This window comes from uncultured Caldilinea sp. (assembly GCF_937128415.1).
Taxonomy (GTDB): Bacteria; Chloroflexota; Anaerolineae; order Caldilineales; family Caldilineaceae; genus Caldilinea.
The window spans coordinates 17,501-75,171 of sequence record NZ_CAKZMJ010000057.1; the positions used below are offsets into that span (position 1 = coordinate 17,501).

General features: G+C 62.0%; 47 protein-coding genes (2 of these 47 running past the window's edge). 31 read left to right on the forward strand and 16 right to left on the reverse strand.

Annotated features, from left to right (window positions below):
- From Q0367_RS08865 to Q0367_RS08905, 10 genes are all read left to right on the forward strand, one after another.
- A protein-coding gene (locus Q0367_RS08865) for a TetR/AcrR family transcriptional regulator (protein ID WP_297635280.1) crosses the window boundary here: on the forward strand, positions 1–113 show its end. The gene continues 574 nt to the left of window position 1, outside the view; only the last 113 of its 687 coding nucleotides appear in the window; its start codon lies beyond the left edge, outside the window; its stop codon occupies positions 111–113.
- A 7-nt stretch (positions 114–120) separates the two neighbouring features.
- A complete protein-coding gene (locus Q0367_RS08870) occupies positions 121–1,452 on the forward strand; it encodes an MFS transporter (RefSeq protein WP_297635277.1) in 1,332 nt (443 codons plus the stop codon).
- 126 nt (positions 1,453–1,578) lie between these two features.
- Positions 1,579–2,916: an HlyD family secretion protein gene (locus tag Q0367_RS08875; RefSeq protein WP_297635274.1), complete on the forward strand. Its 1,338-nt coding sequence runs from the start codon at positions 1,579–1,581 to the stop codon at positions 2,914–2,916.
- A 2-nt stretch (positions 2,917–2,918) separates the two neighbouring features.
- Positions 2,919–4,064 (forward strand): FtsX-like permease family protein, encoded by a 1,146-nt coding sequence (locus Q0367_RS08880; protein ID WP_297635271.1) that lies wholly within the window; start codon positions 2,919–2,921, stop codon positions 4,062–4,064.
- 24 nt (positions 4,065–4,088) lie between these two features.
- Entirely contained in the window at positions 4,089–4,886 is a 798-nt protein-coding gene (locus Q0367_RS08885) for an ABC transporter ATP-binding protein (RefSeq protein ID WP_297635268.1), read from the forward strand.
- A gap of 252 nt (positions 4,887–5,138) precedes the next feature.
- Positions 5,139–7,862, forward strand: coding sequence for an ATP-binding protein (locus Q0367_RS08890; protein ID WP_297635265.1), 2,724 nt, complete (start codon positions 5,139–5,141; stop codon positions 7,860–7,862).
- A gap of 103 nt (positions 7,863–7,965) precedes the next feature.
- Positions 7,966–8,136 carry a hypothetical protein gene (locus Q0367_RS21080; RefSeq protein WP_363325848.1) on the forward strand — a complete coding sequence of 57 codons (171 nt, stop codon included), beginning with the start codon at positions 7,966–7,968 and terminating at the stop codon, positions 8,134–8,136.
- A 401-nt stretch (positions 8,137–8,537) separates the two neighbouring features.
- Positions 8,538–10,073 (forward strand): sugar ABC transporter ATP-binding protein, encoded by a 1,536-nt coding sequence (locus Q0367_RS08895; RefSeq protein ID WP_297635262.1) that lies wholly within the window; start codon positions 8,538–8,540, stop codon positions 10,071–10,073.
- A gap of 29 nt (positions 10,074–10,102) precedes the next feature.
- Positions 10,103–11,080, forward strand: a complete 978-nt coding sequence (locus Q0367_RS08900) for a cobalamin-binding protein (protein ID WP_297635259.1) — start codon at positions 10,103–10,105, stop codon at positions 11,078–11,080.
- 36 nt (positions 11,081–11,116) lie between these two features.
- The gene (locus Q0367_RS08905; protein ID WP_297635256.1) at positions 11,117–11,536 is read left to right on the forward strand and encodes a rhodanese-like domain-containing protein; all 420 of its coding nucleotides are present in this window, start codon (positions 11,117–11,119) and stop codon (positions 11,534–11,536) included.
- 24 nt (positions 11,537–11,560) lie between these two features.
- On the opposite strand, the gene Q0367_RS08910 is transcribed toward Q0367_RS08905, so the two are convergent.
- The 4 genes from Q0367_RS08910 to Q0367_RS08925 form a co-directional block, all read right to left on the reverse strand.
- On the reverse strand, positions 11,561–13,465 hold the full coding sequence (locus Q0367_RS08910) for an ABC transporter ATP-binding protein (protein WP_297635253.1): 1,905 nt from the start codon (positions 13,463–13,465) through the stop codon (positions 11,561–11,563).
- A gap of 9 nt (positions 13,466–13,474) precedes the next feature.
- Positions 13,475–13,858 (reverse strand): hypothetical protein, encoded by a 384-nt coding sequence (locus Q0367_RS08915; protein WP_297635250.1) that lies wholly within the window; start codon positions 13,856–13,858, stop codon positions 13,475–13,477.
- Positions 13,855–14,106 carry a hypothetical protein gene (locus Q0367_RS08920; protein WP_297635246.1) on the reverse strand — a complete coding sequence of 84 codons (252 nt, stop codon included), beginning with the start codon at positions 14,104–14,106 and terminating at the stop codon, positions 13,855–13,857. Before Q0367_RS08920 ends, Q0367_RS08915 begins: the two co-directional genes overlap by 4 nt.
- Positions 14,107–14,169: 63 nt before the next feature.
- Positions 14,170–14,703 carry a glycine/sarcosine/betaine reductase selenoprotein B family protein gene (locus Q0367_RS08925; protein WP_297635243.1) on the reverse strand — a complete coding sequence of 178 codons (534 nt, stop codon included), beginning with the start codon at positions 14,701–14,703 and terminating at the stop codon, positions 14,170–14,172.
- Between the two features lie 120 nt (positions 14,704–14,823).
- On the opposite strand from Q0367_RS08925, the gene Q0367_RS08930 reads away from it, so the two are divergent.
- The 7 genes from Q0367_RS08930 to Q0367_RS08960 all read left to right on the forward strand — a co-directional run bounded on the left by Q0367_RS08930 (position 14,824) and on the right by Q0367_RS08960 (position 23,352).
- Positions 14,824–15,747, forward strand: coding sequence for a R2-like ligand-binding oxidase (locus Q0367_RS08930; protein ID WP_297635240.1), 924 nt, complete (start codon positions 14,824–14,826; stop codon positions 15,745–15,747).
- A gap of 92 nt (positions 15,748–15,839) precedes the next feature.
- Positions 15,840–17,534 carry a hypothetical protein gene (locus Q0367_RS08935; RefSeq protein ID WP_297635237.1) on the forward strand — a complete coding sequence of 565 codons (1,695 nt, stop codon included), beginning with the start codon at positions 15,840–15,842 and terminating at the stop codon, positions 17,532–17,534.
- Entirely contained in the window at positions 17,534–18,337 is an 804-nt protein-coding gene (locus Q0367_RS08940) for a hypothetical protein (protein WP_298981696.1), read from the forward strand. The genes Q0367_RS08935 and Q0367_RS08940 overlap by 1 nt, the downstream gene beginning before the upstream one ends.
- Complete coding sequence (locus Q0367_RS08945; protein WP_298981698.1) at positions 18,334–19,764, forward strand: proton-conducting transporter membrane subunit; 1,431 nt, start codon at positions 18,334–18,336, stop codon at positions 19,762–19,764. Before Q0367_RS08940 ends, Q0367_RS08945 begins: the two co-directional genes overlap by 4 nt.
- A gap of 5 nt (positions 19,765–19,769) precedes the next feature.
- Positions 19,770–20,852, forward strand: a complete 1,083-nt coding sequence (dprA, locus tag Q0367_RS08950; protein ID WP_298981700.1) for a DNA-processing protein DprA — start codon at positions 19,770–19,772, stop codon at positions 20,850–20,852.
- Between the two features lie 131 nt (positions 20,853–20,983).
- The gene (locus Q0367_RS08955) at positions 20,984–22,057 is read left to right on the forward strand and encodes a mannose-1-phosphate guanylyltransferase (protein WP_297635226.1); all 1,074 of its coding nucleotides are present in this window, start codon (positions 20,984–20,986) and stop codon (positions 22,055–22,057) included.
- 65 nt (positions 22,058–22,122) lie between these two features.
- Positions 22,123–23,352, forward strand: a complete 1,230-nt coding sequence (locus Q0367_RS08960) for a hypothetical protein (protein ID WP_298981703.1) — start codon at positions 22,123–22,125, stop codon at positions 23,350–23,352.
- Positions 23,353–23,358: 6 nt separating this feature from the next.
- On the opposite strand, the gene Q0367_RS08965 is transcribed toward Q0367_RS08960, so the two are convergent.
- The 3 genes from Q0367_RS08965 to Q0367_RS08975 all read right to left on the reverse strand — a co-directional run bounded on the left by Q0367_RS08965 (position 23,359) and on the right by Q0367_RS08975 (position 26,472).
- Entirely contained in the window at positions 23,359–24,522 is a 1,164-nt protein-coding gene (locus tag Q0367_RS08965; protein WP_298981705.1) for a deoxyguanosinetriphosphate triphosphohydrolase, read from the reverse strand.
- A gap of 45 nt (positions 24,523–24,567) precedes the next feature.
- Positions 24,568–25,305 carry an SDR family NAD(P)-dependent oxidoreductase gene (locus tag Q0367_RS08970; protein WP_297635210.1) on the reverse strand — a complete coding sequence of 246 codons (738 nt, stop codon included), beginning with the start codon at positions 25,303–25,305 and terminating at the stop codon, positions 24,568–24,570.
- Between the two features lie 198 nt (positions 25,306–25,503).
- On the reverse strand, positions 25,504–26,472 hold the full coding sequence (locus Q0367_RS08975) for a S1 RNA-binding domain-containing protein (protein WP_297635207.1): 969 nt from the start codon (positions 26,470–26,472) through the stop codon (positions 25,504–25,506).
- 268 nt (positions 26,473–26,740) lie between these two features.
- On the opposite strand from Q0367_RS08975, the gene Q0367_RS08980 reads away from it, so the two are divergent.
- The 12 genes from Q0367_RS08980 to Q0367_RS09035 all read left to right on the forward strand — a co-directional run bounded on the left by Q0367_RS08980 (position 26,741) and on the right by Q0367_RS09035 (position 39,181).
- A complete protein-coding gene (locus tag Q0367_RS08980; RefSeq protein ID WP_298981707.1) occupies positions 26,741–28,267 on the forward strand; it encodes a carboxypeptidase M32 in 1,527 nt (508 codons plus the stop codon).
- Positions 28,268–28,368: 101 nt separating this feature from the next.
- Complete coding sequence (locus tag Q0367_RS08985) at positions 28,369–30,117, forward strand: CHAT domain-containing protein (protein WP_298981709.1); 1,749 nt, start codon at positions 28,369–28,371, stop codon at positions 30,115–30,117.
- A gap of 89 nt (positions 30,118–30,206) precedes the next feature.
- Positions 30,207–30,713, forward strand: coding sequence for a hypothetical protein (locus Q0367_RS08990; protein WP_298981711.1), 507 nt, complete (start codon positions 30,207–30,209; stop codon positions 30,711–30,713).
- 22 nt (positions 30,714–30,735) lie between these two features.
- Complete coding sequence (locus Q0367_RS08995) at positions 30,736–31,506, forward strand: class I SAM-dependent methyltransferase (RefSeq protein ID WP_298981713.1); 771 nt, start codon at positions 30,736–30,738, stop codon at positions 31,504–31,506.
- Between the two features lie 84 nt (positions 31,507–31,590).
- Positions 31,591–32,376: a hypothetical protein gene (locus Q0367_RS09000; protein ID WP_298981715.1), complete on the forward strand. Its 786-nt coding sequence runs from the start codon at positions 31,591–31,593 to the stop codon at positions 32,374–32,376.
- On the forward strand, positions 32,373–32,732 hold the full coding sequence (locus tag Q0367_RS09005) for an XdhC family protein (protein WP_298981717.1): 360 nt from the start codon (positions 32,373–32,375) through the stop codon (positions 32,730–32,732). The genes Q0367_RS09000 and Q0367_RS09005 overlap by 4 nt, the downstream gene beginning before the upstream one ends.
- Positions 32,729–33,508 (forward strand): XdhC family protein, encoded by a 780-nt coding sequence (locus tag Q0367_RS09010; RefSeq protein ID WP_298981719.1) that lies wholly within the window; start codon positions 32,729–32,731, stop codon positions 33,506–33,508. Before Q0367_RS09005 ends, Q0367_RS09010 begins: the two co-directional genes overlap by 4 nt.
- Positions 33,509–33,612: 104 nt before the next feature.
- Positions 33,613–34,689: a LacI family DNA-binding transcriptional regulator gene (locus tag Q0367_RS09015; RefSeq protein WP_298981721.1), complete on the forward strand. Its 1,077-nt coding sequence runs from the start codon at positions 33,613–33,615 to the stop codon at positions 34,687–34,689.
- Positions 34,690–34,806: 117 nt separating this feature from the next.
- Complete coding sequence (locus Q0367_RS09020; protein WP_297635177.1) at positions 34,807–36,099, forward strand: sugar ABC transporter substrate-binding protein; 1,293 nt, start codon at positions 34,807–34,809, stop codon at positions 36,097–36,099.
- Positions 36,100–36,189: 90 nt separating this feature from the next.
- Positions 36,190–37,188, forward strand: a complete 999-nt coding sequence (locus Q0367_RS09025; RefSeq protein ID WP_297635173.1) for a carbohydrate ABC transporter permease — start codon at positions 36,190–36,192, stop codon at positions 37,186–37,188.
- 4 nt (positions 37,189–37,192) lie between these two features.
- Positions 37,193–38,122 carry a carbohydrate ABC transporter permease gene (locus Q0367_RS09030; RefSeq protein WP_297635170.1) on the forward strand — a complete coding sequence of 310 codons (930 nt, stop codon included), beginning with the start codon at positions 37,193–37,195 and terminating at the stop codon, positions 38,120–38,122.
- Between the two features lie 135 nt (positions 38,123–38,257).
- The gene (locus tag Q0367_RS09035) at positions 38,258–39,181 is read left to right on the forward strand and encodes a glycosidase (RefSeq protein ID WP_297635167.1); all 924 of its coding nucleotides are present in this window, start codon (positions 38,258–38,260) and stop codon (positions 39,179–39,181) included.
- Positions 39,182–39,277: 96 nt separating this feature from the next.
- Here Q0367_RS09035 and Q0367_RS09040 read toward each other — a convergent pair whose 3' ends face one another.
- Positions 39,278–41,050 carry a DUF5666 domain-containing protein gene (locus Q0367_RS09040; RefSeq protein ID WP_298981725.1) on the reverse strand — a complete coding sequence of 591 codons (1,773 nt, stop codon included), beginning with the start codon at positions 41,048–41,050 and terminating at the stop codon, positions 39,278–39,280.
- A gap of 223 nt (positions 41,051–41,273) precedes the next feature.
- On the opposite strand from Q0367_RS09040, the gene Q0367_RS09045 reads away from it, so the two are divergent.
- The gene (locus Q0367_RS09045) at positions 41,274–42,056 is read left to right on the forward strand and encodes a histidinol-phosphatase HisJ family protein (protein ID WP_298981727.1); all 783 of its coding nucleotides are present in this window, start codon (positions 41,274–41,276) and stop codon (positions 42,054–42,056) included.
- A 59-nt stretch (positions 42,057–42,115) separates the two neighbouring features.
- Here the strand turns inward: Q0367_RS09045 and pulA are convergent, their stop codons facing one another.
- From pulA to Q0367_RS09060, 3 genes are all read right to left on the reverse strand, one after another.
- Positions 42,116–45,625, reverse strand: coding sequence for a pullulanase-type alpha-1,6-glucosidase (pulA, locus tag Q0367_RS09050; RefSeq protein ID WP_298981729.1), 3,510 nt, complete (start codon positions 45,623–45,625; stop codon positions 42,116–42,118).
- Positions 45,626–45,741: 116 nt separating this feature from the next.
- Complete coding sequence (locus Q0367_RS09055) at positions 45,742–46,953, reverse strand: glycosyltransferase (RefSeq protein WP_297635154.1); 1,212 nt, start codon at positions 46,951–46,953, stop codon at positions 45,742–45,744.
- 263 nt (positions 46,954–47,216) lie between these two features.
- Entirely contained in the window at positions 47,217–48,782 is a 1,566-nt protein-coding gene (locus tag Q0367_RS09060; protein WP_298981732.1) for a collagen binding domain-containing protein, read from the reverse strand.
- 560 nt (positions 48,783–49,342) lie between these two features.
- On the opposite strand from Q0367_RS09060, the gene Q0367_RS09065 reads away from it, so the two are divergent.
- The gene (locus Q0367_RS09065) at positions 49,343–52,162 is read left to right on the forward strand and encodes a sugar-binding domain-containing protein (RefSeq protein ID WP_298981734.1); all 2,820 of its coding nucleotides are present in this window, start codon (positions 49,343–49,345) and stop codon (positions 52,160–52,162) included.
- A 13-nt stretch (positions 52,163–52,175) separates the two neighbouring features.
- Here the strand turns inward: Q0367_RS09065 and Q0367_RS09070 are convergent, their stop codons facing one another.
- The 5 genes from Q0367_RS09070 to Q0367_RS09090 form a co-directional block, all read right to left on the reverse strand.
- Positions 52,176–52,967: a hypothetical protein gene (locus Q0367_RS09070; protein ID WP_297635135.1), complete on the reverse strand. Its 792-nt coding sequence runs from the start codon at positions 52,965–52,967 to the stop codon at positions 52,176–52,178.
- 31 nt (positions 52,968–52,998) lie between these two features.
- Complete coding sequence (locus tag Q0367_RS09075) at positions 52,999–54,705, reverse strand: CRTAC1 family protein (RefSeq protein ID WP_297635133.1); 1,707 nt, start codon at positions 54,703–54,705, stop codon at positions 52,999–53,001.
- 16 nt (positions 54,706–54,721) lie between these two features.
- Entirely contained in the window at positions 54,722–55,639 is a 918-nt protein-coding gene (locus tag Q0367_RS09080; RefSeq protein WP_297635130.1) for a carbohydrate ABC transporter permease, read from the reverse strand.
- Entirely contained in the window at positions 55,636–56,553 is a 918-nt protein-coding gene (locus Q0367_RS09085) for a carbohydrate ABC transporter permease (RefSeq protein WP_297635127.1), read from the reverse strand. The genes Q0367_RS09080 and Q0367_RS09085 overlap by 4 nt, the downstream gene beginning before the upstream one ends.
- A 123-nt stretch (positions 56,554–56,676) precedes the next feature.
- Positions 56,677–57,671: the 3' portion of an ABC transporter substrate-binding protein gene (locus Q0367_RS09090; protein ID WP_297635124.1), read on the reverse strand. The gene runs 367 nt beyond the window's last position; 995 of the gene's 1,362 nt are visible here — the last part of the coding sequence; its start codon lies beyond the right edge, outside the window; the stop codon is at positions 56,677–56,679.

Sequence of the window (57,671 nt, forward strand, 5' to 3'; positions counted from 1 at the left end):
TGGACGGCCTGCTGCCTCGTGCGGATTTGATGCTCACAGAGCCCGTCAGCGCTCGCCGTTCTCCTCATCTGTTGGATAACAATCCGTTGGGTGACGTTTTGGAAAGGGGATGAAAAATTTATGCGTGCACGGGCTGAGCAAAATCGCCTGATGACCATCTTTCTGATCGTCTTCGTCGACCTGCTGGGCTTCAGTCTGATTTTACCGTTGTTGCCCTACTATGCCAGGTCCTATGGCGCAAATGAGGCGATGATCGGGCTGTTGACCGCCTCCTATGCCGCCGCGCAGCTGATCGGCGCGCCGGTGCTGGGACGCCTTTCGGACCGCTATGGGCGTCGTCCGATCCTGTTGGTCAGCATTTCAGGCACCGCCCTGGGTTTCTTCTTGTTAGGCGTGGCGGAGACGTTGGGCCGCTCGATCGGCGTCGCCTTCTTCGGCGCCAACCTTGCCGCCATCAACGGCGCGGTGCTGAGCCTGCTCCTGGTCAGTCGCATTCTGGACGGTCTGACGGGCGGCAACATCAGCGTGGCGCAGGCCTACATCGCCGACATCACGCCGCCGGACGCGCGCGGCAAGGCGTTCGGCCTCATCGGCGCAGCGTTTGGCCTGGGGTTTATTATCGGGCCGGTGATCGGCGGCCTGCTAGGTGAGCGCTTCGGCTACGCAGCGCCTGCGTTCGCTGCGTTGACGATCGCCACATTCAATCTGATCGCCGTCTATTTCTTCCTGCCTGAATCGGTGACCCCTGAGCGTCGCGCCGAGCTGGCCAGTCGTCCTCGCACCGCCTTCAGCTTGCGTGCGCTGATCGCCGCCCTGCAGCGGCCGCGCGTCGGCCCCTTGTTTCACATTCGTTTCTTTTTCGGCATGGCTTTTTCCATGTTCCAGTCGATCTTCGCCATCTATGCGTCCGGCGCGCCGCTCAATCTTTCAGTGGAACAGACGGGTTGGGTGTTGGGCTACGTCGGCGTGCTGGCGGTGCTGGTGCAGGGCTTCGCCATTGGGCGTTTGACCCGACGCTACAGCGACAAGCAGTTGATCCTGGCTGCGTCCCTCCTGATGGCCGTCTCCCTCTTTGCATGGGGAGTTGCGCCGAACGTCTGGACGTTGTTGATCGTCCTGGCGCCGCTGGCGTTCAGCGGCGGCGTGCTCAACACGGTGATCAACAGCGCGCTGAGCAAATCGGTGCACCCGGAAGAGGTGGGCGGGGTGCTGGGCATTTCGGCTTCGTTGGAGAGTCTGACGCGCGTGATTGCTCCGACCGTCGGCGGCGTGCTGCTTTCGCTGGCGCGCCCCTGGGGGCCGGCGCTCTTCACCGGCGTCGTCATGCTCTGGGTGGCCTCGTTTGCCTGGCGACGCCTTTTCGTCCATCCGGACCCGCCGTTGCAATCGCGTGAGGAGGCGTCGCCCTACGCTTATTCCGGTTCCTCAGGCGCTGCAGCGACGCGGTCGTAAAGGGGAGTGTGTTTCGTGATGCGTATTTCGTGGTGCGTGTTTCGTGGAGTTAAGGATGTGCAGATATGCAATACGGAACACGCACCACGCAACAAATCAGTATGGGAGTAAGAAAGCGAACCATTTATGAAACGACTGTTGATTTTCCTCCTGATTGTCATTGCACTGGCAGGCGCCGGCTATGCTGCATATGCGCTGGGCTATTTGCCGGCGGAGCTGACCGAAGTGCTGGCTTCTCCGAGCGGACAGGATGTTCAGGTTGAGCAGTCGGCGACGGCGCCACAGGTCGACGCTCCACAGCCGCGCATCCTGGCCGACGCCAAGGTGGTGCCCGTGCGCCGCTCGGACCTCAACATGGCGGCCAGCGGGATCGTCGTGGAGGTGGCCGTGCGCGAGGGAGATCGCGTGGAGGCGGGCGACCTGCTGGTGAAGCTCGACGATGCACAGCAGCGCGTCGCCGTCGCCCAGGCGCAGGCCAACCTGGCGCGCGCGCAGGCCAACCTGGATCGCATCCGCGCCGGCGCGCGTGAGGAGGAGATCGCCGTCGCCGAAGCGGCGTTGCAGGCAGCCCAGGCCGCCTACGAGCGGCTGGTCAACGCGGCGGCGCCGGGCAACATCCGGGCGGCGGAGGCTGCGCTGGCGCGCGCACAAGCTGAATACAATCGGCTGACGCAGGGCCCATCGGAGCAGATTTTGATTGCGGCGCGCGCAGAAGTGGCTGCGGCCGAGGCGCAGCTCAGCCAGGCTCGCTCCGCCTATAACCGCATCAAGGACATGCCCGACGCCGGCATGCGGCCGGAGTCGCTCGCCATGCAGCAGGCCACCATCGCTTATGAGGCGGCGCAGGCGCGTCTGCAGGATCTGCTCAACGGCCCCACCCAGGCAGAGTTGGCGGCTGCTGCCGCAGCGGTGCGACAGGCGCAGGCGCAGTTGGACATGATGCGCAACAGCATGCCTTCGGATATGACCGCTGCGGCCGCCCAGGTGGCGCAGGCGCAGGCGCAGCTCGATGCGCTCAAGGCAGGCGCCCGACCGGAGGAGATCGCAGCGGCCGAGGCCGAAGTCGCCGCCGCCACGGCTGCGTTGCAACAGGCGTTGGTGGCGCTGCGCAACACCGAGCTGCGCGCCCCCTTCGCCGGCGTGGTGGCGTCGGTCAACGTCAACGTTGGCGAGCAAGTCGGGCCTGGCCTGCCGGTGGTGCAGCTCGCCGATGACTCCGCCTGGGAGATTCACACGTCGGACCTGACCGAGCTGGACGTGGTGGGCGTGACGCCGGGCAAGCAGGTCACCGTCACCTTCGACGCCCTTCCAGACCTGGAGCTGCGCGGGACGGTCGACCGCATCCGTCCCATCGGGCAGGACAACCGCGGGGACACCGTCTACATGGTCGTGGTGAAACCGGAGCGCCAGGATAACCGTCTGCTCTGGAACATGACGGCTGTGGTCGATTTCGGAGTGAAATGAGCATGGCTTTTTATCTCGCCTTCAAAGAAGTGTGGCGCAATAAAGGGCGCTTTGCGCTGATCGCTGCGGTGGTGGCGCTGATCACGGTGCTGGTGCTCTTTATTGCGGCGCTCGCCGAAGGGCTGGCCTCGGCCAACCGCGAATACATTGAAAAACTCAACGGCGAGCTGCTTGTCTTTCAGGCCAACACACAGCTTTCGACTGCGGCGAGCCGCATTGGTCGCTCGCGCGTGGCGGAGCTGCGCCGGGTCGAGGGCGTGGAGGCGGTGGGGCAGGTCGGCTTTTCCACCGCCAAGTTGGTCCCGCCCGGCGGCGACGAGATCAACGTCGCCTTCATCGGCGTCGAACCCGGCATGCCGGGCGAGCCGGAGGTCTTCGCCGGACAGCAGCTTGAGCGCAGCCGCGGCAACAATGTCATCGTGGACGAGGGCGTGATCGTGCGGCTGGGCGTGCAGGTCGGGGATCTTATCCGACTCAAAGTGACGCGCGGCACGCGTGAAGAATTCTATGACCTGACTGTGGTGGGTCTCACCGACCGGCGCCAGTACTTCTTTCAGCCGGCGGTCTTTGCGCCGATTGTGACGTGGGACAACATCCGCGCCGACGGCGGCCAGCCCGGCGGCGAGCTGGTCTCTAACATTGCGGTCGTCAAGCTGCGCAACCCGGACGAGATCGAACGCATGAAGCGCCGCATCGAAGCCGAGGTGAAGGATGTCGAGGTCGCGGACAAAAAGACAGCCTGGGAGGCGCTGCCGGGCTACACGGCGCAGCAGAGCACGCTGAGCACGCAGCAGTTCTTCACTTTCTTCATCGGCGTGCTGGTGGTCGGCGGCTTTTTCCAGATTCAGACGCTGCAGAAGGTGGCGCAGATCGGCATGCTGAAAGCCATCGGCCTCTCGAACTGGACGGTGGGGCTGACGGCGTTTGCGCAGATTATCATCGTGAATGCGCTGGGCGTCGCCGTCGGCGCGGCGGGCACGCTGGCGTTGACCGCCAACTTTCCGGTCACCGTGCCGATCGTGCTGACGGGGGCCACTGCGCTCGCCGCCGTGCTGGCGCTGCTGGCGATCGGACCGCTGGGGGGGATCGTCTCCGTCGTGGCGTTGCTGCGCATCGAGCCGCTGCGCGCGCTCGGCATGGCGCAATAGCAAAAGAGAGAAAGGGCGTACGCAGTGATCGGTTTGGAAGCCATCAACGTGACTAAAGTCTACGGCGCAGGCGCAACCGCCGTCACCGCCGTCAACGACGTTTCGCTGAGTGTGCGCAGGGGAGAGTTCGTGGCGCTGGTCGGACCAAGCGGCTCCGGCAAGACCACCATGCTCGCCATGCTGGCCGGCCTGCTCAGGCCGAGCGCCGGGCAGATTTTTATCGCCGGTCAGGACATCGGGCGCATGAGCGAAACGCAACGCACGCGCTTTCGCGGCCGCTATATCGGCTTTGCCTTCCAATCGAACAATTTGGTTCCCTATCTGACGGCTCTGGAAAATGTGGAATTGTTGCTGCGGCTCAACGGCAAGTTGGATCGCAATGGACGGGAGCGGGCGCGGGATCTACTCGTGCGGCTTGGGCTGGGCGAGCGGCTTCACAATCGTCCCAATCAGCTTTCGGGCGGGCAGCAACAGCGCGTCGCCATCGCCCGCGCCCTGATTCACGAGCCGGAGGTCGTGCTCGCCGACGAGCCGACCGCCAGCCTCGACACCGAGCGCGCCCATCAGGTCGTGCAGACTTTCGCCGAGCTGATCCATGAGCAGAACCGCGCCGGCATCATGGTGACGCACGATCTGCGCATGTGCAAATATGTGGATCGCGTGATCCAGATGATGGATGGGAAGGTGAGCCGAGTCATCACCGATCGCCGGGAAATTTTGCGGCTGGCCGGCGCCGCCGACGAACTCGATGGGCATCCCCCGTCCGTCAACGGGAAGCCGGCGTTGGCGGGCGATCCGCTGGCGATCCTCCAAGGCGTTTGACAGGCCGAGGAAGCCCCCAGGGAAAGATGGGTGTTTTGCGCAGGAAGACGCACGGAGCGCACCTCCGTGCGTCTCGCTTGAATTTCCCCGCTTTGTCTTCTCCGATTCACCGTTCTGGCCTTTGCAAGTCATTTGCCCCGTTTGGAGCCTCCAAAATTGCTTTACAAAACGTCCAGACGGCGGTAAAGTAAAAAATTCCTGGATGCTTCCACCGTCTTCGGCGATGAGTGAACACGAACAGGGGGAGAGCGCATGTCGCATCCTGCAAAAATTCTTTTGATCGGCTCCGACAAGACCTTACTGGCGGAAATGGAAAACCTGTTGCGCTCCGCTGCGTTGACCGTCATGACGATGCTGTGGAGCGATGCGCTCCTGCCGAGCGCGCGGAATGGCGCCGTGCGCATCCGGGCCAATCTGGCCATCGTCGACCTGCGTGCGCTCGCCGATCCGTTGGATGCATTCCGTCGACTTCAGCTTCTCCTGCCCGAGACCCCGTGCATGGCCCTGGCGTCGCCGGAACAGGAACTGCTGGTTGAGACGGCGCTTGCAGAAGGGGCTGTGGATTGCATGTTGACGACGCCAAAGCTGCAGGCGCGCCTGTTGAAGCGAGTGAGGCTCCTGCTCGAGCTGGAAAACGCCTCACTCCACGCCTTGACATCGAGACGACGGGGCGCCGTCAGTTTCGACAATGCGCCGATTGGCCTCTTCCGATGCACAAGTGGAGGCATGCTGACCGTTGTCAACTCAACCATGGCCAGAATTTTGGGCGTGTCGTCCAGAGAATTGTTGCAGGAAACGCTGCTTTGGGACTGGTTTGCAGATCGGGAGGAAGCGGGCCGCTGGCGAGACGTCTTTACGGCGCAGTGGTCACCCTATTCGGGTGAATGCCGGATGCGTCGGGCCGATAATGCAACGTTATGGGCGCGCGTCAGCATCGAGTGGGTAGTCGAGCCGGAGAGCGGTTTCATCCACGGCGAAGGTTTGCTGGAAGACATCACCGAGCAGCGCCGAGTACAGAGCGCCCTGCGCGCTTCGGAGGAGAAGCTGCGCTTGATCTTCGAGCACGCCTTCGACGGCATCAGCATCTACGAAGAACTTCCCGAAAGTGGCTCGCGGCGATTGCTCGAATGCAACGATCGCTATTGTGAGATGGCCGGACGCAGCCGAGAGGAACTTTTAACCATCGGCAACACCTCATTGGTGCACCGCAAGATCGGTCGCGTCTTCACACGGGCGGAAAATCTTTTTATCCGGCAGCATAAGATTCCCTACCGGGGCTTCTTCTCTTGGATTCGTCCGGATGGCAAGCCGAATGTGATTGAATATTCTGCGGCGCCCATCGACGTAGAGGGCCGACCGTTGACGATCGGGATCGACCGCGACATCACCGACCAGATTCAGGCGCAAGAGTCGGCGATGCGTCGCGCCGACCATATGGAGGCCATCAATGCGGTGATCGGTGCGGCGGCTGCCGCCGTCGACGTGCGAGCGCTGCTCGAGCACGCAGTTCAGGCGCTGGTGCAAGGGCTGATCGCAGACGGCGCCGTGATGTGGACGAGGGATGAAATTGCAGTCGCCGGCATCGACGAAGCAGAGGCGAGGCGCTGGATGGCGCGCTTCGACCGGACGCAAACGAGCGCCTATCTCATCGAGGACGCCTCTTCGCCCGCAAGTTCTGGCCAGGGCGAGCGGTGGCTGGCCGCGCCGATCGTCCATGAGGGGCGCCTGTTCGGCGGGCTGATGGCGCGCGGGGTGGACGTGGATGCGTGGCCTGAGGATGCATTGGCGCTCGCGAGCGCAGTCGGCAAGGAAGTGGGCGCCGCCGTCGAACGCTTCCATCTCTTCGAGCAAACGCTGCAACAGGGACGCATTGCCGCTGTGGGACGACTGGCGGCCGGCGTCGCCCATGATTTCAACAATATTCTGGCCGTCATCCTGCTGCAGACGCAATTGCTCGAACTGGAGCCGACGCTCTCCGAGAAGAGTCGGCTGCGGCTTCGCACCATCGCCGAACGGACGCAATACGCCGCCAACCTGGTCCGACAGATTCTGGACTTTAGCCTGAAATCTGTCTTGAACAAGGCCCCGGTCAATCTCTCGTTGCTGCTCGATGATGTCGCCGATCTTCTGCGTCGCACCTTTCCCGAAAATATCCAGATCATCGTAGAGAACGCTTCACTGCAAGGGTTCGTGCACGGCGATTTTACGATGCTCAAGCAGGCGCTGCTCAATTTAGCGCTCAACGCCCAAGACGCCATGCCCGAGGGTGGCGCTTTGAGCCTGCGCGTCGAACGATTGGAAGGGACGGGCGACTCCAGGACGGACCATCACGGCGAATGGCTGCGGTTGACCGTGCGCGACGATGGGGTCGGCATCTCGGGCGACGTTTTGCCGCATATCTTTGAGCCGTTTTTCACCACCAAAGAGGTGGGCAAGGGCGTCGGCCTTGGGCTGGCGCAGGTGTATGGCATTGTCAAACAGCACGGCGGCGAAGTCTCGGTAGTCAGCCAGCCCGGTCAGGGCGCCGCCTTCTTCATCGACTTGCCTGCTTTTCATCCGGAGCTTCCGATCGCGCCGCCTACGCTTCCCACCAGCCCCTCGGCTTCCGTGCGATTGCTTTACGTCGAAGATGAATCGCTTCTGCGGGAAACATTTTGCGATCTGTTGGAACTGCACGGCTACGAGGTCTGGCCCGCCGCCGACGGAGAGGAGGCGCTCGCCCGCTACGGCGAACGGCTGGCGGAGGTTGATCTGATGATCACCGACCTTGCCATGCCCGGCATGAACGGCGTCGAGCTCCATCGCGAATTGCGCAGGCGGCTGCCGTCGCTGCGCACGATCGTGCTGAGCGGTTATCCCGCCGAACACCATCTTTCCCATCACGCCTACGAAGGCATTGTGGCGTGGCTCCAGAAACCGGTCGGCGTAGCGACGCTCACCGCCCAGATCGAAGAGGCGCTCAAGGCCAAAGCATGAGCCTATTATTCTTCTCAAGCGTTGCTGCCTTCTCGAGAACTAGGCCTTCTTCTTTAAACTTGTCGTCGTTCTGGACACACCGTTATAATATCTCGACCGAAGAATAGCTTTGGAAGCGGCGCACATTTCGCTAGATCTGAAACTGGCAATGGCGGATAGCATCATTCTGGCCACCGCGCGCGTCCACGACGCTGTCTTATGGACACAGGACTCACACTTTGCGGGTCTGGAAGCAGTGCACTACATTGCAAAAAAGAAGAACAGCCCAAACTGAAACATCATCCTCACTCATCTTACGCAGTTGGCTGTGTTTGCGGGAAGCTCTAGATTTTTACTAAACGCGAAGACGCCGTTTCCTTGTCGGTGCGGCTCCTAGCCGCACACTCTCGATACACCACAAGGTTTTAGGAGGATTCAAAGGAGCGCAGCTGCGAGCTGCGCCTATGGGTTGCCAGAATCCTTTGTGAAATTCCTCCCAGCTTCCTGAAAGGTTGCACTCTACAAGAAGGCGTCATCGAACTGCGTAACAAGAGATTCCACAATTCAGGAGCCGTTTTGTTGGAATTGCGCGGGCGTTGCGATTGCCGTAAAAAGCGTTGCGATCCATATGAGGCGTTGTGATACAATAGCGCACGCTGTTTTTCACGACGCTGAGTGCGTATCATGATAAATCGTATGGCTCAAGTTGCGTCCGCCCAACCGTTGGTCTCCATTCGTCGCGTCAGCAAGCGTTATCCCGGCGTCCTGGCAGTGGACGACGTCTCGCTCGATCTTTTTGCGGGCGAGGTGCATGGTCTGGTGGGCGAAAACGGGGCCGGCAAGTCGACGCTAATTAAGTTGCTGGCGGGAGCCATCGCGCGCGACCAGGGGGAGATTCTGGTGCGTGGTCGACCGGCGGAGCTGCGCCATGTATGGGAGGCGAAGCGGCTGGGGCTGGCCTTTATCCACCAGGAACTGAACCTGATCCCTTACTTCACCGCCGTCGAGAACATCTTCCTCGGCCACGCCTACCCGCGGCGTCGCTGGGGCGGCGTCGACTGGCGCAGGTTGCGGATGCATGCGCAGAAGGTGCTGGAGCAGCTCGGCGCAGACATTCCACTCGATCTCCCGGTCAGTCGTCTCTCCCCAGGGCAACAGACCCTCGTTTCGATCGCCCATGCGCTGGCCGCCGACGCCGACCTGATCGTGATGGACGAGCCGACCGCCTCCCTGACCGATCAGGAGATCGAGCATCTCTTCGCCGTCATTCGCACGGTGCAACAGCGAGGCGTCGGCGTGCTCTATATCTCTCATCGGCTGGCCGAGATCTTCGCCATCACGCAGCGCATTACGGTGATGCGCAACGGTCGCGTCGTGACGACGCAGCCGACTGCAGCTGTGACCGAGCGCGACCTGGTGCAGTGGATGACCGGACGTACGGTCGATGCGATCTATCCTCCACGTTCGCCCGCCACGCAGACGCCGCTGCTCACCGTCGCCGGGCTGAGCGGCCATTTTTGCCGGGACATCTCCTTCACATTGCATTGCGGCGAGGTGTTGGGGGTCGCCGGCCTGATCGGCTCCGGGCGCAGCGAGCTGTTGCGCATGCTCTTCGGCGCAGCGCCGGTGCTCGCCGGCTCGATTCACCTGCACGGCGAGCGCGGCGCGCAGCCAGTCCGTCCCCGTTCGCCTGCGGAAGCCTATCGCCTGGGGCTGGCGCTGGCGCCGGAGGAGCGACGCTCCCAAGGGTTGGTGTTGACGCGACCGATCTACGAAAATACGACGCTGACTTTTCTACGCAACTTTGCGCGCAGCGGGTGGCTGCTGGATCGCCGCCGCGAGATTGACGCCACCGTGCAGCTGGGCGCGCGGCTCGGCCTGCGCAGCCGCTCCCCGCGGCAGCCGGTGGCGCAGCTTTCCGGCGGCAACCAGCAGAAAGTCGTCTTCGCCCGCGCGTTGGCGGGGGAGGTGCGCGTGCTGCTGCTGGATGAACCGACGCGCGGGGTGGACGTGGGCGCGAAGCAGGACATTTACCGCATCATCCGCGACCTGACTGCCCAGGGCGTCGGTGTGCTGCTGGTCAGCTCCGAGCTGCCCGAGGTGCTGGGGCTTGCGCACCGGCTGATCGTCCTGCGCGAGGGGCGCCAGGTCGCCACGCTCGACGCCGACGCTGTGGGAGAAGAGGAAGTGCTTGCCTATTGCTTTGGGGTGGGCGCGACGCAAGCGCCCTGATGTCTTATCTGGAGCAGGAGAAGGCGCCGATGCGTATCGTTTCTTTGTTGCCTTCTGCAACGGAAATCGTCTGTCTGTTGGGGTTGCGCGATGCGCTGGTCGGTCGCAGCCACGAGTGTGATTTCCCGGCTGACGTCCGATCGGTTCCGGTGATGACGTACAGCGCCATCGGGGTCACCCAGGAAAACGGCGCAATCAACGCCGATCTGACGAGCGCCGAAATCGATGCCCTGGTCTCTCAACAGCTTGCCGACGGGCAGAGCCTCTATGGCCTGCATCTGGACCGTCTCGAGGCCGCCCGTCCTGACCTGATCTTGACGCAGGAGCTGTGCGACGTCTGCGCAGTGTCCTACGGAACGGTGCGCGCCGCCGTGCGCGAGTTGACCCCGCGTTGGGGCGGCGCAGCCCAGGTGGTTTCGCTGGAGCCGACCGACATCGAAGGCGTCTTCGAGACCATTCTGACCGTTGCGGAATTGACAGGGCGCCTGGCGTTTGGCCGTCAGCAGGTGCAGAGACTGCGCGACCGTCTGGAACGGGTGGCGGCGGCGATTCGTGCGGTTCCGTTGGAAGAGCGCCCTGCGGTCGCTGCGCTGGAGTGGCTCGATCCACCCTTTGCGCCGGGCCACTGGGTCCCAGAGCAGATCGAGCGCGCCGGCGGGCGCTGTGTGCTGGGGCGCTACGGCAAGCCCAGTGTGCGCTGCACATGGGAGGAGCTCATCGCCGCACAGCCCTCCTGTGTGGTCGCCATGCCGTGCGGCTACGATTTGGCCGGCGCGATCGAGGAAACGCGGCGCGTCGCCCATCTGCCGGTTTGGCGTGAGCTGCCAGCGTTCGCCCATGGACGGCTCTATGCGGTGGACGCCACTTCCTATTTCAGCCGGCCAGGGCCGCGCGTCGTCGACGGCGTTGAGATTCTGGCAGGGCTGTTGCATCCCGATCGCTGGCCTGCGCCGACGCCTTCGCAGGCGCAAGCGATCGCCCATCTATTTGCAATTTGCGAACCATGAACCTGGAGATCGATAGGAAGGGAATATTGAGGCGTGATGAATCTGTTCAAGTCGTTCAAAAATCTGTGGCGCAGGCCCGCGCCTGCGAAAAAGCCGATGACGCCGCTCTCTCCGGAGCTGGAGCCAGAAGAAGTTGTTGTGCCGGAGCTGGCCCCACGCGAGGTGCAGGAACGGCTGCGGGGCGATGCGCCTCCCCTCCTTCTCGACGTGCGCGAACCGTATGAATGGCGTCAGGTGCGCATTCCCGGCGCGTTGCACATCCCGATGAACAGCGTCCCCGACCGCCTGGACGCGTTGCCGTCAGATCGCCCGATCGTCGTCTTTTGCGCCCATGGGATCCGCTCCTTTGGGGTGGCGCACTTTTTACGGCAGCACGGGCTGGAGGCGTACAATCTGGCGGGCGGCATTACGCAGTGGCAAATTCAGGGCGGCGAGGTCGAGGGGCGTCGATCCTGAACGCGTCGGCCGATTGGGGATTTTTCAGGTCGGTTCTGCGAGCTGGCTACGAAACTGCGTTTCATACAGCGCACTGTAGAGGCCGCCGTTGGCGAGTAATTGATGGTGCGTCCCCTGCTCGACGACGCGCCCTTTGTCGATGACGACAATCTTATCCGCGGCCAGAATTGTGGAGAGACGATGGGCAATCACCACGCTGGTGCGCCCACGCAACAACGGCTGCAGCGCTTCCTGGATCAGCGCTTCGCTCTGAGAATCGAGATGGGAGGTCGCCTCATCGAGCACCAGGATGCGCGGGTCTTTCAAAATAACGCGGGCGATGGCCAGCCGTTGTTTTTCGCCCCCGCTGAGCCGATGGCCGCGCTCGCCGACCACGGTGTCGTAGCCGTCGGGCAGCGAGGCGATCAACTCACGAATGTTGGCCGCGCGACAGGCGGCCTCCAGCTCCGCCTGCGTGGCGTCCGGTTTGGCGTAGAGCAGGTTGGCTCGAATCGTGTCGTGGAAGAGATAGGTTTCCTGGCTGACGACGCCAAAGTGGCGCGCAATGGAATCGAGCGTCAGGTCGCGCAGGTCGTAGCCATCCAGCGTGATGCGCCCCTGCGTCGGGTCATAGAGTCGCAGCAGCAGGGAGATGATCGTCGTCTTGCCTGCGCCGCTCGGCCCGACAAGCGCCGTCAACGAGCCAGGCTCAATCTCGAAGGAAACACCCTGGAGCGCGGCCCGGTACATAGCAGGCCTTTCGACAAGGCCTTCTCCGTCGCCGATCGCAGCGCCGCCGGATTCTTGTGCATCGCTCAGCGCCTCGTCGATGAGCGGCTCCTGATAGTGAAACCACACGTCCTCGAAGCGAATGCGTCCTTCCACGTGGTTCAGGCGCACGGCGTCGGCGCGCTCCTGAATCTCAAGCGGAAGATCGAGATACTCAAAGACGCGTTCAAAGCTCACCAGTGCAGTCACAAACTCGACCTGCACGTTGGTCAACGCCGAGATTGGGCCGTAAAGTCGGGTAAGATAGGCGGTGAAGGCCACGATCGTGCCGACCGTCAGCGCATCGTTCAGCACCATCCAGCCGCCGGCCCAGTAAACCAATGCGCTGCCGACGGCGCCGACCAACCCCAGCCCCATGAAGAACAATTGCGCCACCTCCGCCCGCCGGACGCCGATGTCGCGGACGTTTCCGCTGAGCTGCCTGAATCGCAGCTCCTCTTGAGGCAGGCGGTTGAAGGTTTTCATTAACAGGGCGCCGTTGACGGACAACGTCTCGGCGATCTGGCTGCTCATGGCGGCGTTGTAATCCAGCGCCTGCCGACGAATTTTGCGCAGAATCAGCCCCACGCGCCGCGCCGGTAAGAGAAAGAGCGGCAAGACGGCCACCGAGAGGAGCGCCAGTCGCCATTCGATGCTGATCATCACGATCAACGTGGAGACCAGCGTCACCACATTGGTCAAAATTTCAGGGATCGTTCCGGTGATGGCGTTCTGGGCGCCGACGACGTCGTTGTTGAAGCGACTCACAATTTCGCCCGACCGCGTGTTGGTGAAAAAGCGCATCGACATGCGGCCGAGATGGCTAAACATCTCATTGCGCAGGTCATAGATGATCCCCTCGCCCGCCTTGGCGCTGTAGTGGCGCTGAAGCACCCCCAGCGCGCCCGACGCCAGCGGAATGGCGAAGAGCGCAAGCGCCAGAGAGTTGAGGAGATGCAGGTTGCGATTGGGCAGCACCTCGTCGATCAGCTCGCGGTAGATCAGCGGCGGCGCCAGGCCAAGCAACGAAGAAACGGTGATCGTGATCAGAACGATCAGAATAGCGCCCAGATAGGGACGCGCATACCGAAAGACGCGACGCAACAGCAGCCGATCGAGGATCGGTCGCTGCTGCGATGACTCCTCAAATGTAACGAATCGCCACCAGCCGCCGTCGCGCATGAGCCGTTCTCAGGTTTTGCGTGTCCGCTGAAAACGGCGCTGCACCACCTCGGTCAGCGCGCCGCCCATGGTGCAGAAGGCGCCGGCGTAGAGCGCTGGCTGCCAGTTGCCCTGAAAGATGAAGAAGGTGAGCGGCAAGACGCTCAACATGCCCCCTAAAAAGGCGTGCATGCCCCCGCGGTAGCGGGCGTAGAACGCAGTCAGCGCGCCCGCCAGCAGCGGCCCCCCCACCGTGGCCAGAACCTCAAATTCTATCGGCAGGGGCATGGTCTGCACGAAACCGGTCAGCACGGTCACCAGCAACATGTTGGTGGCGAAAGCGAAGAGCGCTGCCTCCCAGCGCAACTGAGGTTTGGGGGCGTCGGCGGCGTCTCGCCGAGAACGACGGCTCATGGTTCTATTCCTTCTAATTTTGACCAGTCTGGCTCTGTGTAGACCTCGCGACGCCAGCGCAAGCCCAGGTCTTCGATGACGCCCGGCTGCGAGGCGGTGACAAGAAGCAACAGCGCCCGGAAGATCACCGTGCGTTGTTGCAGCGGCGCATGTGGTTCGCCCAACGGATGACCGAGCGGCCACTTCACGAAAACTGCGCGCGGCGCGCCGACGGCTTCGGTCAGGTCACGCGCCAGAGAAACGCTCACCGTTGCGATGCCTGCTCGTTCGAGTGTGCGTGCGATCAGTCCCACGGACCGATTGCAAAGCCCTCAGGCGGGCGTCAGGAAAGCGAAATCGACGCCTTCGGCGCGCAGCTTCGCCGCCACCTCCGGCGCGCTGCGCTGCATTAAGGCTGCAAGCTGCTCGCCTTCGATGTGCCCCATAAAACCGAAGTGTCGGGAGGCCAGCGACCCGACGACGCCCTGACGCACCAATTCATGAAAGTGCGCCAACGGAAAGATCACGTTCAGGTCGGCGTCCGCGTCGCGATGATCATAATACTTGTGCGTGATCGTAATCTCATCGAGCGCAACGTTGTCGGGAATCTCTCGATAGGAGGCGTCGCCGTCCCGATTTTCCATGTCGAAGGGAGGCTGCGTCTTCAGATGAACGCCGCCGGTCGTAATGAGGACGCCGCGCGCCGCCGAAAGCGGTTTGCTGAGTCGGGTGAAAGGGATCGAACCGTCTTCCGCAACCAGAGTTGCGCTGCGTTGTGCAGCGCGACTTGCCCAGAGCTGTGCAACAGAGGGAATCGCATAGAAGCGATTCATGATTCGCTCAAACCAGGTTTTGTGTTCGCTCATAAACCCAGTATAGCCCTGTTGCGCGACTTCACCAGAATGCCCGATTCCATTTGACGCACATTCCGTTCGCCCCGTACAATGGAAAAAGTCCAGTTCATCTTTGTTCAACAGGAGGTTTGGATGGTCTCCGGCGCCCCATCTTCCAGTGTTCATGCGTCCTTCATCACGACGACGGCCGGGCTCAACCGTCAGACGCCGCCGATGCGCCTCTTTGAAAAGGCCAAACGTTTTGGAATCTGGAATCCTAGCGATCTCGATTTCAGCCAAGACATTGTCGATTGGCGCCGTCTTTCGGCGTTGGAGCAAGAAGTGCTGCTCCATTTGACCTCGCTCTTTCAGGCGGGAGAGGAGGCGGTCACGGGCGACATTTTGCCCCTGCTGCTGACGGTCGCCGGCGAAGGGCGGCTGGAAGAGGAGATGTATCTCACCACCTTTCTCTTTGAAGAAGCCAAGCACACGGATTTCTTTCGTCGCTTTTTGGATGAGGTCGTCGGCGCCCAGACCGACCTATCGCATTTTCATACGCCGAGCTATCGCGCCATTGTGTATGAGGCGCTGCCGACGGCGATGCAGCGCCTGCTCGTCGATCCATCGCCGGCGGCGCAGGTGCGCGCATCGGTGACCTACAACATGATCGTGGAGGGCGTGCTGGCCGAAACCGGCTACCACGCCTACCTGACGGCGCTGGAGCGCAACGGTCTGATGCCGGGAACGTGCCGCGGCGTTCGTCTGTTGAAGCAGGATGAATCGCGCCATATCGCCTACGGCGTCCATCTGATTTCCCGGCTGATCGCAGCGGATGACCGGCTGTGGGAGGTCGCCGAGGAGACGATGAACGACCTGCTGCGACCGGCGCTCGGCGTCGTCGCCGACATCTTTGGCTCTTATGAAACGATGCCGTTTGGTCTCGACGAAAGCGAATTCGCCAATTACGCGCTGGTGCAGTTTCAAAAGCGGCTGGAGCGCATCGAGAGGGCGCGCGGCGCCTCTCTGGAAGAGATCGACCGTATAACCGATCGCTCCATCGAGCTGGATGATGCCTAGCAGGACGGATGGCTCCGGGGCGCAACTCCAAAAGCTCCTCTTCTCGACGTCATTTTCTTCGGACATTGCGACATGTGGTATCATTGCCGTTTGTGACTACGTTCGTTTCGTTGCTCGTCTCACCGGTGGGGCCGCCGCTGCTGTTGTTGACCGGCGCCGCCGTAGAGCTTGGGCTCGGAAGGTGGATCCGACGCCCTGGCTGGCTGACCTGGATCGCGCTCGGTTTCTTAGGAGGCGCCGGGCTCCTTTACATTGCCCTCCAGTTCACAGTCGTCGTGCCGACCTTCGGCCATCCCTGGCAGCCTCTTTTGCAAAGCGCCGCCAATCTGTACTGGGTGGCGGACGGCTGGAACTATTACATCGGCGCTTTGATTTTGCTGCTCGGCGGTTTGGGCGTCTTGCTCAACCGCACGCGCGCGCCCGACGGCAGAAGCCTGCCCCGGTTGCACGGGGTGCTTGCCACCGATCTGAGCATCATCGCCGCCAGCCTGCTTTTCGTGCAGAGTGGAAACCTGCTGACGGTGCTGTTGACATGGGTCTTTCTGGACGTCATCATTCTCCTGCGCCTGGCCGTTGAACCTGTCGGCGGCGCTTCGCTGGCCGAGCGCGCTCGCTCCAGCGAGGCGCAGGTCCTGAGCCTGATCGGCGCCATGTTTTTGTTCATCGCCATCCTGCCCGCCGGGCCAACGGGATTAGCGCAGGAGCTGATCGGAGGCGTCGTCCCGCCGGAGACGCAGACGTTGCTTTTATTGGCTGCGGGAATTCGCGCCGGCCTCTATCCGCTCCATCTGTGGCTGTTGCCGCGTTCAACGCGCGCGCTGAATCTTTCCGAGCGATTGCTGGACCATATGACGCCCGTGCTTGGCGGCTTGTGGCTGATGGGGCAAACGCTGCGACTGGGCGGCGCAGAGCAGCTGTTTACGCCGGCGATGCTCTTTTTGATTGCGCTGGCGGCCTTTGTCTCTGCACTGGCGGCGTATACGGCGCAAGATCACGCCCATTACGCCACATTTGTCTTGATCACTTCGGCGGGCGTCGCAGCGCTCGCCGGCGTTCTGGGGCAGGCGCCCGGCCCGGCTTCGATGATGTGGCCGTTGACCGCTTTTGCCCTGGGAGGCGCACTCTGGCTGGTGGGCGATCAAGTCTGGCGCGCCTGGGGTTGGCAGGTTCCTGTGAGCGTCGGCGCGCTCACGCTGGCCGGCTTGCCGTTTACGCCGGGATTTTTGATGCAGCCGGCGCTTGCTCGCCTGTTGACGGAAGGCCCGGCGTACTGGCCCGCTCTGCTTGTCTATGTCATGGCACAGGGCATGCTGATTGCGGCGGTGTTGCGCAGTTGGGGAGGAGAATACACCGCCTCCACCGACCTCCCCAACAGCTATCTGTTAAAATTGTTGGCCGCCTGTCTGTTGTTGGGCTTGCCGCTGGCGGTCGCGGGTCTGCTGCCGCGCTTCACCGAGACGCTGGTCGCCATTCCCAACACTATCGATCCTTCACTGGGCAACCCGCCTAATGTCGTTGCGGGCGGGGAAGTGTGGACGGTGCTGGGGATGTCTCTCGTGATCGGCTTCGGCTTGGTCTGGTTGCATCCGCGCATCTGGCCTCACCTGGGCGCCCTGCCGCACCGCATCAGCCGCGTCAGTCAGCTGGAGTGGTTCTTTAACCTCATGCTCTGGGGGATCGATCGGGGCGCTCAAGTGGGCGCCAGCGGATTGCGCGTGGTGGAGGGCGCCGGCTACTTCGGCTGGTTTCTGGCCCTCTTTTTCCTGGGGATGTTACTGGTGCGCTGATGGCATCTTCTTCGATTTTTGCCGCCGTCGGGACATTGCTGGCGAACGGTCCCGGCATTTTGTTGCTCTCCGCCCTGGTCGCCAGCCTTGTTTTGATCTGGGATTGGCGTTGGGCGATCGCCGGCGCTGCGACGATCCTGTTGGGCGTCAGCAGTCTCGCCGCAGCTTTGCATGAGCCTGCTCCGGCGGTGACTGCAGCGCAGTGGTTGGCTTCGCTCGTTTCGCTTCTGCTCCTGGGGCTTTCGGCCTACCTCCATCGCCCCGGCGCCACCGCCCATCCGCATGGCAACTGGCTGTTGCGCTTGCTTGCGCTGGGTTTTCTGGCAGGCGCCTGGTGGATGCTCGATCCCGGCGTTGCGCTGCCCATCTTCACTCGGGTTGAAACCGATCTGTTGATCTGGATCGGCCTGTGCAGCGCCCTGCTGCTGGGCCTTTCTGCAGCGCCCTTCTCCACGGGAATCGGATTGCTGTTGCTGACGGCGGTGGCGCAAAACATCGCCGCTGTGCTTCTGCCGGGTTCTGGCCTCGCCGTCCTGGTGGGGATCGCACAAATTTTGTTGGCGCTCGGCTGCGCCTACGCCATGTTGGCGCAACCTGTGCGAACTTCGAGATGGCAGACGGCGCCCGCAAGAAGATCAGCGCAGGCTATTGAACCGACTGCGGCGCCGCAGCCTCGCCCATCGCGCCTCTTCCCAGGAAGGGTCATCCGTCCTCGCCGGCCTTCCGGCATCGAAGAGGCTGCCGAGACGCTGAAAATCGCCTCCTCTCCCGGCGCAGGAGCCTCGGCCAAGGAGGGTGTATGAACCCGATTGAACCCGTCGGCCTGCCGTTTCTTCCCTTGCTGTTTGTCTTTTTCATCGCAGCCGCCTCCGCCAGTTTTCTCCTGAGCGCATGGCCGCGTCTCGTTGCGATCGTCGGCGCCGGTGCGGCGGCGTTGTTGGCGGCGTGGATCTGGTCGCTCAATATGAGCCTTCCGATCTGGATTCTGCCCTTTGGAGTGAACGTCGATCTCGAAGCCCCGTTGGCTCTTTCGGGCTACTTTCTGCAGCTGCGCGCGGCGAACACACCCGTCCTGGCCGCCTATCTGCTGCTTGCCGCGTTGGCGTTGCTGCTCGGCGCGCTGCACGCCCATGACGCTCTTTTCCCGGCCCAGGTGTGGCTGTTGCTGACCGGCTACAGCGCGCTTGCGCTTCTGGTCAACGCGCCGACGACGCCGATCGTGATTGCGCCTGTCCTGTTCGTCATGTTGACGGCTCTCAGCATCTACGTGCTCCACGGTGGCCGCCAGAAAGAAGCGAGCGCCGGTCTGCGCTTGTTGACGCCGCCGGTGCTGGCGACGCCGCTCTTTTTTGCCGGCGGTTGGTGGCTTGAACAGATTCCGTTGAACCCTCAGGACCTGGCGCTGATGCAAACGGCGGGAACCTTGATCGGGCTGGGCATCCTGATCTTGCTGACGCCCTTCCCGTTGCATGGCGCCTGGTCGGCCAGCAGCGAAAGCTCGCCGCCTGCGGCTGCGTTGCTCGTCGCCCTCTTCTATCAACTGGGCGTCTTGTATCTGGCGGCGCAGGCGCTCAACCTCTATCCCTTTATCTTTCGCCAGACCGACTGGTCGGTGTGGATGAGCGCGTTGGGCCTGTTGACCGCCATCTGGGGAGGAGTCGCCGCCATCGGCGCAACCCATGCGGGCAGGTTATGGGGGTATGCGGCTATTCATGACTGGGGATTGATCATTCTCGCCATGACGGCGCCAGGGCTGCAGAGCTGGACGCTTGTGCTGTTTTTGTTTGCGCTCCGCATCATCAGCATGATGACAGGCGCCGTTGGGCTGATTGCGCTCGAACGTCAGGTTGGCTCACTGGAGATGCAGCGCCTGCGAGCGGTCGGTCTGCGCATGCCGTGGAGCAGTGCAGCGGTGCTGCTGGGGGGGCTGGGCCTGGTCGGCTTTCCGCTGACCGCGGGCTTTGCAGGACACTGGGCGGCCCTGCAGTCGCTGGCGCTCTTCGACTGGCGGCTGGCGATGGCGATCTTGCTCGCCGCCGTGGGCGCCATTCTGGGATTTGTACGGTTGGCGCGCCTGATGTTTGGCATGCAGGACGCCCCGTTGACGATGCGTGAAAGCGCACTCAACGTGGGAACGGCGCTGGGCGCTTTGATTGTGACGCTGATCGTGGCGACTTCTCCCCAATTGCTCAGCGCCCTCCTGGAGCGCATCCTGACTGCATTTGGATGAGCAAAATGGTGGACAGCAAGGGCTACTGGATCGCGTTCAGTCGAGTTTCGGGCATCGGGCCGGTGCGCCTTGCAGCCTTGCTCGAGGTGTGCGGAGGGATCGAAGCGGCGTGGCGCGCCTCGATTCAACAGATGCAAGCGGCGCGGCTGGATCGACGCACGATTGAGCTTTTCCTGGAGGCGCGCCGCACGCTCGATCCGGCGATGGAATTGCAGCGCACCCTAGACGCCGGCGTCGAGGTGCTGACATGGGACGATCCCGGCTATCCCGAATCTTTGCGCACCATCGAAGGTTCGCCGCCCGTGCTGTACGTGCGTGGGCGGCTCCTCAGCCAGGATGAATGGGCCGTGGCCGTGGTGGGCACGCGTCACGCCAGCGCCTACGGTCGCGAAGTGGCGCGCGTTCTGAGCAGCGAGCTGGCGCGCGCCGGCGTCACTGTGGTCAGCGGCCTGGCCTTGGGCGTGGACACCGTGGCCCATCGCGCCGCGCTGGACGCCGGCGGGCGGACGATCGCCGTGCTCGGCAGCGGCGTCGACCAGATTTATCCTCCTCAAAATCGGGGGCTGGCGCAGGCGATCGCAGGCCAGGGCGCGCTCGTGAGTGAATACGCGCTGGGCGTTCGCCCGGACGCCAGCAATTTTCCCCCGCGCAATCGCATCATCAGCGGCCTGAGCCGAGGCGTGATCATTGTCGAGGCCGGGGAGCGCAGCGGCGCCCTGATCACGGCGCAATTCGCCGTCGAACAAGGACGCGATCTGTTCGCCGTGCCGGGCAACATTCTCTCCCCTGGCAGCGTTGGCTGCAATCTGCTGATTCAACAAGGGGCGACGCCGCTCCTCTCCGTCGATGACGTGCTGGAACAGCTCAACATGAGCCGCGTCGTTGACCACTGTGCGCTGCGCGAGAGCGTGCCCGCCGATCCGGCGGAAGCGGCGCTGCTCCAACATCTGTCGCATGAACCTACGCACATCGATGACCTGGTGCGCAAGACCGGATTGAACGCCGGTCAGGTGAGCAGCCTGTTGGCGTTGATGGAGCTGAAAGGCATGGTGCACCAGAGCGGCGCGCTCTCTTATGTGCGCGCCTGAGCGGCGCACGTCCAGGCTGGGCTGCGCGCCGGACAAAGCTCACAAGGGCTTATCCGGGCTGTCCATCGAATCCAGTTGAACCGATCGCACTGGAACCGTAACGGACTCAACCATCATGAGGAGTCAGGCGTATGTATGCAGTGATTCTGGCAGGCGGCGTCGGCACGCGCCTGTGGCCGCGCAGCCGTGAAAACCGGCCAAAGCAGTTCAGCGACATCACCGGCAGCGGTTTCACCATGATTCAGGAGACCGCACAGCGGCTCGAAGGTTTGGTCGACAACGATAAGCTATTTGTGGTGACCGGGCCCGCGTACGTTGAACTGGTCAAAGAACAGCTGCCGCAAATGCCGATGCAACATGTGATCGTCGAGCCCAGCGGCCGCAACACCGCGCCCGCCATCGGCCTGGCCGCGTTGCACCTTCGACGCAAGGACCCGAACGCCGTGATGGTCATCTTGCCCGCCGACCATGTGATTTTGCACGGCGATCGATTTCGGGCGGCGTTGCGTCGCGCCGCCGACGTGGCGCAAAAAGGCTTCATCGTCACCTTGGGGATCGAGCCGACGTTTGCGCACACCGGCTATGGATACATCAAACGCGGGGAATTGCTTTCGATCGCCGATGGCGTTCCGGCGTATCGCGTGGAGCGTTTTTTAGAAAAACCCAATCGCGCCGCCGCCGAACAATTTCTGGCCGATGGCGGCTACTACTGGAACGGCGGCATTTTTGTCAGTCGCGTCGACGTCATGTTGAACGAATTCGCCCGTCAAGCGCCGGAAATCTATGCGCGGCTGCAACAGATCGACGCGGCGCTCGACACGCCCGATGCGCAGAAAGTGCTGGAAACAGTCTGGCAGGAGATGCCGAGCATCAGCATCGATTACGCCATCATGGAAGGCGCGCAAAAGGTCGCTGTGGTTCCTCTCAAGGCGGGCTGGAACGACGTCGGAAGCTGGGATGCGCTGGAGACCGTGCTCGAGCAGGACGAATCCGGCAACCGGATTGCACGCGGGGAAGTTTTGCTTCTGGACAGCCGAGACAATATTGTATACAGTGATAAACGACTGGTCGTCCTCATCAACGTCAACAACCTGGTGGTCGTCGATACAGGCGACACGCTGCTGATCGGCGACAAAGGCAACATGCAGCGCGTCAAAGAAGTCGTGGAACAGTTGCGCGCACAGGGACGCACCGAGCTCCTGTAGGCCGGACGACGTCTTGCGGCGCGTTTTGCGGAGCGTTTGTCGGAGCTGCGGAAAGGAATCGCCACATGTCAATACAGCCCATACAGTCAAGATTGGAACGCTTCAAGGAGATACGACTCACCGAAAGAGAGCTGACATGGATGCTGATCGGCGTCGCAGCTGGCCTTGTGCTGGGCCTTCTGGTCGGCTGGGTCTGGCAACCGGCGGAGAGAGGAGCGAAGACAGACGTTTCCACGGCCGTCATCTCGACGCCTCCTGTCTCTGCAGTCGCAGCGACCGGCGACGCCGGGAATGGAGCCAACCTCTTTCTAATTGCTCTTGGTGTTTTGGTTGCATCGGCCGGCGCCGGTGCATTGGTGTGGCTGTATCAGCAAGGCGCTTTACAATGGCGAGGCGCACAAACGACAGTTGTCGGACCTTTGGAGCAAAGCGCCTCCGAAGCACGCCCCAAAAAGGCCGAGGTTCGACCCACGTTGGAATCGAGCGATGTTCACTCCGCCTTCAACGCATCTTCGACGCGCGTCCCCGTGACAAGCTATAGGGCGGTTTCCAGTGCCCCCGCCGCAGTTCCGCCGGTGCGTCCCCCTGCAGCCGCTAACGTCGCGCCTTTCGACGAAGAGGAAGAAGGGCTTTCTTCGCCGTTTTCGAGCGCGTCGGCGTCCATGCGCAGCAGTGCGCAGACAATCGCTCCCTCCGTAGCCGCGCCTGCGCCTTTCCCCGGCCGCGCTCGGGTTGACGACGCCGAAGCGGAGGAAACGGCGACGAGCGACGAAGGGTTGCAACGCGCTGCGCCGGACGTCCGGCAGCCTGCTGCGCCGGTCATGGGAGGCTGGGCGCCGCCCGGCGCCCGCGTGGAACGGTACCCCACCATCGATGAGCTGGATGTGAAATATGTGGCGGGCTCTCAACAGCTTGACTGGGCGCGCAACATTCCCAGCCCACAGGGAGATCTGTATTTGGGCGAATACGGCGTCGGCGTCAGTGAACGGCACGGCATGCTCAACAACGATCCCGACCAGGTCGTGGCGATGGAGGTCTATCTCTTCGATAAATCTGATGACAAAAACCTCTCCACTGTCGGGCGCATCATTCTGAGCGAATACGCCGACACCCACCTGCGCAAACATTTCGAGCGAGAGAAAGATCGCCTCGGGCCCATCGTGGCGCAGCCGAACACCGTGCTGCAACTGGAGACGCGACAGTTTCTGCTGCTTTGCAAAATTGTCGACGTCGCGTATCGAGATGGCATCTTTGAGCGCCTGGAGATGAAACTGGAGCTCAAGAAAAAGGTTTGATGGGTCTCAGGCGCGCACCTCGATGTCGTAGAGCCGCCGATATTCCTGAATGGCGTACCGGTCGGTCATGCCGGCCAGGTAATCGCAGACCACGCGATGCAACCCTTCCGCCGATGAGGCGGCGCGTCGTTGAATTTCATCCGGCAACTGACGAGGCTCGTTGATGTAGGCCTCAAAAAGCTGCGTCAGGGTGCGCGTCGCCTTGACCGCCATCCGCACGACGCGATGATGCCGGTAGAAATGCTGGAACAGGTACTGTTTGAGCTCTTGATTTTCTGCAGCGAGCGCAGGCGAATAACAGGCCATGTTTTCCGCCGCCTTGCGCACATCCTCGACCGAGCCAATGGCGAACTCCTCCAGCTTGCGCGAGGTCGCTGCAATTACGTTGCTGACCTCGATCCCGATCAGGCGCCGAATAAAGCGATAGCGCACGAGGTCGCTGCGCAGGTCGGCGTCCAGGCCGAGGCCTAAAGAATCCAGGGTGCGTCGAGCGATGGCCAGGGATTTGACCTGCTCTGGATCGAGGATGCCGCTGCGCAGTCCATCGTCCAAATCGCTCGTGTTGTACGCGATCTCATCGGCCAGGTTGCTCAACTGACACTCCAGCGTCCCACGTTCCTCGGGATGATAGTCGCGTGCATCGACCACGTCGTAGTCGGTGTCATGTTTGACGACGCCCTCGAGCGTTTCATACGTGAGGTTGAGGCCGGGGTGGTCAGGGTAACGGCGCTCGATTTCGGTGAGGATGCGATAGGTCTGGCGTTGGTGATCGAAGCCGCCGTGCTCCGCCATCAGGCGATGGAGCGTTTCTTCGCCGACATGACCGAAGGGCGGATGTCCTAGGTCGTGGGCGAGGCAGATCGCTTCCGTCAGGTCTTCATTGCATCCCAGCGTGCGCGCCAGCGTGCGACCGATCTGCGCCACCTCGATGCTGTGCGTGAGCCGATTGCGATAATGATCGCCTTCGGAATAGACAAAGACCTGCGTCTTATACTCCAGCCGTCGAAAGGCCGTTGTATGAATGATGCGGTCGCGATCGCGCTGAAAGTCCAGGCGGTAGGGATGGGGCGATTCGGGATAGCGGCGGCCTCGGCTGGCGCTGTTGCGCATCGCATAGGGCGCCAACGTCTGAGCTTCACGCGCTTCGAGTTCTTGTCTGGTGACAATCATGACGGACTCCTCCCCATAGAGGGCGGATTTCACTCGGCCTTGCCTTCACGTAAGCTGCTCCCCGCCGTCCACGACCAGCACGGAGCCTGTGACGAAATCCGCCTCGATCAGATAGCGCACTGCGTTGGCGGCGTCGGCGGGCGTGCCCCAACGTTTGAGGAGCGTGCGGTTGGCGACGCGCTCGATGCTTTCTTGTGGATGATTGTCCGGCGGCAACACCGGACCGGACGCCAGGGCGTTGACGCGGATCGTCGGCGCCAGCTCCAGCGCAAACTGGCGCGTCAACGCCAGCATGCCGGCCTTGCCGACGGCGTGCGCAGTGAATCGACGCCACGGCTGCCACGCCGAAAGATCGATGATGTTGACGATGGCGCCGCCGCCCCGCGCCTGCATGGAAGGGATCAACGCGTTGGTCACGTAAAACGTCCCATCGATCGAAATACGCGTGACGCGATGCCAGGCGTCCATCTCGGTGGTGGGAACAGGCGTCTGCGTAAAATCGCTTGCGCTGTTGACGAGGATGTCGACGCCGCCGAAGCGCTCGATGGCGGCGCGCGCCATGCGCTGCACCGCCGTCCAGTCAGAGACGTCGCACTGAATCGCAAATGCATCGACGCCCAATGCCCGCGCCTCCGCCTCTGTCTCGGCTGCAGCTTGCGCAGATCGGTTGTAGTTGATCACAACGTTTGCGCCCGCGCCGGCCAGCATCAGCGTGATCGCCTTCCCGACGCGCGTCGCTCCCCCTGTCACTAACGCCACTTTGCCTTGAATGTCCATCATCATTTCCTGTCAAGAGTGATCGCCGATTCGCTTTGGCTTTTGAGTCATTCAAATTGTAACCATTCGAGCAGTCACAACAAAACAGGGTGACGGAGCAACCGTCACCCTGTTTGGGACGCCACACTTTGGAGAGACTGCGTCGTTCGCCCGCACCGCCTTGTCGCAGGAAAAACTCACCGCCAAATCGAGAAGGCCGAAAGGCTATTTTTTCCCCTGTTGGGTGCTGAGCGTGCGCTGAATGATCTCGTCCTGGATTGCTCGCTTTTTGGCCGCCTGACTGCGTTTGTGCTTCTTGTTTTTCGTTGCGCCGAGCAGCGTCACGCCGCTGCGCTCCTGTGCACGCAGAAAGGCCAGCTGCATGGCGGTGAGCCCCTCGAGATGGGCGAATTTGTCCTCAAATTCCTCCTCCGGCTCTTCCGCAGCGGCCGGCTCTGGCTGCGCCGCTTTTTCCTCGGCGACCGGCGCCGGCGGTTCAGGCTCAGGTCGCAGCCCTTTCATGGTCAAGTCGATGCGATTGCGCCGTCGCGCGATCTCCAGGATGCGCACCTCGATCGTATCGCCGACTTTGACGACGTCTTCGGGTTTGGCGACGAAACCATCCGCCATTTCGCGCACGTGCAAGAGGGCGTCGCGGCCGACGCCGATGTCAACGAAGGCGCCGTAGGGCAAAAGACGCGTCACCGTGCCTTCCAGCACTTCCCCGACCTGCAAATCGCGGATCGTGCGTTTGCCCGGCTCGATCATGGTGAGGCTGATGCGGTTGCGCTCGCGATCCAGTTTCTTGATCCAGAGGGTGACTTCCTGGCCTTCCTGGAGGACATCGGTCACTTTCGCCACTCGGGTGGTCGAGAGCTCGGAAATGTGAATTAAACCATCGCGGCCGACGCCGATATCGACAAAAGCGCCAAATTCGGTGATGCGCTTGACTTTGCCCTGGATCTGTTGCCCTTCGCGCAGCAGCTTGACAACCCGCCTGCCTTCCTCCGCAGTCGCAGCGTCGGACTGCGAAACATTCGTTGTCGTCTGCGGCGACTCTCCGCGGCTGTGCACCGCAGCTGCGCCAGGCGACGACGTTTCTGCAAGAGGTTCCGACGCTCCAGGAAGGTCTGACTGTCCTTCCAGCGTCGGCGCACTGACCTCTTCGCTGTGAATCAATTCTTGCTCGCTCATTTCCATGTCCTCCCGAACACTACCGGCGCCGCCTCTGTGCGCCTCCATTCACCGATTTTGGATTCGATTCAAATCATGCAAAATTTTTCGATAATTTGTTCAAGTATACCTTCTGTTCTCTAGAAACGCCAAAGCAAGAGACTTTGGAAAGGCGAAAAGAGCGCGCAGCAGATCAGAGGCGCGGCATAAACAACGCTTCGCTGCACACCTGTTATAATCAATTTGATTGCAAAACCTTATCAACCCTATCTATCAAGTAGGAGTCAGAGTGGACGCCGCCCAACAAACCCAATGGAATGAATTGAAAGCGCGCTGGCGAGAAATTTACGATCTGACAGGCGCAGCCGCCCTGCTGCACTGGGATCAGGCGACCTATATGCCGCCGGCGGGAGGCGCTGCGCGCGCCCGTCAGTCAGCGCTGCTCGAACGCCTGGCGCATGAACGGCGCACCGATCCTGCCATCGGCCGCCTGCTTGACAGCCTGGAGCCGTGGTTTGCTTCTCAGCCCCCTGACAGTGTGGAGGCGGCGCATTATCGCAAAATGCGCAAAGTCTATGAGCGCGCCACGCGCATCCCGGCCGCGTTCGCCGCCCGGTTCACAGAGCATGTCGCCAATACCTACATGGTCTGGGCCGAAGCGCGCCCCGCCAATGACTTCAAACGCGTGCAACCCTGCCTGGAACAGACGCTCGTCCTGAGCCGACAGATGGCGGAGTTTTTCCCTGGCCATGCTCACATCGCCGACCCGCTGATCGACATGGCGGATGAGGGCATGACGGTGGCGACCCTCCGCCCGCTCTTTGAAACGCTGCGCCGGACGCTGACGTCCTGGGTCGCCGTCATCGCCGAGCGCCCTCAGGTGGACGCCGCTTTCCTGCGTCGCCACTATCCCAAGCCGCAACAGCTCGCCTTTGGCGAGCGCATCGCCGCCGCCTTCGGCTACGACTTCAAACGCGGCCGCCAGGATGAAACCCATCACCCCTTCATGACCAAATTCTCCCACGACGATGTGCGCATCACCACCCGCGTCGATGAGCACGACCTCGCCAACGCGCTCTTTAGCACCATGCATGAGACCGGCCACGCGCTCTACGAGTTGGGCATCGACGAGGCGTACGACGCCACCGTGCTCGACGCCGGCGCTTCGCTCGGCGTGCACGAGAGCCAGTCGCGGCTGTGGGAGAACCTCGTCGGCCGCAGTCGACGCTTCTGGGAGCACTATTATCCGGCGCTGCGTGCGACCTTCCCGGAGCAACTGGCCGACGTCGATCTCGAAACCTTCTATCGCGCCATCAACCGCGTGACGCCTTCACTCATTCGCACCGAGGCCGACGAGGTCACCTACAACCTGCACGTCATCATTCGCTTCGACCTGGAGCTTGAGCTGCTTGAAGGCAGATTGTCGATCGCCGATCTGCCGGAAGCATGGGGCGCCCGCTACGAAGAGAGCCTCGGCGTGCGCCCGCCGGACGATCGCGACGGCGTGATGCAGGACGTCCACTGGTTCGCCGGCCCCATCGGCGGCGGCTTTCAGAGCTACGCCCTGGGCAACATCATGGCGGCGCAATTCTACGCCGCCGCCCTCGACGCCCATCCCCAGATCGAAGCAGAGATCGGCCAGGGCTGCTTCACGACGCTTCACGCCTGGCTGCGCGAGAACATCTATCGCCACGGCGCCCGCTACACCGCCGATGAGCTGCTTCGCCGCGTGACCGGCCAACCGTTGACGCTGGAGCCTTATCTCACCTATCTGCGCACCAAGTATGGCGAGATCTACGGCTCTTTGGAAGGTTGAATTTAGGGTGTTTTCTAAACTTGACGACTGTGTTATGATGAAAAAAGTGATGTCTCGCCCATAACGCTGCCCACTCTGTCAGGATTTCCGTCGCTTCGAGCATGGCTTCTCGCACGCTGGTCGACCTCGATATTTCGGTGACGCGCAGCCCTTCCGGCTATACGGCCACCTTGCGCGCCCCCGACGGTCGACGCGTGCAGACCGCCTTTCAGGCGCCTTTTGAGGAGTATCAGCTCAAGTATTACATCGCTGAAGCGACGCGCGGCCCCCAGCCGGCGCGTCGCTCCTCCAGGCAAAGCGCAGACGCTCTTGCGCAGGAGATAGGCCGCGCCCTTTTCGCCGCCATGTTTTCCGGCGCAGCGCTGCATCAGTTGGACGCAACGCTGGACGCGCACGCCCTGACGAGCGAGCAGGGCGTGCGTTTGCGTCTCGACCTGAGCGGCGCGCCTGAGCTCTCCAGCCTGCCCTGGGAATTTCTCTACCACCCGGAGCGCCGCTTTTTCCTGGCGCTCTCGCCCGACCTGACGGTCGTCCGCTATCTTCAGACTCCGGAGCCGGTGCGCACGCTGCAGGTGGAGCCGCCGTTGCGCATCCTGGCGATGGCTTGCAGCCCGCGCGACCTGGAGCCGCTCGACGTTGCGCGCGAACGCGCCGGCCTTGAGGCCAGCCTGGAGCGACTGATCGCCGCCCGCATGGTGGAGATTGACTGGGCGCCGGCCAACACCCTGCACGCTGTGACGACGCTGCTCGCCCAGCGCGACTACCACATCTTTCATTTCATGGGGCACGGCGCTTATCTGGAAGAGCCGGAGGGGAGCAAGGCGGGCTATCTCCTCTTTGAAAGCGACGATGGAACGGCGACGCCGGTCGGCGCCGCCCGTTTAGGCCAGGCGTTTCGCCGCACCGTGCGCCTGGCGCTGATCAACGCATGCGAAGGCGCCGTCGGCGATCTCAACAACCCGTCCGCCGGCGTGGCGACCAGCCTGCTGGCGCAGGGGACGCCGGCGGTCGTCGCCATGCAGTTCAGCATCAGCGACGTCGTCGCCATTCCTTTTGCGAGCGAATTTTACAGCGCCATCGCAGTGGGCCTGCCTGTAGACGCCGCCATGACCAGCGCGCGACGCCACGTTTGGGCGCGCTTTGAAGACAGCGGCGAATGGGCGACGCCGGTGCTGTACCTGCGCGCGCCCGACGGCGTGCTTTTCGACCTGAAGCCGACGACCGGCGACGCGCACACCCAGGCGCTGCGACAAGAAGTCGTTGCGTCGACGATGGGCAATCTCGACGTTGACCTGGTTCAACTGCGCGCCATTCTGTCGTCCGGCGCGGGAGAAGTCATCCGACGACTGCCTGACTGGCTCAAAGATCGATGGCAGAGCGCCGACCGCACGGCGGAAGAGCTGTATCAGCAAGCCGTTGAACATATGCGCGCGGAACGATGGGTCGACGCCAATCGTTGTTTCAAACTCTGCAACGACCGTTCCCCGGGCTATCGCGACATCATGGTTCTCTGGCAGCAGTCGAAGCTGCAGGAGCGGCTCGCCGACCACTACCGGCGTTTGGTTAGCGCCTATGCGGAGCAGAAATGGCGGCAGGTGCTCGAGCTGGCCAGGGCCATTCTTGCCGAAGCGCCCTCCTACAAAGACGCGCCGGCCATGTATAACCATGCGCTGCGCGCCGTAGGCGCTCCGCCGCGTCCGCCTGCATTGCCGCCTGACCCGACGAGTCAGGCGCAGCCGCCGCATCTCCCTCCTGCGCGCCCGCCGACGCTGCCCGGCGGCGCTGAAAAACCGGAGACGGGGCGCAACTCAGGCCAGGAGCGTCCTCCCTCTCTGCCTCGCGGATCGTAGGAATACGCCAGCGCGAAAATACAATCACCCACGCAACGCGAAAGGAAAACGCCATGACCTTCAGTGAAGTTGACCAAAGGTATGCTGAATTGAAACTGCAATTCCAGGCCGGCGCCATCTCCGAGCAGGAATTTGACGAAGCGCTGCGCGCCCTGATGATCCAGGACGAGCAAGGGAGATGGTGGGCCAAGGCTCGGGAGACCGGCCAGTGGAACTACTACGATCCCGCTACGCAAAACTGGGTGCCGGCCACTCCGCCGTCTCCTCCAGCGCAACCGCCGAGGTCGGCTCCACCGCCGTCGGTCGATCCTTCGCTCGGGCGTCAGTTCGACGCCCCCGCGCCGCAGGTGCAGGCCGGCGTAGGATTCGGCGGCGTCCAGCCGGAGCTTTCCCCGGGGCTCAAGATTGTCTTTTATGTGCTCTCTTTCCTGGTGCCAATCGTCGGCATCGTGCTCTACTTTGTCTATCGAAACAAGCCGGCGCAAGAAGATCGCTCCGCCGCCAATCTCTTCCTGATCCTTGGGCTGATTGCTTTCGCCCTGAGCTGTTTTTGTTCGATCGTGCCTTTCCTGTTTGCGCCGGTGGTCAATTATTGAGCGTTGTGTCTTGAGCGCCCGTATGAAGCCTCGAATCGAAATGCGCGCCGCCTGGAATCAAATCGCCGCTCACTATCAGCAGCGCCACGCCATCCCCACCGACAGTGCACACTACGGTCCGTGGGCGCCGCCGGAAAATCGCCTGCGTTTGCTCGGCGACGTGAAGGGGCTGCGCATCCTCGAAGTGGGCTGCGGCGGCGGCCAATGCAGCATCGCCTTCGCCAAACAAGGCGCCATCGCCGCCGGCCTCGACCTGAGCGACGCTCAACTCGAGCACGCTCGTAAGCTGGCGGCGCAAGAAGGCGTTGCGGTCGAGTTCGTCCAGGGGACGGCGGAAGACCTCAGCGCCTTCCGCAACCGGGAGTGGGACGTCGTCTTCAGCGCATATGCGTTCCAATACGTCGCCGACATGCCGCGCTGCCTGGGCGAATGCGCGCGCGTGCTGCGCCCGCAGGGGCGCCTTGTCTTCAGCCTCGATCACCCTTTTCGAGACTGCTTTTTTGACCCAGAGGAAGACGACGTCACCCTCTATCCGGCGCGCAGCTACTTCGACTCGACGCCGATGACCTGGAGGTTCGACGACACCGGCGTGTGGATGCGCTCCTATCACCACACGATCGGCGAATGGATCGACATGCTGAACCAGGCCGGTTTCCGCCTGCTGCGTCTGCTGGAGCCGTCGCCCCCGGAGGAGATGCTGGACGAAATCTGGCCCTACGACGATCCGCTCTCCGCCCTTCGCCATATCCCGCCGACGATCATCTTCGTGGCCGTTCTGGACGACCGACGGTAGCGGCGCCGAACGCACCCTGCGCAGCCTTCCGTTTGGAAGCCCCTGCCCTCATCATGCATAATCTGGATCATGCATAACCTGGCTATGAGTCGTTTCACGCTGCCGACGCCCTGTCGCATTGTTGCCATCGAGGTCGACAACTATCGCACCAAAACATTCGTCTTCGACGCCCGCCTGGAGGCTGCGCCTGGCCAGTTCGTGATGGCGTGGCTGCCGCGGTTCGACGAAAAACCCTTTTCGCTGGTGAACGCCGACCCGGTGACGCTCATGATCACGGCGGTCGGCCCCTTCACCCGGCTGGTGCATGAGCTGCAGGTCGGCGACCGACTCTGGCTGCGCGGGGCGTTTGGCCATGGCTTCTGCGCGCTCCCCGAACAACGGCGGCCGGCGCTCGTCGGCGGCGGCTACGGCGTGGCGCCCTTGCTCTGGCTGGCGCAGCGGCAACTTGCCGAGGGCGCACAAGTGACGGCGATCGTCGGCGCGCGTACACGGGACGATCTCTTATACATCGACCGCTTCGAGCAGCTACGCGCCTCGACGCCGCCGGGCGCCTTGACGATCCGGGTGACCACCGAAGACGGAAGCCGAGGCCAGCCTGGTCGCGTGACCGATGCGTTGAGGCCGCTTATCGAGCGCGGCGAGATCGACGGCGTTTACGCCTGTGGGCCGCATGGCATGCTGCAGGCCGTCGAAGCAGCGGCGCAGCGGGCTTCTCTTCCCTGTCAATGCAGCTGGGAGGCCTACATGCGCTGCGCCATCGGCATCTGCGGCGCATGTGAGCATGCAGGCAAAGTGCTTTGTTTGGACGGCCCGGTGCTTGCAACGCAGCAATCTTCCAGTGCATCTTCTCATTGCGCATCGCCTTTATGACGAAACCTTTTTATTGTCAACTTCAACAGTTCCTGGATGAAGGTCTGACCGTGGCGGTGGCGACGATCGTCCAGGTCAAGGGTTCGACCCCACGCGAAGTCGGCGCAAAGATGATCATCCACCCCTACGGCAAGCATGTCGGCACGGTCGGCGGCGGCTGCGGCGAGGCGGAGGTGATCCGCGCCGGCCTCGACGTCATCGCCGATGGACAGCCGCGCCTCGTGCGCGTCGACCTGACGGAGCCGATTTCGATGCAGAGCATGGGCGTCTGCGGCGGCGTGTTGGACGTCTTGATCGAGCGGTGGGGGCCGGAGGAAACGGAAGCCCAGAACAATCCGGTGCAGGCCGAGGTATGATGCGCGCCATCGCAGCCGCGCTGGCGGCCTCCGCCGAGCGTCGAGAGGCAGTCGCCCTTGTCAGCGTCGTCCAGGCGACGGGCGAGTTCTTGCCTGCGCTTGGGCGGCACCTCGTGGTCTGGCTCGATGAACGCACTCCGCTGGGCGACCTGCAGCTCCGCGACCTGCAGCCCCGGCTCCTGGAGGAGGCGCGCACCGCCCTGCGCGAACGACGTCACGCCCGGCTGGATTATCGCACCGAAGCAGGCGCCATCACACTTTTCGTTGAGGTGCAACCTCAGCCTTATCACCTGATCATCGCCGGGGCCGGCCATGTGGCGGCGCCGCTGGCGGTGATGGCCTCTCTCTGCGATTTTTCGGTGACGGTGCTGGACGATCGTCCGCAATACGCCAACCGTGAACGCTTCCCCACCGCCGATCGCGTGATCGCCGGTCCATTCCGGGAGGAGCTGCGCAAGCTGCGCGGGGATCGTCCCACTTTTGATCCCAACACCTGCATTGTGTTGGTCACCCGCGGCCACCAATACGACGTCGATCTGTTGCTCGAAGTGTTGGATGATCCGGTGGCCTACATCGGCATGATCGGCAGTCGCCGACGCGTTCGCGCCGTCTACGAGCTGCTCGAACGCGAGCGCGGCATCCCCCGTCACAAGTTTGACCGCGTCCATGCGCCGATCGGGTTGGACATCGGCGCGCAAACTCCCGCCGAAATCGCCGTCGCCATTCTGGCCGAGATCATCGCCGTTCTCCGCAAACAGTCTCCAGAGCGCTCCTAGCAAAACGCAAAAAACGTAAAAAGAGGGGATTGACAAGCACCCTTTTTTGCGTTAAACTTTTAAGTAATCACCACGTAACCGATTACGTAATATTTGCGAAACCCATGAAGCGAGGCGCAATTACGCAAAAGGAGATTGCGGCGCGGTTGGGCGTTTCCGTCGCAACCGTTTCGCGCGCACTCAACGATCAGGACGGCGTGAGCCCAGAGCTGCGGCGACAGATTCTGGAGCTGATGCGGCAGGAAGGCTATGCGCCGGATGTGGCGGCGCGCAACCTGGCCACGGCGCGCACGGAGACGATCGCATTCGTCATGCATCAACATCCGCAGGTCTCCAACGACGACCCGTTCTATTCGTTGATCATGGCGGGCGCAGCCGCAGAGCTTGCGCAGCACGGGTACCATATTTTGTTGTCCCTCCTGGATGACGAGACGATGGCGCACCCCCAGCGCTTCGCCGTGGTTCAGCAACGTCGCGCGGACGGGCTGATTCTGGCCGGCCCGGACATTGCGCCGTCCTTCATCCTGCACATGCTGGCCAGCGACACCCCTGTGGTGCTGGTGGACAATGCGCTGACGCAGACAAGCGTGGACGCCGTCGTTGTGGACGACGCCGGCGGCGCTGCGACCGCAGTGCAACATCTGATCGGCCTTGGACATCGCCGCATCGTCTGTCTGTCGGGTCCGGAGACATGGCATAGCAATCGGGAGCGGGTGACCGGTTACCGCCAGGTGATGGAGATGCACGGCCTGACTCCGATGGTGATCCGTTCGAATGAAACGACCATCGCCAGCGGCGAAGCCAGCATGGCGGAGGCGCTGGAGAGCTGGCCGGGCCTCACGGCGGTCTTCGCCATCAACGACTCCATGGCGATCGGCGCCATTCGCACGGCGAACCAGAGGGGACGACGGGTCCCCGAGGACTTAGCGGTGGTCGGCTTTGACGACATCCGCTGGGCGGAGCTGTGTACGCCGCCGTTGACGACCGTGCATGTGTTCAAGCGGCGCATGGGCCGACTGGCTGCGCAGCGACTTCTCGATCGGTTGGCCGAACGGTCACCGAAAGAAGCAGATGCGGGTCCCAGTCCACCGGTGCGCATGATCGTCGGCGCCGAGCTAGTTGTGCGCGAGAGCTGCGGCGCCGGACTGAGAAGCTCGCTCCAGAATGTCACGAGTGGCTAGCGTCAGAACGCAAGGAGGGTGCCGCATGACGTGAAATGTTCTGAACCGCTCTTGAGCAAAGTTGATTCTTTTCGTCGCAAGAGTTTCACCCTATTCAAACCGAAAGGAGACCGTCCGATGAAACGACCTATTTTTCTTTTCAGTCTGCTGTTGATCCTGGGGCTGGTGGTGAGCGCATGCGCCGCGCCTGTGACCGCACCTGCCGCTGCACCTGGGGAGCAGCCGGCGCCCGCCGCCCAGAAGGTGACGATTCGCCTGGCGACATGGGCGGGCGTCGATGAATCCGCCGAACTCCAGGTGCTGTTGGACGCGATCAATAGCGAGCAGGACAGGTTCGAGATCGTCCATGAACCGGCGCCGGCCGACTATTACACCAAGATTCAGACGGCGCTGGCGGGCGGCACCTCCGCCGACCTCTTCTGGCTCTCCCAGGAGTGGATCGCCGGCATGGCTGCGCAGGGTGCGCTGCTCGACATCACCGACTTTTTGGCCGGCGACACTGTCCACCCCGCGGCGAATCTTGATGACTACTTCCCCGATATTTTGAAGACGGCGCAATATCAGGGGCGCACCTACGGCCTGCCGTGGATTGCGCAGCCGGTAGTGCTCTATTTCAATCGGGGGCTCTTCGACGCCGCCGGCGTCGACTATCCGACCGCCGACTGGACCTGGGATGACTTTGTGGCCGCCGCCGCTGCGCTGACCAAGGACCTTGACGGCGACGGCAAGAACGACCAGTGGGGCTTCACCATGAACGGCTGGCCGCCCCCGCAGATGTTCGTCTGGCAGGCGGGCGGCGAAGTGATCACCGCCGACCTCAGCGCGTGCCCGATCGACACGCCGGAGGCGATCGCCGGCTTCCAGTTCTACGCCGATTTGATTTACGACGATGTGCACACGCCGCCGGAGGCTGTGATCCAGGAGCAGGGCTTCGGTGAGATGTTCAAGGCGGGCAAGATCGCCATGTTCATGGGCGGCGCCGCCGACGATCTGGATCGCGTGCCTGGGCTGGACGTCGGCGTGGTGCGCGTGCCTGCCGGGCCGGCCGGACGCCCGACCTTTGCGTGGACGGCCTCGACCGTCATTGCGGCGCAGACCCAGAATCCGGAGCTGGCCTACGAGGCGTTGGCGCTGTTGACCGAGAAGATTCACGGCTGGAAGATCGTCGCCCCGCGCAAGTCGCTGGCCAATGTCGAGGCGCTGGTGGCGGCCGAGCCGCGCAAGGAGAAGAATGCAGCGGCCATCGTCGAGGCGATCCCGGACATGCGCGCCTTCAACATCATCCCGCGGCATCAGGAGTGGGACACGATCTTCTGGGGCGACTTCATGGATCCGCTCTTCCATGACCAGGGCACAGCCGCCGAGCTGGCGCCGAAGATTCGTCCGATGTTGGAAGAGTTGCTGCCGTAACGTGATGAAGTGTTGCGTGTTGCGTGTTTCACAAAGACACGCAACACGCACCGCGCAACACGAGTCGCCGTCGGAGAAAGGAGTTTCGGCATGGAGGCTGCGATTCAATCCTACTGGCCAACGCTGGTGCGCTGGTCGCTGGTTGGCGGCGCACTCGGTGCAATGATGTATTTGTTGAACACAGGGCTGCAACGCATCGGTGTCAAGCGCGACATCGCGCGCGGCTACGCTTTTGTCCTGCCGTGGATCTTCGGCTTCCTGATCTTCAGCCTGTACCCGTTCTTCTATTCGTTTTATCTCAGCTTCACCGAGTACAACATCTTTCAGCCGCCGCGATGGATCGGGCTGGACAACTACGTGCGCATGTTCACAAGCGACCGCAACTTCTGGCCTTCGCTGCGGCTGACGATGCTTTACGCCTTCTTCAATGTGCCCTTGGGCATGATCGGCGCGTTGGGCGTGGCCTTGCTCCTCAACCGCAACGTGCGCGCCATCGGCTTCTGGCGCACGCTCTACTACCTGCCGGCTGTGTTGCCTGCCGCCGCCGTGGCGCTGTTGTGGCGCTGGATGTTCAGCCCTTCTTCGGGGCTGATCAATTTCTTCCTGCAGCCCTTCTACGCCTTGTTCAACATGCAGCCGCTGGCGTGGTTCACAGATCCCAACCTGGTGCTGCCCGCCTACGTGATCATGGGCATGTGGGGCGTCTTTGGCGCCAACGCCGTGATTTTGCTGGCCGGGCTGAAGAATATCCCGCGCGCGCTCTATGAGGCCGCCCAGATCGACGGCGCCGGGACGTGGGCGCAGTTTCGCTTTGTGACGATCCCGATGCTCAGCCCGACGCTCTTTTACACGCTTGTGACGGGCATCATCGGCGCGCTGCAGATCTTCACGCAGGCGTTCTTCATCACGACGCCGCAACGCGCCGGACAGTTCTTGAATGTGCTGATCTATCAGGAGGCTTTCGCCTTTCGCCACATGGGCTACGCCTCGGCGATGGCGTGGTTCCTGCTGGCGGTGATTCTGGCGTTGACGCTCCTGGTGATCCGCTCATCGGCGCTGTGGGTCTATTATGAAAGTGAGAAAGGATAAGGCCATGGCTGCCACTCCTGCCGTCGCTGCGGAAAAGTCGATGTCCGGCGCACGCGTGCGCACGCCTCGCATGCGCATGCGCCAGATGCTGGACCGCGTCCTCACCTATGCGCTGCTGATTTTTTTCTCGCTCTTCGTGTTGATTCCTTTCGCCTACATGATTTCGACCTCGCTCAAGACGGAGGATCAGCTCTTTATCTGGCCGATTCGATGGATCCCGGACCCCATCGCCTGGAGCAACTACCCACAGGCGTTCATCGAGCTGAGCCGAATTGCGCCTAATCTGACCTTCTGGCGCATTCTCGCCAATACGCTTTTTATCACGCTGTTGGCGATGACCGCCGAGCTGATCGCAGTGTCGTTGGTCGCCTATGGCTTTGCGCGCTTTCAATTTCCGTTGCGCAACACGCTTTTTATTATCCTGCTTTCCACCATGATGTTGCCGGGCATCGTGACCTTGATCCCGACCTTTTTGATCTGGCGCAACCTTCAGCTCATCAACACCTATGATCCACTGGTCACCGGCATCTGGCTGGGCGGCGGGGCCTGGGCGGTCTTCTTGCTGCGCCAGTTTTTGCTGACCATTCCCAGAGATTTCGAGGAGGCCGCGTACATCGATGGCGCCAATGTATTGCAGGTTTTCGTCATCATCATGTTGCCGCTGATCAAGCCTGCGCTGCTGGCGCTGGCCGTGTTGATCTTCCAGGGCAACTGGAACAACTTCATGGGTCCGCTCATCTACCTCAACAGCGTCGACAAATTTCCGATGGTGATGGCGCTCAAATTCTTCCAGGAGTCCCTCTCTAAGGAAGCGCCCAAGTGGCACTACATGATGGCGATGTCGACGGTGATGGCTGCGCCGCTGCTGTTGCTCTATTTCATGGCGCAACGGTATTTCATCGAAGGGTTGACGATCGGCGGCGTAAAAGGATAGGTCGCCGAATGTGTCCCGTGTTGCGTGGTTCGCATCTCGAGGGACGCCATCCCAGGCGCAACCTTTCGACGCTGCTCCACGCAACACGAATCACGCAACATAAATTACGCACCACTCAAATCACGGAGAATTTGCATGAGCTTTCGCTTAGAACGACATCCGGAGCCGGTGTTGACGCCGGACCCGACTTCCTGGTGGGAGTCGGAAAATGTATTCAATCCCGCCGTCATTCATCACAACGGTCTCTTTCACATGATTTATCGCGCCCAGGGCGTCGATTGGGTGAGCCGTCTCGGCTACGCCGTCAGCGCCGACGGCGTGCATTGGAACCGCATGCGCCACCCGATTTTGACGCCGGAGAACGCCTACGAATCGCGCGGCCTCGAAGACCCTCGCGTCGTCTTGCTCGATGGCGTCTTTTACATGACCTACACTGCCTATGGCAGCAAATTCGCAGGAGAGGGCAAACCCACGCACGCCGGCGGCGGCATCCTGCCGATGATCGCCATGAGCCGCAACCTGATCACCTGGGAGCGCATCGGCCCCATCGTGCGCGGAGAGGACAACAAGGATCATGTGCTCTTTCCGCGCAAGATCAACGGGCGCTACGCTGCGCTGCATCGTCGTTGGCCACAGGTCTGGATCGCCTATTCCGACGATCTGCGCACGTGGCCGCAGGAGCAGATGGCGCCGATCTACGGGCCGCGGCCGGACAACTGGTGGGATGCGCGCAGCGTCGGCAGCAACGGCCCGCCGATCGAGACGCCCTACGGTTGGCTCTGCCTCAACCACGCCTATGCAGAAGACCGCATCTATCGGCTGGGCGTCATCCTGCTCGACCTGGAGGACCCGACGCAGGTGATTCACCGCCCCAAGGAGCCGATCTTCTGGCCGGAGGAGTTATGGGAGCTGCGCGGGGACGTGCCCAACGTGGTTTTCAGCAACGCCAATCCCGTCGTCGATGACCGCGTTTACGTCTACTATGGCGGCGGCGATCACGTCATCGGTCTGGCGACCTGCGCTTTGTCTGATTTGATCGAGTACGCACGCTTCGGTTGAGCAAACGGAATGCGGATAGGAAATGCAGCCCAATGCGAATGCGCCGTCACCAGACGGCGCATTCGGCTCAAATAAACCGGAGAAAGGTGGAGGCGTCTATCTGTTCACCGTCGGCAGGAAAATCCTTGCGGTGAGGTTCACCCCGCGCACCTCGGTGGCGACCAGCGTGCCGTCCGCTTCTTCATAGCTGTTCACCAGCGCCAGGTCGCCGACTTCCAGCCCGCTCTCCAGGTCGTCGATGTCGGTGGCGGGCGTCACGACGTAGTTGACGCCGCCGATGCGCCACACCTCGGAGCCATCCGCCGCCGCAGCGGCCACCTCTGCCTTGGCTTCGATTTTGGCGAGTTTCAGGAGTGCGCCGGCGCCGGGCGGCACTTTCGTCTCCAGCTCATGGATGATGCGCTGCCCGTTGACGATGCGGTACTCCACAGAGACGTAAGCGCCCACGCCCAACAGTCCGTTGGTCTCTTTGAACTTTGTGCGCGCGTCCGCAATGAAGGCGGCGCCGTTGATGACCCACTGGCCGATCAGCCCGTCGGGCGGCATCTGATCGACGAAGCCAAAGGTTTTGAAGTGGTTGGGGCGAGAGACGCCGCCCTGGGAGCGCGTGGTTTCAATCTTGAGCGCGGTGCGTTGACCGTTCGCATCCACGACATACTTCACCCGCACTTTGGCGCCGACTTGCAGCGCGCCGTGCTTTTCGCGCAGCCGCGTCTGTTCCGTCACCTGATACTCGACGCCGCTGATCACCCACGTTCCGATGCGTCCTGCGGGCATGCTTTCGACAACGCCGAAGGCATGGCCGCGACCGAGGTGCACGCCCGATTTCGTTTCAATCTCGCGGGCGTAGAAGGTCCCGTCCAGCAGGATGACAAATTTCACTTTGACGAGCACGCCGACGGCAAAGGCGCCGTGCTTCTGCTCGAATTTCGTAGAGGCGTCGGCGACGAAGGTGATGCCCGCGATGTTCCATTCGCCGATCAGCCCCTCGGGGAAGCTCTGCACTTCGCCAAAGAGTTCACCTTTGCCGATGATGTTGTCGTCGCCGCCGTTGTTGCACTTGTGATCTCGCTCCGTCTCAACTTCGCGCAGCGTCGGCGGGTCGGTGCTCAAGAAGGCGTGCAGTTTCACGCAGACGCCGACGGCGAACGGCCCATTCTTCTGCTCGAACTCTGTGGAGGAGGTCGCCGTGTACTTGACGCCGTCGATCACCCACTCGCCGATCAGTCCTTCTGGGAAGCTGTCGATACGGCCAAAGCGCTCGACCTGAGGCCCTGGCGGCGTCGGCGCAGGAGGCACCGTGCCGTTGCCGCCGCAGTCGGAGAGCGGCCGGCTTTCCATCTCGCGCACCCGGAAGGGCTGCTCCGTCCCGCTGAAGTGCACTTTGGCGCAGGCGCCGACGACCAGCGGACCGTGGCGCTGCTTGAACTTGACGCCGGGAGACGCCTGATAGGCGACGCCGCCGATCGTCCATGCGCCGATCAACCCGTGGGCAGGTTTGCTTTGAACAATGCCGAAGGCCTCCTGTTCGGAAGGCGGCGGGCCGCCGTTGCAGTCATCGTCGCTTTTGGTGGCGATCTTCTTCGCCAGGAACGGCGCTGCGCTTCCGCTGTACTCCACTTCGACGCATACGCCGACCGCGGCCGGGCCTTTGTCCTCGCGGATGCGCGTCGCTTCCGTGACGAGAAATGTGCGGCCTGCGATCACCCACTCCCCCAGCAGTCCACTGGCCGGCATCGCCTCGATGCGCCCCTTCAGCTCTTGCCCATCCGCCAGCGCTACGCGACTCGACCAAAGCGCTGAGAGAACAATAAATGCAATTGCAGCAATGATCCAGGTTTTGGGCATCCGCCCGGACGGTCTAGACATCGTTCCATCCTTTCTGACTCGCACTGTTGCTTTCTGTTTGCAAGGTTGGCTGCTCAAAGCAATTCCCCTTCATCTCTAAAGTGCAGTCCGGCTTTGAAAAAAATACATCGGGTTGCATTCGATGTATAATGTCGTATTTGATGGCGAAAAAATGGCGCATCGAAATCGTTTGCGCTCTACATATCTACATGAGGAAACCAAATCAACCACAAGCGAAGAACATATGATTTTGACCGACCTGCACATGCATTCCACCCATAGCCTCGATGGCAACCACACCATCGCCGAACTCTGTGAGCAGGCGCTCGCCCTCGGTTTGACGCATATCGCCGTCACCGATCACGTGGAGTGGCTGCCGGATGGCGTCCATCAGCGGCCGGACTTCGATCGCTACTTCGCCGAGCTCCACCATTGTCAACAGCGCTACGCCGCTCGCGGCCTCACGCTGTGGAGCGGGGTGGAGTTGGGCAACCCTCACGAGCATCTTGCCGAAGTGGAGGATCTGCTGGCGCGCTATTCGTTCGATATGGTCATCGGTTCTCTGCACTGGCTGCAAGGTCGGAATATCCATTACGTGGATTGTTTCGACGGCCGGCAACCCGAGGATGTGTACACCCTCTATTTTGAAGAGCTAGCCCACATCGCCGCATCGGTGAATTGCAAGATTATCGCCCATTTTGACCGCATCTTTTGGCCGGGAACGGTGCGTTTTGGCCCGCCGGCGATCGAACGCATCGAGCAGCCGGTGCGCAAGGCGATGCGCGCCCTCGTCCAGCACGGACGAATTCTGGAGCTGAACACGCGCTTTTTGACTTATGTTCCAGGTTGGAATCCGGCGTTGGAGACGGTGTTGCGCTGGTATCGAGAAGAGGGCGGGCAGTTTGTCGCCGTCAACTCGGATGCGCACCGCGCCTCTGAGATCGGACGCAATCGAGAGATCGGTGAAGCGTTGGTCGAGCGAGCGGGGTGCCTCCCCTACCTGGGCAAGGAAAAGGTGAAGGCGTAGAAGGTTGTGCGCTGTGGGAGCAACGCTCCCACAGCGCACAACGGGAGCGCACAACGAGTTTATTCGTCCGGCGCTGCTCCGGCGACGACTTCACCCGCCACCTCCGCCCACACGGCATGGGTGGCGGCGTCGTAGCGGAAGGTCACCGTCGCCGGGCTGTCGAGGCGCAGTGGGATGTTCGGTCCGTTGCGCTCGCCGCCCAGACCGTAGTTTTCATCCCACGAGCCGTTGATCGCCACTTTGAATTCGTACTCGCCGGCGGGCAAGTCGGCGACCAGCGCCCACACGCCCAGCCCCTCGCCCGTGGCCTGCACCGCCGGATCGTCGGGCGCCCAGTCGGCGCCGCCCAGCGCCGAGCCGATCGTGCCGGGGAACGAGACGCTCTGCGGCGCCGCCTGCACCTGCGCTGCAGCCGCCTCGGCGGCCTGAATTTCCTCCAACGAGGGCTGTTCGCTGCGGATCGCCTCGAGCGAACGGCGCAGCGCATTGAAGCGTTCGATGAAATCCTCCGCAACGTCGGCGGCGACAAAGACGACGGCCGCACGCGCCGGAACGGTGAATGCGCCGTTTGTGGCGTCATAGGACGCATTCGCATAGCGGTTCTCGCGCTTCGCCAACACCGGATGCAGCGTCAGGTTCATCCCCGCCAGCGTCTCGTCGCGGAAGGTCACGGTCTCCGGCCGCGCGTTGAAGAGGGCGACGAGCAGCTCCAGGTTCGGGTCCACGTCGGCCTCCCCCTCGCCGACGTCGGCGAGGCTCATTACGATCAGCCCTGGAATCGCCTCTGGCCCGACGTTGTGGAAATGCACCATGTTGAGAATTTGCTCGTCGGTGCGCAGGCGGAAAAGCGGCGAGCTGTAGCGGATGCGCAGGAAGTCGGTGAAGTGCGCAATCGTGGCCTGGATCAACTCTTCGTCCGGCTTGAGGTCAGGATCGGCCAGCAGGGGCCGCAGGATCGGCCAATCGCTTTGATTTTTGTCTGCGATCGGCAGGCCGCGGCCAAAGCCGTTGTCCTGATAGGTGAAGTCAAGGAAGTTGAACCAGTCGCCCGAGTCGTAGGAATCGCGGTCAAAGCTCTTGGAGCGCAGCATCTCCGTGCCCGCCTGCTGGAAGGGCACGCCCTGGCTGAGCAGCACGATGGCATGGCCGAGCTGCGCCATCTGCACCCGCTCTGCGACGGTGGCCTCGTCCGGTGCAGCCAGCTGCACGACGTCGAAGAGGGTCTGATTGTCGTGCTTGTCGGCGTAGACGATGTTCTCCTGCGGGTCCATCGTATAGCCGGCCGGCGCGCCGTTGTAGTCGATCTCTGCGCCGAACAGCGCGTAGCCGCGGTGATCGAGCAGCAAATACTCCTTCAAATTCCCCGCCAGCCCGATCTTGATCCAGTCCGTGAGCAACCCCAACCGCGCGGCGGCCTTTTCTTCGCCGCCCCAGTCATAGGCGTTGGGCTGGATGCTGAGGCCGGAGACGAAGCCCTGGCGTTTGAGATTCTGCCCGCCGTCGAAGGGGCCCACCCCGCGCACGGCGTCGCGCAGGCGGTCGTTGAAAGTGCCGATGCCGGAGCCGCCCAGGTTGAGCTGCGTGGCGTTCACCCCGCGCGCGTTGTTGGCGACCTCGCCGAAATTCCAGCCTTCACCGTAGAGGAAGATGCCGGCGCCGTCGACGCCGTCCTCCTCCAGGGTCAGGCTGTCGAGCATCTCGCGCACGGCCAGCATGTCCGCAACCATGTGGTGACCCATCAGGTCGAAGCGGAAGGCGTCGATCTTGTAGGCGGTCGCCCACAGCTTGACGGCGTCCACCATCAGCTTGCGCATCATGTTGTGCTCGGTTGCAGTGTTGGGGCAGCAGGTGCTCGTTTCGACGAAACCGTCCAGGCTGAGGCGATGATAGTAGCCGGGCACGATGCGGTCGAGCACCGACTTCTCGCTCTGACCGCTGGCGTTGGTGTGGTTGAAGACCACGTCGGCGACCACGCGCAACCCCATCTCGTTGAGCGCCTGCACCATCCGCCGATATTCGAGGATGCGCGTCGGGCCGTCGGGGTCGGTGGCGTAGGAGCCTTCGGGGACGAAGTAATGGAAGGGATCGTAGCCCCAGTTGTAGGCGTCGACGTGTCGGGTCTCTGCGACCAGCGCCTGTTGCTCTTCCGAGTCGGGCGGCAACGTCGCCAGCAGCGCCGGATCGGGGGCCTCCCAGGTCGTTTTGTCCTCGTCGATGGTGGCGATGTCGAAGGTCGGCAGCAGATGCAGGTGCGTCAGTCCGGCCTCGGCCAGCGCCTTGAGATGCTGCATGCCGTTCGATTCCGGATGCGTAAAGGCGAGGTACGCGCCCCGGTGCGCTTCGGGCGCGCTTTCGTCCAGCGCGCTGAAGTCGCGCAGATGCACTTCCCAAACCGTGATGTCCTCCGGCGCCTCGAGCGGCGGCTTGACCAGCTCGTCCCAACCTGCGGGCTTCAGGGCAGGGTCGTTCAGATCGACGATCTGGCTGCGTCGGCTGTTCATGGCGAGGCTCAGGGAGTAGGGGTCGGTGACCAGGTTGACCTCGACGGCGCCGGTCGTCGGGACGAAGACGCGCACTTCGTACAGGTAATACTTGTTTTTCCACGTCGGGTCGCCGGTGACGCTCCATACGCCGTTTTCGTTTTTCATCGCCACGATCTCCGTTGGCTCCGGCGCAGCGCTGTCCTCGAACAGGTAAAGGCGCACGCGCTTGGCCGTCGGCGCCCACAGCCGCAGCGTGGGGACGTTCTCTTCCCACGTCACGCCGAGCGGGCCGTCGTAGGTGAAAAGTTCATCGATGACGCCTGGGATTTGCACGCCGGTGGCGTCCAGCAGCTCGCCTTCCGCCGTGGTGACCTGCACGGCGAGTTGGCCCCTCAGCAGGGCGGGCACGGCGCGCAGCTCGCTCTCCGGCAGGCGCAGCGCCAGGTAGCCGGCGAGATGGGGAAACTTCGCCGTCACCGCCTCCGGCAACCCGGCCTCGTCGACCGTCAGCGGCGTGCGCGTGACGCCGGCGCCCATGATCCCGTCCAGCGTCAGCTGCATCCCGCCGTTGGAGGCGTCGAACAACTGGAAGACGGCGTCGGCGGGCAGGTCATCGCCGGCCGGATAGGCGATGAGCTCGCGCGTCACCCAGTGGGCGCGCGCACGGTTCAGGTCGCCCTTGGGGCGCGCGCTGGGGTCCGGCCGTTCGGTGTAAACCAGGAGATCACCGGAGATCACCCAGGCTTCTTTGGACTTTGTCAGGTCCAGGAATTGGTCGGGGCCGGGGTCTTTGAGGTCGCCCTTGTGGACGATAAAGCCCAGTCGCGTTCCGTCAGGTTTGATCGGCACCTCCCAGAAGAGACCGAAATCATCTTGGCCGTCCGGCGGCAGCGGATTGGCCCATTCAACGGTGATGGCGGCTGCATCCCATGCGTGCAAGCCCCATCCTTCGTAGTCGCCGTCGGGGCGGTGATAGTGGATGATGGCCACGTCCTGCGCCAGTGCGGCGGGCGCCATCGGCAGGAGCAAGGCGAGGATCAACGTCAGCGCAGCGAGCCAGTGCACTTTTCTGGATTGGATGACCATAGAGAGCTCCTTTGCGTGCCCACGCAACAAAAAAATGACGATCAGGGGATGTAACATCTCCACTCACCCAGAAGCGCCCGCCGGAAGCTGACCTTACAGCTGCGCGCGTAGGTCCTTTACCCGATCATGCGTTCAAAGTGAGCGATGTACCGCTTGGCCAGATGGGGCCAGCCCAGCTCCGTTTCGATGCGAGTGCGTGCAGCCGCCCCCATCCGCGCGCGTAGGCCGGGGTTGCCCGCTAGCAGCGCCATCGCCGCCGCCAGGGTGACGGCGTCCTGCTCCGGCGTGAGCAGACCGGTTTCTCCGTGCACAATCGCCAGCGGATTGCCTGCGGCGGTGGAGCCGATCACCGGTTTGCCGCAGCTCATGGCGTCGAGCACACAGACGTTGAGGCCATCCGCCGGTCGGTTCACCGAGGGCATCACCAGAAAGTCCGCCATGTTGTAATAGCGTCCGATTTCGGTCTTGGGCACGCTCCCCACCCATCGCAGCCGCGCCGCCACGCCGAGCTGCTCCGCCAGCCTCTGCCAGCCGGCTTTTTCGTCTCCGTCGCCGACCATCACGCCGATCACCGGCTGAGTGCGCAAGATCGGGTCCGCCAGGGCGCGGATGAAGACGTCGAAGCCCTTCTTGGCCGCCATGCGACCGACGCAGAGCGCCACTACAGCGCTTTCTTCAATTTCCAATTTACGTCGCAGCGCCTGCACGCCTTCGGAACTGGGGGTCAAAGCGTTGGGGTCGGTGCCGTAAATAATCATGTCGAAGCGGTTGAGATCGGCGCCGAGCGGAAGGACGGCGTCGCGCAGCTCTGCGCTGTTGGCGGTGAGCAGCGCGGCCTGGCGCAGGGCGAAGCGCGCCATGGCGCGAAAGAGAGGATTGCTGCGCGCCACCTGCGCGTCGGAGCCTGGCACCGAAATCGCCAGCGGGATGCCGAGCCGTCGGCTGACGACGGCGGCGATGAAGCCGTTGGGCAAGAGCCAGTGGGCGTGCAGCACGTCAGGGCGCAGGCGTCGCGCGTCTCGCCACACGGCTTGAACGCCGCGGGCAAAGAGCGCCGGGCTGAGTGCGTAAGCTTCCAGCCGCAGGGAGAGGTCGGACTGCATGGTGCGCATGTAGCCCAACCGGTGCAGCGAATCCGGCCAGATGTAGCGATACAGGCGCAGCGTTACGGCGCCGTTCAGGGGGCGACGGTAGGCCGGGTCATAGGGCGCCCACACCGTCACCCGTTGGCCCTGGGCGGCCAGCTCCTCGCACAACGCTTCGACAAAGGTGCCGCTGAAATCACCGGTGAAGCGGGGGTAGTTGTGGGTCAAGACGCCGATGTGCATGAGGGCAGTGTATCACGGATGAGAAGAGATCGGGAAATGTTTTGAGAACGAGGACGATGGCGTTTTCGGGGGGGCGCGAGGAATTCCTGCGCCTCTCCTCTTTGATCCTTATCCTGAAAAAAGCCGGGTCTCCCTCTGGAAACCCGGCTTACGCGCTGTGATTCGGTTGTCAGGCGTCTACGACAGACGCCAACGCCGGCCCTCCACCGACGCAATGCAACAACAGATCCATCCGGTGGACTGGATGCGTTGCCTCCATCGTGCTACGGTACGCAGACTGTGTCGCCCGGATAGAGGTAGTAATGGGGCCGGTTGCGCACCCAGGGATTGGCGGCCAGCATCGCACTGGCGGAAGCGCCGTAGGCTGCACCGATGCCGTAGAGGCTCTCGCCCGGCCGCACGGTGACCGTGTAGCGACAGCCGCCGCCGCCGGGGGAGCTGCCCCAGCGCTTGCTCTCGGTGTGGCCGACCTGTTGGTTGACGAAATCCTTGACCACGACCGGCGAGCCGGGCTGATGGGGCAGGCGCACATTGTAGCAGGTGGGGCCATGCGGCAGCCAGCCCGCTTTGAGCTCCTCGCAGATGCGATAGCGGGCGCCGGGCACGCGGTAGTCATTGGTCGGGAAGTCGAAGCGATAGTTGCCCAGGCCGTCGGTGAGCACGTAGGCGCCGCTGCCCTCCGGTGTCCCATTGGTCGGCAGCGCGCCGCCCGCGTCCAACGGGGTGATCGTGATCTTCCAGCCGGCGAGGCCGACGTGGCCGTTGGCGTCCAGCTTGCGCCCTACGAAGCTGAAGCCGAAATCCTGCTCGTTGATGAAGTTCACGCCAACACATCTGTCCGCATTGTTCACCGTGACCGAGACGCTCGTCGGGCTGGCGGGCGCCCAGCCGTTGCGGATTTCCTCGTGCACCGTGTAGGGGCCGAAGGGCAGGTTGCTGAAGCGAACCATGCCGGCGGCGTCGGTGTAGCCGGTCGCTGCTACGGAGCCATTGGCGCGCTTGAGCGTGATCTTCCAGCCCGGCAGCGGTATGCTGCTCTCCTCAAAGAGATCGAATTTATAGACCTCGATGCAGCCGAATTCGGTCACGCGGTTCTTGAAACGCAGGCGAAGGGGTTTTGGGTTGCCTGTGCCATCATCCTGCCACACGACGTTGAGCGTCTGTTGTCCGCTGGCCGGCATGATCGGCGTGTAGACGACGCCGCTGGGCGCGCGCTCCTTGAAGACCCACTGGCCCTCGGTCAGGCGGAACTCAGCCTCGCCGGGTTCATTGGCGCCCGAGCCGGTCGTCACCTCCTGTGGGGTGGCGAACCAGTTGCCGCGCGCCGGCTCGGCGCGGATCACCCAGCCGTTCAGCGGGTTGTGCTGGTCGTCGATCTTGGTGACGATCACCGGCACATAGCGCACCAGCTTCCAGCGAATGCGCACGCACTCCTGGCTGCCGTAGCCGAGCGGCACGTCGAAGGTCAACGGTGTGACGCCTTCCCACGGCCCGGTGGGATTCAGCGAGAAGGTCCAAATCCCTGGATTGAGCACGGGGCCCTCCCCGTCAGGCAGATAAAATTGCCCGTTGGCGTCGGTCGTCACGGCGTAGGTGTCTTGGGTGCCCGCAGGTCCGTAGGTGATCGTCCATGTGTAGGGGGCGCCCAGGGGCGTCTCGTCGAAGTTAATGACGGAGCCTTCGACGCAGATGCGATCCAGAGGGGTCGGCCCCTGCGTCTGTGCAAAAGCGCTGACGCAGGGTATCAGCAATCCCAGCGCCAGAATGACCGCCGCCAGCGTCCGCACACGCCAGGGCGTCTCCTGTCGCCGGTTGAAGATGTCAGTCATACGACTCTCCTTTCAAAAGGTTACACTGTTGTCAGGGTGCGCTGTCAGGGTGCAAATTGAGCGAGACTTAGGGAAGGGGTCTGATGTTGTTCACATGGCGCGCTCCTTTCGCGAACGAATCTTGCAGACGTAGATGCGATCGGCGGCCCTCCGTGAAACAAGATCCATCGATCAGGGTACCATGAAAGTTGCATGAATTCAAGGGCTTTGCACAGTGCAATGACATAAAAAATAGAGAACGCGCCTTTTGCTTAACCATGAATCGCCTATTTGGGGCGCAGTTCTTGTGGATTTTGACAAAATCTCATGGCTATTTTTGTGGAGGAGCGTTCGGCTCGTGGGTGGAAAAGGAGTGTTGCAAGCGCTCCTGCAGGCTGCATGGCAAGATTGTGCATCCATGCGTCAACTCTCTCCATGTACAGCGCTTTCGTTTTTGCAGTATGATGAATGCGCCGTCCTTGAATGAAAGACGGAATTGAACGCACAGAAGTGACGCTGTGCATGGATGAAGTTTGCTTACACCAATTCGTCTCTCATTTTTTGTAGGAGCAGGAGTTCGTATGAAGATTGACCTTGCCGGCGCCTGGACGCTCGCGCTCGACCCGATGGATCGGGGAGTCGCCGAATCCTGGTGCGCTTCTTCGCTTCCTAACCCTGCGGGCGTGGTTCACCTGCCGGGGTCGCTGCAGGAGCAGGGCTTCGGAGACGAAATTTCGCTCGACACGCCCTGGACCGGCTCGATCGTGGATCGTTCTTTTTTTGAGGACGCCCGCTATGCGCCATATCGTCGCAGTGGAGCCATCAAAGTGCCCTTCTGGCTGCAGCCGGAGCGATATTACAAGGGCGTAGCCTGGTATCAGCGCACCGTGCGTATTCCAGAGGAGTGGCGCGGTCACCGTCTCGTGCTGCGGCTGGAGCGCCCCCACTGGCAGACCAGCGTTTGGCTGGATGATCGACCTCTGGGTTGTTGCGACAGCCTGGCGACGCCGCATATCTATGAGTTGGGGTGCAGCGTGGCACCTGGCGAGCATCGGCTCACCCTGCGCGTGGACAATCGGATGATCGTGGACGTCGGGCCAAACGCTCATAGCGTCTCCGATCACACGCAGTCAAACTGGAACGGCGTTGTCGGTTGCATCGAGCTGAGCGCTGAAAGTCCGGTCTGGCTGCATCGCGTGCGCGTCTTTCCCAATGTCGCCGACCGGTCTGCGCAAGTGAAGATCGACATCGCCAGCGTCCTGGGAAGGTCGGTGCAAGGACGGGTGGTCGCCTCGGCGCGACTGGTCAACGCCGGCGGCGAGCGATCTCTGCCTTCGGTCGAGGCGGAGGTGCGTTTCTCGGCGGAGGGCGGCCTGGAGCATTCCGCAGCGGGAGGGCACGTCGATTTGTATTATCCACTGGGTGAAGACGCCCTGCTATGGGATGAGTTTCAACCGGCGCTCTATGAGTTGACATTGGACTTGGAGGCGCGCTCGTCTGGCGATGAGGCCATTTGGCGCGATCGCCGCGTGTTGCGCTTTGGCTTGCGCGAAGTCGGCGTGCAGGGAACGCAGATCACGCTCAACGGTCGTCCTATTTTCCTGCGCGGCACGCTCGAATGTTGCATCTTCCCGCTCACCGGCTATCCTCCCACCGACGTCGAAAGCTGGAGGCGCATCCTTCGCATCTGCAAGGCGCATGGTCTGAACCATATTCGCTTCCACTCCTGGTGTCCACCTGAAGCTGCCTTCCTTGCTGCAGACGAGCTGGGGTTCTACTACCAGGTCGAGTGTCCGGTGTGGGCCAACCAGGGCGCTGCGATTGGAGAGGGGCGGCCGGTGGACGCCTGGCTCTTTCAGGAGGGCTGGCGCATCCTGGACGCCTACGGCAACCATCCTTCATTTTTGCTGATGGCGTATGGCAACGAACCGGCGGGACGCTTTGAGGAATATCTGGCCGAATGGGTGACCTACTGGCGCAAGCGCGACCCCAGGCGTCTGTACACTGGCGGCGCCGGCTGGCCCATGATCGAGGAGAATCAATATCACAACACGCCAATCCCGCGCATCCAACAGTGGGGCGCAGGACTGGCCTCGCGCATCAATGCAAAGCCGCCCGAAACGATGACAGACTATCGCGCTTTCGTGGAGCAGGCGGGCGCGCCGGTCATCAGCCACGAGATCGGTCAGTGGTGCGTTTATCCCAATTTCGACGAGATCGCCAAATACGTCGGCGCGCTCAAGCCGAAGAACTTTGAGATCTTCCGCGATTTTCTGGAAGCCAACCACATGGGCGACCAGGCGAAAGATTTTCTGCTTGCCTCCGGCAAGTTGCAAGCGCTTTGCTATAAAGAAGAGATCGAGTCTGCGCTCCGCACCTCGGACTTCGGCGGCTTTCAACTCTTAGACCTGCATGATTTCCCCGGACAGGGCACGGCATTGGTCGGCGTGCTCGATCCGTTTTGGGACGAGAAGGGCTACATCACCGCCGAGCAGTTTCGCCGTTTTTGCAACAGCACGGTTCCGTTGGCGCGCATGCAGAAGCGTTACTGGCGCACAGACGAAACATTTCAGGCGGAAGTGCAGCTCTTTCACTTTGGCCCGACGCCGCTCGTGGATGCAGCGCTGGAGTGGCGTTTTCTGGGGGACGATGGAACGGTGTGGGCGCACGGCAAATGGTTGCTTCCTGGCAGGGTTGAAGTCGCCAGCCAGTCGATTGTGGGCGAAATACGTTGTGCGCTGGCCGATTTTCCACCGGCGCGCAAATACACGCTGATCTTGACGCTCGATACAGGGGGGGAGCGCTACGAAAATGACTGGGATCTCTGGGTTTTTGCCCCGCGCCTGGAGCTGCCGGTCACGTCCCAGACCGTGCTTGCCTCTTCCATCGATGAAGCCATGCACAAACTCCAAACCGAAGGCCGCGCCTTGTTGCTTCTCGATCCCGCACAGGTCAATACTTCCAGTCAGATCGGTTTTTCTAGCGTGTTCTGGAATACGGCGTGGACGCGTGGACAGCCGCCGCATACGTTGGGCATCTTGTGCAACCCTGCGCATCCGGTTTTCGCCGACTTTCCGACGGAGTATCACTCGAATTGGCAGTGGTGGGAGCTGATCCACGGCGCAGCGGCAATGCAGATCGATCAATTGCCGCCTGCGTTGCGACCGCTTGTGCAGCCGATCGATACATGGTTCGAGGCGCGACGATTGGCGCTCCTCTTTGAAGCGCAGCTCGGTGCGGGCCGTTTGATGGTTTGCTCGATGGATCTGCGCACCAACCTGAACGAGCGGCTGGTGGCCCGCCAGTTTTTATATAGCGTGCTGCGCTACATGGAGGGAGATGCGTTTGCTCCGAGAGTGGCGATTGACAAAGAGCAGCTCTGCTCATTGGTGAAATCCTGAATGGGAGCCGCTGCTACGGCAGCGGCTCACCCTGCATGCGCCGTCGCAGCGCAACATGGCCGGCGAGAATCAGCAACGTCATTTCGATGGCGTTCCACCAGAAATGTACATCGAGCCGCACTGCGGTGGTCAGCCCTGGAATGCTGCAAATCCAGGTGCCGCGCGTCCACTCGCTGCGCGCCAGCCAGCCATCGCGTCCTACGATGCCGGGCAACCCTTGCGCGGTGACGTTCAGAATGTCCATCGCCGTCAGCTCGCGCAGGATGATCTGATAGCGGATGAAGGTGTAGGTGTGCTCAACGGCATGAAAAGCGGCGACCGCCAGCAGCAGCCACATCCAGACGTTGCGCATGCCGCCGAACATGAGCAGCAAAACAACGAGCAGCACGAGCCAGTTCCATACAAAATGCACCCATTCCGCATTGGCGGGAGAGAGAAGTCCGTTCGACTGGCGCATGGTCCAGTACAGAATGTGATATTGCGTCCACTGGATCAAATGCTCGATCGTGTGGAGCCCCTGAGCTGTGAGCAGGACGGAGAGAAACATCACCGTGCGTCCGTAGCGTCGGTAGTCGTCGCGCCATTTGAAAAATCCGGCGGGCAGCAGGAGCAGCAGCGTCATGGCGGTGGCGGCCCAGAGGGGGGCGACGCCGGCGGCGAGGACAATCCAGCTCAGCGTCAACCCTATGGCCAGCGAAATTCCCACAGCGCTTGCATATTGTTTTGGATGCAACAGTCGCAACAACGGAAGGTTTTCCTGCATGTTGGTCCACCAGGGCGAGGTGGAGAGCGTCGTGTGCGTCATAGCCAACCCCTTACGTTATTTCCTCCTTACGTTATTTCATTGCACCCTCTGGTATTGCTTGCTCTTCTCTAAAAATGTGGATTCGCCGGTTGGGCGTTGGTTCCTTCAGTGTGGAGAGGACGCCGTCGGGCCACCGCACCTCGAGGGCATAGAGCTGCGTCCCTTCAGGAAAGCCGAAGTGGAGGCGCACCGGGTCTGTTGAAAGATATCCGCCCGAGGCGCGCACATCGCGACGATAGACGCCCCGGTCGGTGTAGAGCGTCGCCTGCGCACCGATGGCGTGACGATTGAGGGAAGGACTCCAGGCTAAATCCACCTGGATGCTCTCCCCGGTGCAAAGCTGATTTTCAAAGATCTGCGCAAAACTGCGCAGGTTATTGACGACGATGTCCAGGTCGCCGTCGTCGTCCAGGTCCGCCATCACCATGCCGCGGCCACTGGCGCTCGAATTGAGTTGCCAGTGGGGTGCAGCAGCAAAGCGGCCATCCCTGCGATTCCGATACGCCTGATTCTCCTCGACGAGCTCGCCGTTGGGGAGGTGCCCGAAGAGATCTGCTGCAATCATCCCGTTCACCACGTATAGGTCTAGATAGCCGTCCTGATCAAGATCGCCGTATTTGGCGGCCCAGCTCCAGCCGGATGCATCTACGCCGCGCGCCACAGCTTGATTGCGCCACCTGCCGTCTCCGTTGGGGAGCAAGAGGACATTCGCCATGATTTGCACATCCCCACGCGCGCGATATTCCTCCAGATGATGGATGACCGGCAGCCAGCGCGCCAGGTTGCGGGGCGATGTGTCGTAGGGGTTCATGTCGGTGGTGAAAAGCGCCAGACGGCCGGAGTTGTCGATGTCGCCCCACTCGATCGCCATCGTGCTGTGAGAAGTTCGGTCGAAGGGGCGGATCTCCACCCATCGCCCATCTTGTTGCGTCCACACTTTGTCTTCGAGTGCGAAGTCGTTCGCCGCCCAGATTTCCGGTTGGCCGTCGCCGGTGAGGTCGAGGAGGGCGATCGAGAGCGTCTCGGCTCGCTCGTCCAGGCGATGCGCCTCCCAAGCGCTCCCTTTCTGCAGATAGAGAAAGACGCCCGCCTTGAGCTCGCTTTCGGGACGGAGAATTCCATGTTGTTTGAGTTCGACGCCGTAGGAGCCGGTCACCAGATCCAATGCGCCATCGCCGTCGACGTCGCCCCACGCCATGGCGTAGGCGTAGCGATCGACGCCGGGAAGCGTGTGGCGCTCAAAGCGCCGTGCGCCGACCTCGCTGCCGAGGTTGCGCCAGAAGGAAGGGGGCTCCAGTCCTCGATGGGTGAAGACGACGTCGATCCAGCCGTCGCCATCGACGTCAACCGTGGCCGCCCCGCGCGTGAAGCGCGCGTCGAGCGCCTCTGGCGTGAAGCGCAGCCCTCCCTCGTTCCACAGAATGGCGCTGCGACCATCTACGCTGGCGAAGACGAGGTCCAGGCGCCCGTCGTTGTCCAGGTCGTTGACGGCGACGCCGGCGCCATTGCTGATGTAGGTGTTGATCTCGCGCAGCCGTGCGCCGTGGATGAAGTCGAGCCGATGGGAGACGAAGGCGTTGCTGCAAGCGGGCGCCGTGCTCCAGGGAGTCTCCGTCGCGCTCGCTTCGACGACGCGCAAAGGTGCGGCTGCAGTCGGCGCCTTCCAGCCGTGATCGGCCTGGGCGCTGCACAGGCAGACAACCACGAGCAGCGGAGTTACGAAACGAACCAGCGCCATCGTTCGGTTGTTCCGCTCAACCTTTCAAACCAGTTGTTGAAATGCCTTCGATGAAGGTGCGTTGCGCAAAGATGAACATCAAAATGATCGGCAGTGCAATCAGCGTGCTCACCGCCATCAGATGTGGATAGGCCATGGCCGTATTGCCCATGCTCAACGCCAGCGTGCGCATCCGATAGATCGCCAGCGCCAGAGGCTGCATCGCCTCCGAGTTAATGTAGATCAAGGGTCCCAGGTAATCGTTCCAGGCCCAGAGAAAGCGGAAGAGCAACACGACGGCGATGGCGGGCTTGGAAAGCGGCAGGATCACGCGCCATAAAATGCCCATCTCGCTTGCCCCATCGATGCGAGCCGCATCGGAAAGCTCCTCCGGGATGGTCAGGAAAAATTGGCGTAGGAGGAAGATGAAATAGGCGTTGCCGAAGAGCGACGGGACGACGAACGGCCAGTAGGTGTTGATCCAACCCAAATTTTTAAAAATGATGAAGAGCGGCACCATCGTCACCTGCCATGGCAGCATCATGGTGGCGATGCAAACCCAGAAGAGAGCGTCGCGGCCGCGCCAGCGAATCTTGGCGAAGCCGTAGGCGACGATCATCGAAGAGATCAATGTGAAGAGGGTCACCGGCAGCGAATACAGAAAGACGGAGTTGAACGCCGCCCGGTTGAAGTCGAAGCGATTCCAGGCGTCTGCAAAGTTGTTCCAGTGGGCGGGATTGGGAATCAACACCGGCGGCACCGTGTAGACCTGGGGGTCGTCCTTCAGCGCGGAAGAGGCCATCCAGTAGAGCGGGAAAATCCAGGTGACGCCCAGGAAGATGAGGACGACGTACACGGCAACGCGACCGAGCGCCTTGGAAAGCGAGAGGAAGGCGGTCTTCTCCGGATGGCGCACCTCGCGTTGGGTGCGAACACTTTGACTTGCGCTCGTCATTTTTCACCTCCGTAATAGACCCAACGCGCCGACGTTCGGAAGAGCACGACCGAGAAAAAGAGGATGATCAAGAAGAGTATCCAGGCCATCGCCGAAGCTTTGCCGATGCTGAATTGAACAAAGGCATTGCGGTAAAGGTTCACCACGTAAAACTCAGTCGATTTCATGGGGCCGCCGCCGGTCAACACGAAAGGAAGCGTGAAATCCTGGAAAGCGGTGATGATCCCCATGATAAAGTTGAAGAGAATCACCGGCGTGCACATGGGCACGGTGACATTCCAGAAGCGTTGCCAGAGATTGGCGCCATCCACCAGCGCGGCGTCGTAGAGGGAGCGCGGCACATCTTGCAGCGCAGCGAGAAAAATCACGACGGCGGTTCCCTGCGCCCACACGTAGATCATGATCAGCGACGGCTTGGCCAGGTCTGGGCTGGAAAGAAATGGGATCGTCGCCATCCCGAGCGTTTTCAAAAAGCCGTTGATCACCCCGTACTGCACATTCAAAATGAAAAGCCACACCATGGCTGTGCAGACAGCCGGCACGATGGAGGGGATGTAAATCACCGAGCGGAAGAGGGTGCGGCCTTTAATGTCGCTGTTCAGCAGATTGGCGATGAGAAAAGCGACGGCGACGCCGAGCGGCACGCCGATGCCGACATAGTACAACGTGTTGTACATGACGATCCAGAAGTCAGGATCGACGGTGAACAGCCGTTGATAGTTCGCCAGGCCGATGAATCTTGGCTCGCGAATGAAGTCGTAGTTAGTGAGGCTGTAGTAGAACGAGGCAATCAAGGGAAAGAGCGCAAATAGCAAGAAGCCGATCAGCCACGGAGAGACAAACAGAAGCCCCAAAATCTGATTGCGCCGCTCCGTCTTGCTCATGTTGCGCCAACCGGTCACAATTGCGGTCATATCACCTCCAGTTTGAAAACTCGGCCGGTCAGAGCAGCCGTTTGTCTCGCAGCGCGCTCTGACCCAGCCTGAACAGCGTCAGGGAACAGGAGGGACGCGCAGCGCCCCTCCCTCGTCCTTCGTTTATCCCAATCCCTGGGCCTCCCACTCGGCTTCGGCGCGCTTTTGTAGCTCCTCGGCTGCAGCCTGGGGATCGATCAGATTGCGATAGACCTGCTCGCGCAACTCTACGTACTGGGTGATCACAAAGTCGTTGATCGGGCAGCGCCGACCGATCGTCCATTCCGTCACCTGCGGGCCGGCGTCGATGTAGAAGGAGAGGCCGGGGTAGGCGTTCTTATCCACCGTCTCCAGCCAGGATTTCACGCCGTGAATCCAGCCCACCTCCTGGAAAATGATGTTGAGTGCTGTGGGCGTCTGGAAGAATTCGCCGAGCTTGAAAGCGCCTTCCTTGTTTTTCGCATCTTTGAAGATGGCGACCGCATGGAGACCCGTCGCCATGATGTTGGCGTCTTTGCGGTCAGCAGGCACCGGCGCCCAGCTCGCCCGGTTGTATTGCGCCACTTCTGGTTTTTGAATTTGCGTTTCGCCCGGATGCCAGTATCCTTCGATGATCATGTTCTGCACGCCGGCGTTGAAGGCTGCCCCCCATGTGCCGTGCCCTTCCACCTGTCGCATGCCGGCGAACTGATCGGGACCCGCAATGCGGATGAACTCGCCCAGCGTATTTAAGCCTTCGGCCATGCGCGGGTTGGCCAGATCGAATTTGCCGGTCTCCTCATCAAACCACTTGAACCCATAAGAAGCCGAGATGAAGTCCGGCTCGTTGGCCATCGCGTCGTAGGGGTCTAGCCCAAACTGAAGCAAATTGCCTGCGTCATCTTTTATGGTCATGGCTTTGTGCCACTCCAGCACCTCGTCCCAGGTTTTGGGCAACGTCGACGCATCCAATCCTGCTTTCTCTGCGGTTTCGATGTTGACGTTGAGCCCCCACCACAGATAACATTCGATGCCGGGGATGCCAATCATGCCGCCTTTGTAGAAGGCGCTGTTCCATACCCCCTCCAGGATGTCATCCTTGTTGATGACCGTGCTGGCGTCCACCATGTCCTTGACGT

What these genes read in the sequence shown, in the direction of transcription:
- Q0367_RS09035 (WP_297635167.1), top strand. Translation starts at nt 38,258, where the DNA reads ATGAGCTTTCGCTTAGAACGACATCCGGAGCCGGTGTTGACGCCGGAC.
- Q0367_RS09080 (WP_297635130.1), bottom strand. Translation starts at nt 55,639, where the DNA reads ATGACGAGCGCAAGTCAAAGTGTTCGCACCCAACGCGAGGTGCGCCAT.
- Q0367_RS09020 (WP_297635177.1), top strand. Translation starts at nt 34,807, where the DNA reads ATGAAACGACCTATTTTTCTTTTCAGTCTGCTGTTGATCCTGGGGCTG.
- Q0367_RS09010 (WP_298981719.1), top strand. Translation starts at nt 32,729, where the DNA reads ATGATGCGCGCCATCGCAGCCGCGCTGGCGGCCTCCGCCGAGCGTCGA.
- Q0367_RS08930 (WP_297635240.1), top strand. Translation starts at nt 14,824, where the DNA reads ATGGTCTCCGGCGCCCCATCTTCCAGTGTTCATGCGTCCTTCATCACG.
- Q0367_RS09025 (WP_297635173.1), top strand. Translation starts at nt 36,190, where the DNA reads ATGGAGGCTGCGATTCAATCCTACTGGCCAACGCTGGTGCGCTGGTCG.
- Q0367_RS08940 (WP_298981696.1), top strand. Translation starts at nt 17,534, where the DNA reads ATGGCATCTTCTTCGATTTTTGCCGCCGTCGGGACATTGCTGGCGAAC.
- Q0367_RS08975 (WP_297635207.1), bottom strand. Translation starts at nt 26,472, where the DNA reads ATGAGCGAGCAAGAATTGATTCACAGCGAAGAGGTCAGTGCGCCGACG.
- Q0367_RS08870 (WP_297635277.1), top strand. Translation starts at nt 121, where the DNA reads ATGCGTGCACGGGCTGAGCAAAATCGCCTGATGACCATCTTTCTGATC.
- Q0367_RS09000 (WP_298981715.1), top strand. Translation starts at nt 31,591, where the DNA reads ATGAGTCGTTTCACGCTGCCGACGCCCTGTCGCATTGTTGCCATCGAG.
- Q0367_RS08900 (WP_297635259.1), top strand. Translation starts at nt 10,103, where the DNA reads ATGCGTATCGTTTCTTTGTTGCCTTCTGCAACGGAAATCGTCTGTCTG.
- Q0367_RS08995 (WP_298981713.1), top strand. Translation starts at nt 30,736, where the DNA reads ATGAAGCCTCGAATCGAAATGCGCGCCGCCTGGAATCAAATCGCCGCT.
- Q0367_RS09005 (WP_298981717.1), top strand. Translation starts at nt 32,373, where the DNA reads ATGACGAAACCTTTTTATTGTCAACTTCAACAGTTCCTGGATGAAGGT.
- dprA (WP_298981700.1), top strand. Translation starts at nt 19,770, where the DNA reads ATGGTGGACAGCAAGGGCTACTGGATCGCGTTCAGTCGAGTTTCGGGC.
- Q0367_RS09040 (WP_298981725.1), bottom strand. Translation starts at nt 41,050, where the DNA reads ATGTCTAGACCGTCCGGGCGGATGCCCAAAACCTGGATCATTGCTGCA.
- Q0367_RS09015 (WP_298981721.1), top strand. Translation starts at nt 33,613, where the DNA reads ATGAAGCGAGGCGCAATTACGCAAAAGGAGATTGCGGCGCGGTTGGGC.
- Q0367_RS08905 (WP_297635256.1), top strand. Translation starts at nt 11,117, where the DNA reads ATGAATCTGTTCAAGTCGTTCAAAAATCTGTGGCGCAGGCCCGCGCCT.
- Q0367_RS08875 (WP_297635274.1), top strand. Translation starts at nt 1,579, where the DNA reads ATGAAACGACTGTTGATTTTCCTCCTGATTGTCATTGCACTGGCAGGC.
- Q0367_RS09070 (WP_297635135.1), bottom strand. Translation starts at nt 52,967, where the DNA reads ATGACGCACACGACGCTCTCCACCTCGCCCTGGTGGACCAACATGCAG.
- Q0367_RS08895 (WP_297635262.1), top strand. Translation starts at nt 8,538, where the DNA reads ATGGCTCAAGTTGCGTCCGCCCAACCGTTGGTCTCCATTCGTCGCGTC.
- Q0367_RS09030 (WP_297635170.1), top strand. Translation starts at nt 37,193, where the DNA reads ATGGCTGCCACTCCTGCCGTCGCTGCGGAAAAGTCGATGTCCGGCGCA.
- Q0367_RS08890 (WP_297635265.1), top strand. Translation starts at nt 5,139, where the DNA reads ATGTCGCATCCTGCAAAAATTCTTTTGATCGGCTCCGACAAGACCTTA.
- Q0367_RS09075 (WP_297635133.1), bottom strand. Translation starts at nt 54,705, where the DNA reads ATGGCGCTGGTTCGTTTCGTAACTCCGCTGCTCGTGGTTGTCTGCCTG.
- Q0367_RS08915 (WP_297635250.1), bottom strand. Translation starts at nt 13,858, where the DNA reads ATGAGCCGTCGTTCTCGGCGAGACGCCGCCGACGCCCCCAAACCTCAG.
- pulA (WP_298981729.1), bottom strand. Translation starts at nt 45,625, where the DNA reads ATGGTCATCCAATCCAGAAAAGTGCACTGGCTCGCTGCGCTGACGTTG.
- Q0367_RS08925 (WP_297635243.1), bottom strand. Translation starts at nt 14,703, where the DNA reads ATGAGCGAACACAAAACCTGGTTTGAGCGAATCATGAATCGCTTCTAT.
- Q0367_RS09055 (WP_297635154.1), bottom strand. Translation starts at nt 46,953, where the DNA reads ATGCACATCGGCGTCTTGACCCACAACTACCCCCGCTTCACCGGTGAT.
- Q0367_RS08955 (WP_297635226.1), top strand. Translation starts at nt 20,984, where the DNA reads ATGTATGCAGTGATTCTGGCAGGCGGCGTCGGCACGCGCCTGTGGCCG.
- Q0367_RS09045 (WP_298981727.1), top strand. Translation starts at nt 41,274, where the DNA reads ATGATTTTGACCGACCTGCACATGCATTCCACCCATAGCCTCGATGGC.
- Q0367_RS08910 (WP_297635253.1), bottom strand. Translation starts at nt 13,465, where the DNA reads ATGCGCGACGGCGGCTGGTGGCGATTCGTTACATTTGAGGAGTCATCG.
- Q0367_RS08880 (WP_297635271.1), top strand. Translation starts at nt 2,919, where the DNA reads ATGGCTTTTTATCTCGCCTTCAAAGAAGTGTGGCGCAATAAAGGGCGC.
- Q0367_RS08945 (WP_298981698.1), top strand. Translation starts at nt 18,334, where the DNA reads ATGAACCCGATTGAACCCGTCGGCCTGCCGTTTCTTCCCTTGCTGTTT.
- Q0367_RS08965 (WP_298981705.1), bottom strand. Translation starts at nt 24,522, where the DNA reads ATGATTGTCACCAGACAAGAACTCGAAGCGCGTGAAGCTCAGACGTTG.
- Q0367_RS09060 (WP_298981732.1), bottom strand. Translation starts at nt 48,782, where the DNA reads ATGACTGACATCTTCAACCGGCGACAGGAGACGCCCTGGCGTGTGCGG.
- Q0367_RS09065 (WP_298981734.1), top strand. Translation starts at nt 49,343, where the DNA reads ATGAAGATTGACCTTGCCGGCGCCTGGACGCTCGCGCTCGACCCGATG.
- Q0367_RS09085 (WP_297635127.1), bottom strand. Translation starts at nt 56,553, where the DNA reads ATGACCGCAATTGTGACCGGTTGGCGCAACATGAGCAAGACGGAGCGG.
- Q0367_RS08970 (WP_297635210.1), bottom strand. Translation starts at nt 25,305, where the DNA reads ATGATGATGGACATTCAAGGCAAAGTGGCGTTAGTGACAGGGGGAGCG.
- Q0367_RS08960 (WP_298981703.1), top strand. Translation starts at nt 22,123, where the DNA reads ATGTCAATACAGCCCATACAGTCAAGATTGGAACGCTTCAAGGAGATA.
- Q0367_RS08985 (WP_298981709.1), top strand. Translation starts at nt 28,369, where the DNA reads ATGGCTTCTCGCACGCTGGTCGACCTCGATATTTCGGTGACGCGCAGC.